Annotated in this window: 49 protein-coding genes, 2 tRNA genes and 4 pseudogenes (1 of these 55 running past the window's edge); 24 read left to right on the forward strand and 31 right to left on the reverse strand. The window is 65.1% G+C overall.

Annotation, left to right across the window (positions count from 1 at the left end):
• Positions 1-527 (reverse strand): annotated as a pseudogene (locus J1M87_RS14075) (hypothetical protein); the annotation flags it as partial.
• A 42-nt stretch (positions 528-569) separates the two neighbouring features.
• On the opposite strand from J1M87_RS14075, the gene nucS reads away from it, so the two are divergent.
• Positions 570-1,241, forward strand: coding sequence for an endonuclease NucS (gene nucS, locus J1M87_RS14080; protein ID WP_206490028.1), 672 nt, complete (start codon positions 570-572; stop codon positions 1,239-1,241).
• A gap of 73 nt (positions 1,242-1,314) precedes the next feature.
• Positions 1,315-1,632, forward strand: coding sequence for an ATP/GTP-binding protein (locus J1M87_RS28665; protein ID WP_374222386.1), 318 nt, complete (start codon positions 1,315-1,317; stop codon positions 1,630-1,632).
• Between the two features lie 27 nt (positions 1,633-1,659).
• Here J1M87_RS28665 and J1M87_RS14085 read toward each other — a convergent pair whose 3' ends face one another.
• Together J1M87_RS14085 and mce are read right to left on the reverse strand one after the other, a co-directional pair.
• Positions 1,660-2,622, reverse strand: a complete 963-nt coding sequence (locus tag J1M87_RS14085; protein WP_206490029.1) for a hypothetical protein — start codon at positions 2,620-2,622, stop codon at positions 1,660-1,662.
• Positions 2,623-2,681: 59 nt separating this feature from the next.
• Positions 2,682-3,164, reverse strand: coding sequence for a methylmalonyl-CoA epimerase (gene mce / locus J1M87_RS14090; RefSeq protein ID WP_374222387.1), 483 nt, complete (start codon positions 3,162-3,164; stop codon positions 2,682-2,684).
• Between the two features lie 105 nt (positions 3,165-3,269).
• Here mce and J1M87_RS14095 point away from each other — a divergent pair, with 105 nt between their 5' ends.
• The 3 genes from J1M87_RS14095 (at position 3,270) to J1M87_RS14105 (ending at position 5,899) form a co-directional block, all read left to right on the forward strand.
• Positions 3,270-4,460, forward strand: a complete 1,191-nt coding sequence (locus tag J1M87_RS14095; RefSeq protein WP_206490031.1) for an acetyl-CoA C-acetyltransferase — start codon at positions 3,270-3,272, stop codon at positions 4,458-4,460.
• 69 nt (positions 4,461-4,529) lie between these two features.
• A complete protein-coding gene (locus J1M87_RS14100; RefSeq protein ID WP_206490080.1) occupies positions 4,530-4,901 on the forward strand; it encodes a DUF3817 domain-containing protein in 372 nt (123 codons plus the stop codon).
• 110 nt (positions 4,902-5,011) lie between these two features.
• Positions 5,012-5,899, forward strand: coding sequence for a tetratricopeptide repeat protein (locus J1M87_RS14105; protein WP_206490081.1), 888 nt, complete (start codon positions 5,012-5,014; stop codon positions 5,897-5,899).
• Between the two features lie 8 nt (positions 5,900-5,907).
• Here J1M87_RS14105 and J1M87_RS14110 read toward each other — a convergent pair whose 3' ends face one another.
• The 3 genes from J1M87_RS14110 to J1M87_RS14120 are packed head-to-tail and all read right to left on the reverse strand — an operon-like array spanning position 5,908 to position 11,576.
• On the reverse strand, positions 5,908-7,356 hold the full coding sequence (locus tag J1M87_RS14110) for a metallopeptidase (protein WP_206490032.1): 1,449 nt from the start codon (positions 7,354-7,356) through the stop codon (positions 5,908-5,910).
• Positions 7,357-9,558: a 1,4-alpha-glucan branching protein GlgB gene (gene glgB / locus J1M87_RS14115; protein ID WP_206490033.1), complete on the reverse strand. Its 2,202-nt coding sequence runs from the start codon at positions 9,556-9,558 to the stop codon at positions 7,357-7,359. It lies immediately after the preceding gene.
• A gap of 11 nt (positions 9,559-9,569) precedes the next feature.
• The gene (locus J1M87_RS14120; RefSeq protein WP_206490034.1) at positions 9,570-11,576 is read right to left on the reverse strand and encodes an alpha-1,4-glucan--maltose-1-phosphate maltosyltransferase; all 2,007 of its coding nucleotides are present in this window, start codon (positions 11,574-11,576) and stop codon (positions 9,570-9,572) included.
• Between the two features lie 204 nt (positions 11,577-11,780).
• Here J1M87_RS14120 and glgP point away from each other — a divergent pair, with 204 nt between their 5' ends.
• Positions 11,781-14,315, forward strand: a complete 2,535-nt coding sequence (gene glgP, locus J1M87_RS14125; RefSeq protein WP_206490035.1) for an alpha-glucan family phosphorylase — start codon at positions 11,781-11,783, stop codon at positions 14,313-14,315.
• A 9-nt stretch (positions 14,316-14,324) separates the two neighbouring features.
• Here glgP and J1M87_RS14130 read toward each other — a convergent pair whose 3' ends face one another.
• On the reverse strand, positions 14,325-16,373 hold the full coding sequence (locus tag J1M87_RS14130; protein ID WP_206490036.1) for an ATP-dependent DNA helicase: 2,049 nt from the start codon (positions 16,371-16,373) through the stop codon (positions 14,325-14,327).
• A 50-nt stretch (positions 16,374-16,423) separates the two neighbouring features.
• Positions 16,424-17,773, reverse strand: coding sequence for a nicotinate phosphoribosyltransferase (locus J1M87_RS14135; RefSeq protein ID WP_206490037.1), 1,350 nt, complete (start codon positions 17,771-17,773; stop codon positions 16,424-16,426).
• 120 nt (positions 17,774-17,893) lie between these two features.
• On the opposite strand from J1M87_RS14135, the gene clpS reads away from it, so the two are divergent.
• The 8 genes from clpS (at position 17,894) to J1M87_RS14175 (ending at position 23,703) form a co-directional block, all read left to right on the forward strand.
• Positions 17,894-18,190: an ATP-dependent Clp protease adapter ClpS gene (gene clpS, locus J1M87_RS14140; protein WP_206490082.1), complete on the forward strand. Its 297-nt coding sequence runs from the start codon at positions 17,894-17,896 to the stop codon at positions 18,188-18,190.
• A gap of 44 nt (positions 18,191-18,234) precedes the next feature.
• Positions 18,235-18,804 (forward strand): DUF2017 domain-containing protein, encoded by a 570-nt coding sequence (locus J1M87_RS14145; RefSeq protein ID WP_206490038.1) that lies wholly within the window; start codon positions 18,235-18,237, stop codon positions 18,802-18,804.
• A 9-nt stretch (positions 18,805-18,813) separates the two neighbouring features.
• Positions 18,814-19,905, forward strand: coding sequence for a P1 family peptidase (locus tag J1M87_RS14150; protein ID WP_206490039.1), 1,092 nt, complete (start codon positions 18,814-18,816; stop codon positions 19,903-19,905).
• 118 nt (positions 19,906-20,023) lie between these two features.
• Positions 20,024-20,605, forward strand: a complete 582-nt coding sequence (locus J1M87_RS14155) for a rhomboid family intramembrane serine protease (protein WP_374222388.1) — start codon at positions 20,024-20,026, stop codon at positions 20,603-20,605.
• A gap of 112 nt (positions 20,606-20,717) precedes the next feature.
• Complete coding sequence (locus J1M87_RS14160; RefSeq protein WP_206490041.1) at positions 20,718-21,476, forward strand: cyclic nucleotide-degrading phosphodiesterase; 759 nt, start codon at positions 20,718-20,720, stop codon at positions 21,474-21,476.
• A gap of 21 nt (positions 21,477-21,497) precedes the next feature.
• Complete coding sequence (gene rph / locus J1M87_RS14165) at positions 21,498-22,283, forward strand: ribonuclease PH (protein WP_206490042.1); 786 nt, start codon at positions 21,498-21,500, stop codon at positions 22,281-22,283.
• Positions 22,276-22,890, forward strand: coding sequence for an RdgB/HAM1 family non-canonical purine NTP pyrophosphatase (gene rdgB, locus J1M87_RS14170; protein WP_206490043.1), 615 nt, complete (start codon positions 22,276-22,278; stop codon positions 22,888-22,890). Before rph ends, rdgB begins: the two co-directional genes overlap by 8 nt.
• Positions 22,891-22,893: 3 nt before the next feature.
• The gene (locus J1M87_RS14175; protein WP_206490044.1) at positions 22,894-23,703 is read left to right on the forward strand and encodes a triacylglycerol lipase; all 810 of its coding nucleotides are present in this window, start codon (positions 22,894-22,896) and stop codon (positions 23,701-23,703) included.
• A 5-nt stretch (positions 23,704-23,708) separates the two neighbouring features.
• Here J1M87_RS14175 and J1M87_RS14180 read toward each other — a convergent pair whose 3' ends face one another.
• From J1M87_RS14180 to J1M87_RS14195, 4 genes are all read right to left on the reverse strand, one after another.
• Positions 23,709-24,062: a DUF3817 domain-containing protein gene (locus J1M87_RS14180; RefSeq protein ID WP_206490045.1), complete on the reverse strand. Its 354-nt coding sequence runs from the start codon at positions 24,060-24,062 to the stop codon at positions 23,709-23,711.
• Positions 24,059-24,454, reverse strand: coding sequence for a transcriptional regulator (locus J1M87_RS14185; protein WP_206490046.1), 396 nt, complete (start codon positions 24,452-24,454; stop codon positions 24,059-24,061). Before J1M87_RS14185 ends, J1M87_RS14180 begins: the two co-directional genes overlap by 4 nt.
• Before the next feature lie 86 nt (positions 24,455-24,540).
• Complete coding sequence (locus J1M87_RS14190; protein ID WP_206490047.1) at positions 24,541-25,197, reverse strand: maleylpyruvate isomerase family mycothiol-dependent enzyme; 657 nt, start codon at positions 25,195-25,197, stop codon at positions 24,541-24,543.
• An 85-nt stretch (positions 25,198-25,282) separates the two neighbouring features.
• Positions 25,283-25,364: transfer RNA gene (locus tag J1M87_RS14195), tRNA-Leu, on the reverse strand.
• A gap of 83 nt (positions 25,365-25,447) precedes the next feature.
• Here J1M87_RS14195 and J1M87_RS14200 point away from each other — a divergent pair.
• Entirely contained in the window at positions 25,448-26,236 is a 789-nt protein-coding gene (locus J1M87_RS14200; RefSeq protein WP_206490048.1) for a TetR/AcrR family transcriptional regulator, read from the forward strand.
• Here J1M87_RS14200 and J1M87_RS14205 read toward each other — a convergent pair.
• Positions 26,203-26,934, reverse strand: a complete 732-nt coding sequence (locus tag J1M87_RS14205; protein WP_206490049.1) for a hypothetical protein — start codon at positions 26,932-26,934, stop codon at positions 26,203-26,205. The two genes, J1M87_RS14200 and J1M87_RS14205, sit on opposite strands and share 34 nt — an antisense overlap.
• 436 nt (positions 26,935-27,370) lie before the next feature.
• Between J1M87_RS14205 and J1M87_RS14210 the strand changes: the two genes are divergently transcribed.
• Together J1M87_RS14210 and J1M87_RS14215 are read left to right on the forward strand one after the other, a co-directional pair.
• Complete coding sequence (locus J1M87_RS14210; RefSeq protein WP_206490050.1) at positions 27,371-36,673, forward strand: type I polyketide synthase; 9,303 nt, start codon at positions 27,371-27,373, stop codon at positions 36,671-36,673.
• On the forward strand, positions 36,673-37,065 hold the full coding sequence (locus J1M87_RS14215; RefSeq protein WP_032375969.1) for a holo-ACP synthase: 393 nt from the start codon (positions 36,673-36,675) through the stop codon (positions 37,063-37,065). The genes J1M87_RS14210 and J1M87_RS14215 overlap by 1 nt, the downstream gene beginning before the upstream one ends.
• 108 nt (positions 37,066-37,173) lie before the next feature.
• On the opposite strand, the gene J1M87_RS14220 is transcribed toward J1M87_RS14215, so the two are convergent.
• A complete protein-coding gene (locus tag J1M87_RS14220; protein ID WP_241256951.1) occupies positions 37,174-37,818 on the reverse strand; it encodes a TetR family transcriptional regulator in 645 nt (214 codons plus the stop codon).
• A gap of 381 nt (positions 37,819-38,199) precedes the next feature.
• Between J1M87_RS14220 and J1M87_RS14225 the strand changes: the two genes are divergently transcribed.
• Positions 38,200-39,585, forward strand: coding sequence for a hypothetical protein (locus tag J1M87_RS14225; protein WP_206490052.1), 1,386 nt, complete (start codon positions 38,200-38,202; stop codon positions 39,583-39,585).
• 104 nt (positions 39,586-39,689) lie between these two features.
• Positions 39,690-41,054 (forward strand): dipeptidase, encoded by a 1,365-nt coding sequence (locus tag J1M87_RS14230; protein ID WP_206490053.1) that lies wholly within the window; start codon positions 39,690-39,692, stop codon positions 41,052-41,054.
• Here J1M87_RS14230 and bcp read toward each other — a convergent pair.
• Positions 41,043-41,516, reverse strand: a complete 474-nt coding sequence (gene bcp / locus J1M87_RS14235; protein WP_206490054.1) for a thioredoxin-dependent thiol peroxidase — start codon at positions 41,514-41,516, stop codon at positions 41,043-41,045. The two genes, J1M87_RS14230 and bcp, sit on opposite strands and share 12 nt — an antisense overlap.
• Positions 41,517-41,593: 77 nt before the next feature.
• Here bcp and J1M87_RS14240 point away from each other — a divergent pair, with 77 nt between their 5' ends.
• Together J1M87_RS14240 and J1M87_RS14245 are read left to right on the forward strand one after the other, a co-directional pair.
• Complete coding sequence (locus tag J1M87_RS14240) at positions 41,594-41,815, forward strand: DUF3618 domain-containing protein (protein WP_206490055.1); 222 nt, start codon at positions 41,594-41,596, stop codon at positions 41,813-41,815.
• Between the two features lie 92 nt (positions 41,816-41,907).
• Positions 41,908-41,981, forward strand: a tRNA-Lys gene (locus tag J1M87_RS14245).
• Positions 41,982-42,349: 368 nt separating this feature from the next.
• Here J1M87_RS14245 and J1M87_RS14250 read toward each other — a convergent pair.
• Positions 42,350-42,743 (reverse strand): annotated as a pseudogene (locus tag J1M87_RS14250) (transposase); the annotation flags it as partial.
• Between the two features lie 28 nt (positions 42,744-42,771).
• On the reverse strand, positions 42,772-43,587 hold the full coding sequence (locus J1M87_RS14255; protein ID WP_206490056.1) for an enoyl-CoA hydratase/isomerase family protein: 816 nt from the start codon (positions 43,585-43,587) through the stop codon (positions 42,772-42,774).
• Positions 43,588-43,630: 43 nt separating this feature from the next.
• On the opposite strand from J1M87_RS14255, the gene J1M87_RS14260 reads away from it, so the two are divergent.
• The gene (locus tag J1M87_RS14260) at positions 43,631-44,050 is read left to right on the forward strand and encodes a TetR/AcrR family transcriptional regulator (protein WP_080733896.1); all 420 of its coding nucleotides are present in this window, start codon (positions 43,631-43,633) and stop codon (positions 44,048-44,050) included.
• Positions 44,051-44,157: 107 nt separating this feature from the next.
• On the opposite strand, the gene J1M87_RS14265 is transcribed toward J1M87_RS14260, so the two are convergent.
• From J1M87_RS14265 to J1M87_RS29450, 11 genes and pseudogenes are all read right to left on the reverse strand, one after another.
• The gene (locus J1M87_RS14265; RefSeq protein WP_037141414.1) at positions 44,158-44,550 is read right to left on the reverse strand and encodes a hypothetical protein; all 393 of its coding nucleotides are present in this window, start codon (positions 44,548-44,550) and stop codon (positions 44,158-44,160) included.
• Positions 44,551-44,676: 126 nt separating this feature from the next.
• Entirely contained in the window at positions 44,677-45,120 is a 444-nt protein-coding gene (locus tag J1M87_RS14270) for an EAL domain-containing protein (protein ID WP_206490057.1), read from the reverse strand.
• The gene (locus tag J1M87_RS14275) at positions 45,098-46,798 is read right to left on the reverse strand and encodes an FAD-dependent oxidoreductase (RefSeq protein WP_206490058.1); all 1,701 of its coding nucleotides are present in this window, start codon (positions 46,796-46,798) and stop codon (positions 45,098-45,100) included. The genes J1M87_RS14270 and J1M87_RS14275 overlap by 23 nt, the downstream gene beginning before the upstream one ends.
• The gene (locus J1M87_RS14280; protein WP_082898839.1) at positions 46,776-47,042 is read right to left on the reverse strand and encodes a ubiquitin carboxyl-terminal hydrolase 14; all 267 of its coding nucleotides are present in this window, start codon (positions 47,040-47,042) and stop codon (positions 46,776-46,778) included. Before J1M87_RS14280 ends, J1M87_RS14275 begins: the two co-directional genes overlap by 23 nt.
• Positions 47,039-47,491 carry a thioredoxin gene (trxA, locus tag J1M87_RS14285; protein ID WP_045196849.1) on the reverse strand — a complete coding sequence of 151 codons (453 nt, stop codon included), beginning with the start codon at positions 47,489-47,491 and terminating at the stop codon, positions 47,039-47,041. Before trxA ends, J1M87_RS14280 begins: the two co-directional genes overlap by 4 nt.
• Positions 47,492-47,505: 14 nt before the next feature.
• The gene (gene clpB / locus J1M87_RS14290) at positions 47,506-50,139 is read right to left on the reverse strand and encodes an ATP-dependent chaperone ClpB (protein WP_206490059.1); all 2,634 of its coding nucleotides are present in this window, start codon (positions 50,137-50,139) and stop codon (positions 47,506-47,508) included.
• Positions 50,121-50,450: a chaperone modulator CbpM gene (locus J1M87_RS14295; RefSeq protein WP_032376243.1), complete on the reverse strand. Its 330-nt coding sequence runs from the start codon at positions 50,448-50,450 to the stop codon at positions 50,121-50,123. Before J1M87_RS14295 ends, clpB begins: the two co-directional genes overlap by 19 nt.
• On the reverse strand, positions 50,447-51,376 hold the full coding sequence (locus J1M87_RS14300; protein WP_068055997.1) for a DnaJ C-terminal domain-containing protein: 930 nt from the start codon (positions 51,374-51,376) through the stop codon (positions 50,447-50,449). The genes J1M87_RS14295 and J1M87_RS14300 overlap by 4 nt, the downstream gene beginning before the upstream one ends.
• A gap of 6 nt (positions 51,377-51,382) precedes the next feature.
• Positions 51,383-51,907: a nucleotide exchange factor GrpE gene (locus tag J1M87_RS14305; protein WP_206490060.1), complete on the reverse strand. Its 525-nt coding sequence runs from the start codon at positions 51,905-51,907 to the stop codon at positions 51,383-51,385.
• An 8-nt stretch (positions 51,908-51,915) separates the two neighbouring features.
• Positions 51,916-53,796 carry a molecular chaperone DnaK gene (dnaK, locus tag J1M87_RS14310; RefSeq protein WP_206490061.1) on the reverse strand — a complete coding sequence of 627 codons (1,881 nt, stop codon included), beginning with the start codon at positions 53,794-53,796 and terminating at the stop codon, positions 51,916-51,918.
• Positions 53,797-53,799: 3 nt separating this feature from the next.
• Positions 53,800-53,933, reverse strand: a pseudogene (locus J1M87_RS29450) (glycine zipper family protein); the annotation flags it as partial.
• An 810-nt stretch (positions 53,934-54,743) separates the two neighbouring features.
• Between J1M87_RS29450 and J1M87_RS14320 the strand changes: the two are divergent.
• Positions 54,744-55,040 (forward strand): putative quinol monooxygenase, encoded by a 297-nt coding sequence (locus tag J1M87_RS14320; RefSeq protein ID WP_206490063.1) that lies wholly within the window; start codon positions 54,744-54,746, stop codon positions 55,038-55,040.
• Positions 55,041-55,243: 203 nt separating this feature from the next.
• On the opposite strand, the pseudogene J1M87_RS14325 reads toward J1M87_RS14320, so the two are convergent.
• The 3 genes and pseudogenes from J1M87_RS14325 to J1M87_RS14335 form a co-directional block, all read right to left on the reverse strand.
• A pseudogene (locus J1M87_RS14325) lies at positions 55,244-56,324 on the reverse strand (hypothetical protein).
• A gap of 324 nt (positions 56,325-56,648) precedes the next feature.
• The gene (locus J1M87_RS14330) at positions 56,649-56,816 is read right to left on the reverse strand and encodes a hypothetical protein (RefSeq protein ID WP_196248717.1); all 168 of its coding nucleotides are present in this window, start codon (positions 56,814-56,816) and stop codon (positions 56,649-56,651) included.
• On the reverse strand, positions 56,813-56,983 hold the full coding sequence (locus J1M87_RS14335; RefSeq protein WP_155290380.1) for a hypothetical protein: 171 nt from the start codon (positions 56,981-56,983) through the stop codon (positions 56,813-56,815). Before J1M87_RS14335 ends, J1M87_RS14330 begins: the two co-directional genes overlap by 4 nt.
• Positions 56,984-57,556: 573 nt before the next feature.
• Between J1M87_RS14335 and J1M87_RS29045 the strand changes: the two genes are divergently transcribed.
• Positions 57,557-57,671 carry the 5' portion of a hypothetical protein gene (locus J1M87_RS29045; protein ID WP_268987729.1) on the forward strand. It continues 14 nt past the right edge of the window, so 115 of the gene's 129 nt are visible here — the first part of the coding sequence; the start codon lies at positions 57,557-57,559; its stop codon lies beyond the right edge, outside the window.

Consider the following 57,671-nt stretch of genomic DNA (forward strand, 5'->3'; position numbering starts at 1 on the left):
AGCGCGAACTCGCTGAGCAGGTAGCTGAACGCGCAGACGACCGTGCCGCCGGCGGCGATCGTGAACGCGACCTTGGGGATCGCCTGAGGGTCGATGATGCCGTCGATCGTGGTCAACAGGATCAACGCGCCGATCCACAGCGCTATCTGCATGCGGGTCAGGCGCCACGGCATTGCAAGAGTCGCAACCTGCTCGGATCGGGTGGGTCGGCGGTCCTCGATGCCCCACCGCAAGCTGCTCAGCGCACCCGTGGTGCCCCAGACGACGCCGACGAGGAACGCGAGAAAGACGTACACCGGGACGACGATGAAATTGACCCACCAATAACGATCCATGTCCAGGACGTCAGGACCTGGAACGACGACGCTGATCAGAACGCCCACGATCACAGCGCCGACCAGGTTGGACAGGACCAGGAAGACGGTCAGCAGCAGCTGAATTCGGATCCGTCGTCGACGTGGCGACTCGGAGGTGTCGCCGAGCAGTCGGGAACCCAGGGGAGCGGCAGATCGTCTCAATTGCGGCATGGTCGTCACAGACTAACGGGGCACCTGGCTTAAGGTGGTCGAGTGCGTCTAGTTATTGCTCGTTGCCAAGTCGATTACATCGGCCGCCTCACCGCACATCTACCGTCCGCGCGTCGCTTGCTTCTGGTCAAGTCCGACGGATCGGTCAGCGTGCACGCAGACGACCGGGCATACAAGCCACTCAATTGGATGTCTCCGCCCTGCTGGATGGTCGAGACCACCGAGGACGAGACGATCAACTGGGTTGTCACCAACAAGGCGGGAGAGGAACTCAGAATCTCCATCGACGAGGTCGAGCTCGATTCCAGTCACGAGCTCGGCATCGATCCGGGTCTGGTGAAAGACGGTGTCGAGGCCCATCTTCAAGAGTTGTTGGCCGAGCACGTCAGTACCCTCGGTGAGGGGTACACGCTCGTGCGCCGGGAGTACATGACCGCAATCGGACCGGTAGACCTGCTGTGCCGCAACGCAGATGGCGGAACCGTGGCCGTCGAGATCAAGCGACGTGGTGAGATCGACGGCGTCGAGCAGTTGACGCGGTACCTCGAGTTGCTCAACCGAGACCCGTTGCTGGCACCGGTCAGCGGAGTCTTTGCCGCCCAAGTCATCAAGCCGCAGGCGAAGACCCTGGCCACCGATCGTGGCATTCGTTGTCTCACACTCGACTACGACGTCCTACGAGGAACCGACAGCACCGAGTTCCGGTTGTTCTGACGACTCTCGGCACTACCCGGTCGTCTCCGCGGGCTCCACTGAAGGTGGTCGACGCGTTCTCTACACTGGACGGGTGCCTCGTCGTAATCTGCCCCGCAAAGCGAATCGGAGCGGCCACAATGATGTCGGTCCCGCTGCCGACTCGGTCTTGGGCGGCAACCGGACCGAGATCGGACCGGACGGGGACACGTACACCACGCGAATGATTCCGGGGGCCAAGGCTGTCAAGACGTATCGGTGCCCCGGCTGCGATCACGAGGTGCGGCCCGGGGTCGCACACGTTGTCGCGTGGCCCTCGGACGACTTCGGCGGAGCAGACAATCGTCGGCACTGGCACACCGGCTGTTGGTCCGGCCGAAACACGCGAGGCCTCACCCGCAGGTGGTCTTAGCGGGGAGTCCTCGCGTCGGGCGATATCTCAGGACGCGGAGTCGGCGGACTCCTTCTCCGTCGCCTTCTCTTTCTCGGCTTTTTCTGCCGCCTTCTCCTCTTCCTTCTTCAGGATCGCGGTCGGGTCCGGATTGTCGAGCAGTTCGCTTTCTCGGTTGACCGAAGCCAGCATGGCCGGAACCGAGTCGAGCTGGCCACGGATACCGAGCAGCTGCGCGAGAACTCGACTGCGCAGCACCCGCAGCTCCTCGGCCAGTTCCTTGGAATGGGCGATGCGTCGTTCTGCCTGCTCGCTGGCGGACTGAAGCCGCCGAGCAGCCTCGGTCGTCGCCTCCTCGATACGGCGGGCCGCGTCGGCCTTGCTCGACGCCTCGAGCTCTTCGAGCGCAGAGAGCACCTTGGTGCGGCGCTCGGCCATCGTGATCTCGAAGTCCTCCTGGACCTGGGTGCGCTTGGCCTCGGACTCCGCCGCCAGCTTGTCGCGTTCGGCCTGCGCGGCCTCGACGACGCGGGCTGCTTCGGTGCGTGCCTGAGCCATGGTCTGCTCGTGCTCGGTCTCGAGAGCCGTTCGACGTTCCTCGAGCTCTGCAACCAACGACTCGTGCCGACCACGCAGTCGCGCACTTTCTTGCTGCGCAACCGAAATCATTTCCTCGGACTCCGAGTGTGCCTTCGCACGTACCTCGGAGGCCTCGTCCGAGGCCAGGCGCAGCATGCGCGAAATGCGGTCGCTCATTCCCTCCGCAGTGGTGGGCGGAACCGACAGCCGATCGATGTCTTTACGCAGTTCGTCGATCTCGTCGCGTGCGTCGTCGAGTTGTTTGGCCAGATCACGAGCCTGAGCAGCGGCCGCATCGCGGTCGGCGGTGGTCAGGCGGAGCTCGGCGTCGAATCGTTCGAAGTAATTGGTTACTTCGTCGCGATCGAACCCCTTCCGGACGATGGAAAAGGGAAGTTGCACGGTAGGTGCGCGCTCATGATCGATGGCCATGGCCGACAATTTACCGGTGAGTCAAGTAGAGGGCCATACCGTCGATTCACCGAGATCGATCAGTGACCTTTGTGGTGGGGTTCGACCAGTTCGATCAGGACTCCGCCTGCGTCCTTGGGATGGACGAAGTTGATCCGAGAATCGGCGGTGCCGCGGCGCGGTGCGTCGTACAGCAACCGGACACCGCGGGCGCGCAACTCGGTCGAGATCTCGTCGATATCGGTGACGCGGTACGCAAGCTGCTGCAGACCCGGTCCGTTGCGACCGATGAACTTGGCGATCGTGGACGACTCGTCGATCGGCGCGAGCAACTGCAGGGCAGCAGACTGTTCGTTGGCTCCGGGGAAGGACAGCATCGCCTCGCGAACACCCTGTTCCTCGTTGATCTCCTCGTGTACTGCAACCATGCCGAGGTGGTCGGTGTACCAGGCGATGGCAGCATCGAGATCCGGCACCGCGATACCGACATGGTCGATAGCCGTCACCAGGTCGGAGCGGAGCGGAGCTCCCGTGTAAGACTGCGTGCTGGAGGTCATAGCCATGACGTTAGTGCCAGCTGCGTTTCGGTGCACCGCCCGGTCGGTACCGGTTCGGGGCGTCAGAACGTTGATCTCGACAAGGCCGTCTTCACACTCTCGGAGGAAATCGTGACCACAACAGTCATCGTTGCCGGCGCTCGCACGCCTGTCGGACGCTTTTCGGGCGCGCTCAAGGACTTCTCGGGATCCGACCTCGGTGGTATCGCCATCAAAGGTGCACTCGACAAGTCGGGTGTGGCACCGGATCAGATCGATTACGTCATCATGGGTCAGGTTCTCACCGCTGGAGCCGGCCAGATCCCGGCCCGACAGGCGGCCGTTGCGGCAGGCATTCCGATGAGTGTGCCTGCGCTGACGATCAACAAGGTGTGCCTGTCCGGCGTCGATGCCATTGCGCTGGCCGACCAGCTGATCCGGGCAGGAGAGTTCGAGATCATCGTCGCCGGTGGGCAGGAGTCGATGACCCAGGCTCCGCACATGCTCGAGAAGTCGCGTGCGGGATTCAAGTACGGCGACGTCACGATGCGTGATCACCTCGCCTACGACGGCCTCTACGACATCTTCACCGATCAGGCCATGGGAGCGCTGACCGAGCAGCGCAATCAGAACACCGAGGTCATCAGCCGCGAGGAGCAGGACACCTTCGCCGCCGCGTCGCACCAGAAGGCAGCCGCAGCCTGGAAGAACGGCGTCTTCGACAACGAGGTGGTCCCGGTATCGATTCCACAGCGCAAGGGTGAGCCGATCCAGTTCACCGCCGACGAAGGAATCCGCGCCGACACCACGGTCGACTCCCTCGGCAAGCTCCGCCCCGCGTTCGACAAGGCCGGTACCGTCACCGCCGGATCCGCATCACAGATTTCCGATGGTGCCGCCGCCGTCGTGGTGATGAGCAAGGAGAAGGCAGAGTCTCTGGGACTGACCTGGCTCGCCGAGATCGGTGCCCACGGAGTGGTCGCCGGTCCCGATTCGACACTGCAGTCGCAGCCGGCCCGCGCCATCGCCAAGGCGTGCGAGAAGGACGGCATCGACCCGAAGGACCTCGACGTCGTCGAGATCAACGAGGCGTTCGCCGCAGTTGGAATGGCGTCGACGCGTGAGCTCGGCATCGATCCGGAAATCGTCAACGTCAACGGTGGCGCGATCTCGATCGGTCATCCCCTCGGTATGTCGGGAGCTCGAATCGCGCTGCATCTGGCCCTCGAGCTGCAGCGACGCGGCGGCGGAGTCGGCGCAGCCGCACTGTGCGGTGGCGGTGGACAGGGCGACGCCCTCATCGTTCGAGTACCGAAGCAATAGGACTCGTAGTGGCTCTGGAGAGGAACTGAGACCAGAGCCACTACGTTCTGTCGTAGCAAACCGGGCACAATAGCGGGCATGACCAACTTCTTCGACCTGAGCAGCACGGCCAAGCGCTTCCGTTTCATCGCCGTCCTGGAAGCCTTCACCTGGCTCGGACTGCTGATCGGAATGGCGTTCAAATACTTCCCGGCCGACGGCAACGAGATCGGGGTGAAGATTTTCGGCCCCATCCACGGTGCCGTGTTCCTCGTGTACCTGGCTGTAGCGGTACTGACCGCGGTGAAGCTGAAGTGGGACGTCAAGGCAATCCTGCTGGCGCTCGTCGCGGCATTCCCCCCGTTCGGCACGGTGGTCTTCGAGATCTGGGCAGCGCGCACGGGTCGTCTTGCGGAGCTGAGCACGAGAGGCTCCGCAGCCGGGGCGAAGGTTCTGTCGTGACCTACAGCGCCGCCCGCCAGTGGATGACGTATCGCGTTAGTGACAAACTGTAGGGCGTGACTCGACCCGGTTCCCGTCCTCCCGTCCGCCCCTCTGCCGTTCCCGCCTCCATTGCCGGTGCTGTCGACCTATCGGTTCTCAAGGACCGGCCGGCACCTGCTTCACAGGCCGAATCGGGCGGCGATACCGGAGAATTGGCCCCGATCGTCGACGTCAGCGCAGCAACGTTCGAAGCCGAGGTTCTGCAGCGATCGACTCAGGTTCCGGTGATCGTGGACCTGGGTTCTGCCCGGTCGCCTCAGTCCCAGGCGTTGACGCGTCAGCTCGGACAGCTGGCTGTGGAGGCTGCGGGTACGTGGGTGCTCGCGCGGGTCGACGTGGACTCCAATCCTCAGATCGCGCAGGCGTTCGGCGTACAGGCCATTCCGACGGTGGTTGCCGTTGCGGCCGGCCAGCCGCTGGCGGATTTCCAAGGCACGCAGTCCGATGAGCAGTTGCGTCAGTGGCTGCAGGCTGTCGAGCAGGCGACTGCAGGCAAGCTCACCGGCCCACCCGGGGCGGCTGCCGCAGAACCGGAACCCGAGGTCGAGGATCCGAGGATCGTTGCAGCCGAAGAAGCCATCGACGAGGGTGACTTCGACAAGGCAGAAGCTGCCTACCAGGCGATCATCGACGCCGAGCCGAAGAACACCGAGGCCGTCGCCGCATTGCGCCAGGTCAAGTTCCTCGCACGTGTGCAGAACCTGGCACCGGACGCGATTGCACTCGCCGACGCCGATGCCGGAAACGTACAGGCCCGGATCGATGCAGCGGACGCCGAGATGGCTGCTCAGCAACCGGAGCAGGCCTTCGCTCGTCTGATCGACGGAATCAAGATCAGCGCAGGCGACGACCGAACTGCGCTGCGCACTCGTCTGCTCGAGTTGTTCGAGTTGTTCGACTCGGCCGATCCGCTGGTGGTCTCCGCGCGGCGCAAGCTCGCGTCCGCCCTGTACTGACATGGGGCTCAGCTGTAGCGGGCGTCGCACCGTTGTTTGCCGCCGAGCACTCCCGAACGGAATGCATCGACTCGGGAGAATCCCGACGGCAGCGTCGTACCGTTGACGTCGCTGGCGGCGAGGCCGTCGCTGAGCAGGCCTGATACGGCTTCGTCCAGATCGCCGGGGGAGAGCCAGACCTCGAGGTCGGTGGTTCCGCTCTCGACGCTCATCGCCGAGGTGATCACTCCGGACAGGCAGGCCGAGCGTAGGGCGGCCTGCGGATCGTCGAGCGTCTGGCCTGCTTCCTTCTGCACCGCGAGCGTGTAGCGCGAAGCGAAGAGCACGTAGGCGCTGTAGTCGCCGGAGACGTTGAGCGGCAGGATGTCTCCGCGCTGCGGGGTCTCGGGCATTCCCTGCTCGGCGAGGTCCGCCACGTCGACGCCGATGGTGTTGCTCGACGGGCAGTACGAGACCGGCGCGGTGGCTTTGGCATCGGCGCACCCGAGGTCTGCGCCCGAGTAGTCGACGATCGGCGGATCGGCCACGGGCAGCACCGTCTCGAATGATCGGGTGAACGCATCAAGGGAGTCCTCGGTGACCGGAAGCTCGCCGGAGTCGTCGGGGTCGCTGAACTTCTGCGGCAACGATGCTCGACGCGCATCGATCTCGTCCTCGTCGATTCCGGTGCAGGCCCCCGCACCGTCGGTGAAGCCGATCTGCACGGCGGTGACCCGCTCGAAAGCCGAGCCGTGTACCGATTCCGGATCGTTGGGATCGACATCGCGCACTGCAACGGTCGCGGCGAGAACGCCGTTGAGGCCGTCCGAGGTGTTGATGGTGAAGTGGGGCGCGTCGTCCTCTGCGACGTGCCGGATGAACGCGCCGGCGAAGCAGTCGGCCTGTTGCTCGGCCACGATCGTCGGGGTGTCGTCACCGACGAGTCCCGATTGATGCTGAATAGCGTGGCCGTATTCGTGGGCGATGACCATCACCACCGACATCGGTCCGAATGCGTCGACCAGTGCCGGGAGCAGGATGGTGCGGTCCCACCCGATCGAATCATCGCGGGTGCAGTACGCGGCGTTGGGGATGCCGCCGGTCCGATCGCCGCAGAACCTGATGCCCGATCCCTCGTCCTGGGATGCGTCCCAGGAGATCAAGGTCGAGATCGGCGTGAACGAGCCCTTGAAGATGAGGGGGTACTGCTCGGCCCAGAATTGTTCGAGGTCGTCGATCGCATTGGTGGCGAGGAGATCGGAGTAGGTGCCCTCGGCATTCTCCACGGTGATCGTCGAATCGGGGATACCAGGACGGGGCCCACTCGGTCCGCTGGTGACCGGAAGTCCGGCGACGGTGAACGGGTTCTCGTAGATCGACACCGCAGTGCCGCCGACGGTCTGTGCGCATGAGGAAAGCAGGAGTAATCCGGCTGTGGCGGCCGCGGCCAGTAGTCGGGGTATGCGGCCGCCACTCATCTATCGCTCCAGTTTTATCCAGATCGCCCCGTTGGCAGGAAGTACGACCTGGCTGGAAGCAGGTCGTCCGTGCCACGAGTGCGATGTTGCCGTCACTTCACCGAGGTTGCCCATCCCGGCGCCGCCGTACTCTGTCGCATCGGTGTTGAGGATCTCGATCCAACGGCCGGGTTCCGGTAGTCCCACACGATAGCTGCCGTGCTCGGAACCAGAGAAGTTGAAAATACACGCGATGACCGAACCGTCGGAGCCGTACCGAAGAAAGCTCAACACGTTGTTCTCGGTGTCGTTGGCGTCGATCCAGGAGTATCCACTGGGCGAGGTGTCGAGTGTCCACAGAGCCGGATGCGAGCGGTACGTCGTATTGAGATCGGCAACAAGGGATTTGACGCCGCGGTGCAGGGGCTCGTCGTCGATCTGGGACCAGTCGAGGCCGCGTTCCTCCGACCACTCTCGGGTCTGCCCGAACTCCTGGCCCATGAACAGCAGCTGCTTGCCCGGGTGGGCCCACATGTAGGCGAGCATCCCGCGCAACCCTGCGGCCTTGGCGTAGTCGTCACCGGGCATCCGAGTCCACAGCGTTCCCTTGCCGTGCACCACCTCGTCATGGCTGATCGGGAGCAGGTAGTTCTCACTCCATGCGTAGACGAGAGAGAACGTGATCTCGTGGTGGTGGTAGCTGCGATGGATCGGATCACGCCCGAGGAATCCGAGAGTGTCGTGCATCCAGCCCATGTTCCACTTCATGTTGAAGCCGAGCCCGCCGACGTTGGTGGGGCGGGTGACACCGGGCCATGCCGTGGACTCCTCGGCGACGGTGACGACGCCGCGGTGCTTCTTGTGCACCGTCGCGTTCATCTCCTGGAGAAAAGCGACGGCCTCGAGATTCTCTCGGCCACCGTAGATGTTCGGCGACCAGCCGCCCTCGGGGCGGGAGTAATCGAGGTACAGCATCGAGGCCACGGCGTCGACGCGGAGCCCGTCGATGTGGAACTCGTCGATCCAGTACAGCGCGTTCGCGACAAGGAAGTTCCGGACCTCGCGGCGTCCGAAGTCGAACACCAGAGTGCCCCAGTCGAGTTGTTCGCCGCGTTGCGGGTCGCCGTGCTCGTAGAGCGGGCCGCCGTCGAAGCGAGCGAGGGCCCACTCGTCCTTGGGGAAATGGGCGGGCACCCAGTCGACGATGACGCCAACCCCGGCACTGTGGAGATGGTCGACGAAGTAGCGGAAGTCGTCGGGGCTGCCGAATCGCGATGTCGGTGCGTAGTAGGAGGTCACCTGGTAACCCCAGGATCCGCCGAACGGATGCTCGGCAACCGGAAGCAGCTCCACGTGGGTGAAGCCGGTCTCGGTGACGTATTCGGCGAGCTGCTCGGCGAGCTCCCGGTATCCCAGGCCCGGTCGCCAGGACGCGAGGTGGACCTCGTACACGCTCATCGGAGCCTGCGTCGGCTCGATTCCAGCCCTGGTATCGAGCCACTTCTCGTCGTTCCAGGTGTACGACGACGCAGTGACCACCGATGCGGTGGACGGCGGTACCTCGGTGGCGAAGGCCATCGGGTCGGCCTTGTCCTTGACCGAACCGTCTGCGCCGTGAACGCGGAATTTGTAGAGCGCACCCGGCGCGATGTCGGGCACGAACAGCTCCCACACGCCGGTCGAACCCAGGACGCGCATCGGCCAGCTCCGGCCGGTCCAGCCGTCGAAGTCGCCCACGAGCGTGACGCCCTTCGCCGCCGGTGCCCACACCGCGAACGATGTGCCGGTCACCGGACCGTCCGGCGTCGCGTACGACTGCTGATGTGCGCCGAGGATGTCCCACAGTCTCTCGTGCCTGCCCTCGCCGAACAGGTGCAGATCGAGTTCGCCGAGAGTGGGCAGGAACCGGTAGCCGTCGGCGGACTCGGAGACGTGCCCACCGGGCCAGGTGACGACCAGGCGGTAGTCGATCAGGTCCTCGACCGGAATCTCGGCAGAGAAGAGCCCGTGCGCAACGTGAGTCAACTCGTAGTCGACGCCGCCGACTCGAGCGAGGACCTTCTCGGCGTCGGGTTTGAGGGCGCGGATCGCGGTGCCGCCGGGCACCGGATGGGCACCGAGTACGGAATGCGGGTTGTAGTGGCGGCCCGCACCGATGAGTTCGAGATCGTTCTCGGACGGGGCTGCGACGGTGTCTTTCGGCGTCGACGGATTCTCGGTCACGTTGAATCCACTCACTTTCGGTTGCCGCGGTAGGCCAGTTCGATTCGTGCCGGGTACGGGATGTGGGGGAGGGCGAAGATGTGCGCCACCGATGTCCAGGGCTCGAGCCGGACGAAATTGGTGTGGCCCCAGTCGTAGTGGGTCCCGCTCACTTCGTCCTTGATGGTGAGGGTGTCCTGCCAATCGTGGCCGAGCGCAGGCATGTCCAGGTGAATGGTGCCTTCCTCGGCTCCGAACGGGTTGAGGTTGATCACCACCAGAATCGAGTCACCGGTCTGCGGATCGAACTTCGAGTAGGCGATCAGCGCGTCGTTGTCGATGTTGTGGAAGTGGATGTTGCGCAGTTGCTGCAACGCCGGGTGCGCCCGCCGGATCGCGTTCAGCGTGGTGATCCAGGGCTCGAGTGATTCTCCTCGAGCACGCGCGCCCTCGAAGTCACGTGGCCGCAACTGATACTTCTCCGAGTCCAGGTACTCCTCGCTGCCTTCACGCACCGCCTGGTGCTCGAACAGCTCGTAGCCCGAGTAGACACCCCACGTCGGTGACATGGTTGCCGCCAGAGCTGCTCGTAGAGCGAACATTCCGGGTCCGCCGTGCTGCAGACTCTCGTGCAGGATGTCCGGGGTGTTGACGAACAGGTTGGGTCGCGCATCGTCGGCACGCCGGGCGTGCTCCTCGGCGAACTCGGTCAGCTCCCACTTGGCCGTCCGCCAGGTGAAATACGTGTACGACTGGGTGAAACCGCGCTGCGCCAGACCGTACATGCGCGCCGGCCTCGTGAACGCCTCGGCAAGGAAAAGCACGTCCGGGTCGGTTTTCTTGACCTCGGCGATCAGCCATTCCCAGAAGTCCGGTGGCTTGGTGTGCGGGTTGTCCACTCTGAAGACGTCGACTCCCAGCGAGATCCAATACCGGACCACGCGGAGGACTTCCTCGTAGATGCCGCGTCGGTCGTTGTCGAAGTTGACCGGATAGATGTCCTGGTACTTCTTCGGTGGATTCTCGGCGTACGCGATCGTGCCGTCGGGTAGAACCGTGAACCACTCGGGATGCGTTGCAGCCCATGGATGGTCGGGCGCTGCCTGCAGGGCGAGGTCGAGCGCGACCTCGAGGCCGTGCTCGCGTGCGGCATCGACGAACCCGCGAAAATCGGCCTCGGTTCCCAACTCGGGATGGATGGCGTCGTGGCCGCCGTCCTTCGATCCGATCGCCCACGGTGAACCGACGTCCTCGGGTCCTGGAGTCAACGTGTTGTTCGGACCCTTGCGGTTGATGGTGCCGATCGGGTGAATGGGTGGGAGGTAGACGATGTCGAATCCCATGCGGGCAATACGAGGAAGCTGCTCGATCGAAGTGGTGAACGTGCCGTGCCGTGGTGAGCCGTCCTCGTTCCACCCGCCCGTCGACCGAGGGAAGAACTCGTACCAGGCCCCGTTGAGCGCGCGAGTGCGGTCAACCCAGATGTTGACCGCCCGTGATCGGGTCACCAGCTCGCGCAGTGGATGGACGAACAACAATTCGGCGACCGACGGTGCGAACGCCGAGGAGACCCGGGCCGGCAGCGGACGATCGGTGTCGCGCAGTGCACCGGCCACGTCGGCCAGCATCTGCCTGCTCTCGGCAGGAACGCCGGTGGCAGCTCGCAGAAACAGGCGCGCCCCGATCTCGAGATCGTTCGCGAGCTCGTGCGCACTCTGACCAACACCCAGTTTTGCTTCCACGGCATGACGCCACGTGCTGATCGGATCGCTCCACGCTTCGATACGGCAAATCCAGTAGCCCGGCCGAGACGGGACGAACACGGCGTCGAACGAGTCCGGCTCGCGGCCGGGCGTCATCGGGATTCGTTCGAGCTTGCCTCCCGGTCCGCGCACCGACAGCGTTGCCGCGACTGCGTCATGACCTTCGCGCCAGACATCGGCGGAGACCGGAAAAGTCTCGCCCACCACCGCTTTCGCGGGGTACTTTCCAGTCGTCGTATCTGGAAGGACATTGTCGATACCAAGTCGACCTGTCACTTCACACTCCATTCTTCGCTAGAGGTCTGGCTGCGCGGGCGCAACCTCTGATCGAACCGATACTGGTGTGCTTCTACTCGTCAACCGTAATGCAGCCGCGCAGATGGCGCGTGCGCCGACCGATACTGCCCACGACCGGCCCCGCGGAGCAGATTTCGTCGAGCCGCCCATCGGCACAGGTGTCCGTGGGTAGTGTTCGATCCTGTGAAAGCTTTGCGCCGATTCACCGTCCGAGCCCACCTTCCCGCCCGCCTGAATGCCCTCGCCGAGCTCTCGACAAACCTCAGGTGGTCGTGGCACCCGTCGACGCAGGACCTGTTCGAGCACATCGATCCGCTGTTGTGGACCGAACTCGAACGCGATCCGGTGGCCGTGCTCGGAGCCGTCGCGCCGGCGAGGCTGGAGGAACTCGCAGCCGACGATCGGTTTCTCGACGAGTTGGATGCGGCCGAGACGGACTTGCACGACTACCTCGCGCGCCCGCTGTGGTACCAGAACGAGTTGTCCGCGGGGCGGGCCTTGCCGTCGGGCATCGGGTATTTCTCGATGGAGTTCGGCGTCACCGAAGTGTTGCCGAACTACTCCGGCGGACTCGGCATCCTGGCCGGCGACCACCTCAAGGCCGCTTCGGACCTGGGATTGCCGTTGATCGGCGTCGGGTTGCTGTATCGCTCGGGTTATTTTCGGCAGTCCTTGACAGCGGACGGTTGGCAGGCCGAGCGCTACCCGTCCCTCGATCCGCACGGTCTACCGCTGAGGTTGCTCACCGACGACGCGGATTCGCCGGTGCTGATACACGTGTCGATGCCGGGATCTCGGGTGCTTCGGGCTCGGGTCTGGATCGCCCAGGTGGGACGGGTGCCGCTGCTGTTGCTCGACTCCGACATCGCCGACAACGACCCGGAATTGCGTGGGGTGACCGACAGGTTGTACGGCGGCGACCAAGACCACAGGATCAAGCAGGAGATTCTCGCCGGTGTCGGCGGCGTGCGAGCGATCCGTGCCTACACCCACGCGCACGGATTGCCCGATCCCGAGGTGTTCCACATGAACGAGGGCCACGCGGGCTTCCTCGGACTCGAACGCATTCGAGAGCTGGTCACCGCGGGAGCATTGGACTTCGACTCGGCACTGGCCGCGGTGCGAGCGGGCACCGTCTTCACCACACACACTCCCGTCCCTGCCGGAATCGACCGATTTCCCGCCGACCTCGTGCGGCACTACTTCGGCAGCCCCGACGGCGGCTCGGACTCCGCATTGCTGCCGGGGCTACCGATGGACCGAGTTCTCGAACTCGGCAGCGAGAGCGACGCCTCGGTGTTCAACATGGCGCACATGGGGTTGCGCCTGGGACAACGGGCCAACGGGGTATCGAAACTGCACGGCATCGTCAGCCGGGAGATGTTCAACGACCTGTGGCAGGGATTCGACGCCTGCGAGGTGCCGATCGGTTCGGTGACCAATGGAGTGCATGCGCCCACGTGGGCTGCTCGGCAGTGGGCCGACAGTGAACGGGGCGGCGGGCCGATGACCTCGGATCAGGTGTGGTCCACTCGCAATGCCCTGCGCGCGCAACTGGTGGACGAGGTGCGGCGTCGAGTGCGGCGCTCCGCCCTCGAACGTGGCTCGACCGAAGCCGAGATCAGTTGGACCGCAAATGTATTCGACCCGAACGTGCTGACCGTCGGATTTGCGCGACGAGTACCGACGTACAAGCGACTGACCCTGATGCTGCGCGAACCCGAGCGTCTTCGGGCCATGTTGCTGGACCCGGAACGTCCGGTGCAGCTGGTGGTCGCAGGAAAATCCCATCCCGCCGACGACGGTGGGAAGGCGCTCATTCAGCAGATCGTCAGATTCGCCGACCAGGCCGAGGTTCGGCATCGCATCGTATTCTTGCCCGATTACGACATGTCCATGGCGCGCTTCTTGTACTGGGGGTGCGACGTGTGGCTGAACAATCCGTTGCGACCGCTCGAAGCCTGCGGCACCTCGGGGATGAAGTCGGCTCTCAACGGAGGCTTGAACCTGTCGATCCGCGACGGGTGGTGGGACGAGATGTACGACGGCGACAACGGGTGGGCGATACCCACGGCCGACGGCGTGACCGATGACAATCGCCGCGACGATCTCGAAGCAGCGGCACTCTACGAGTTGCTCGAGCAGGCAGTGCTGCCCAAGTTCTACGACCGCGGTGAGGACGGTGTGCCCAGTCGCTGGATCGAGATGGTGCGGCACACCCTCGAAAAACTCGGTCCCGAGGTGCTGGCATCGAGGATGGTTCAGGACTACACGCTCGGCTACTACGCACCCGCCGCTGTGTCCGCGCGCTCGTCGGCGGCCGACGGTCACCGAGGTGCCGCGGACGTGGCGTCCTTCCGTCGTCGTGTCGAACAAGCATGGGGCGCAGTGAAAGTGACCCGAGTCGACAGCGAAGGCCTACCGGACACGCCGGTGATCGGTGCGGAGCTGGTGCTGCGCGCACACGTCGACCTGGGCGGCCTGGCCGCGGAGGACGTCGTGGTGCAGGCGGTGGTGGGCCGCGCCGACGACGAGGAGAACCTCACCGATATCGCGGCGACGGCCATGGCGCACGTGGGAACGGAGGGCGGCGAGCACGTCTACTCCGGAAAGACGCGGCTACCGCACAGCGGCGCAGTCGGCTACACGGTGCGAGTGTTACCCCATCACGCCGGCCTCGCCTCGGACGCAGAGCTTGGTCTGGTAGCGACCCCGTAGTACGTCTCGCTACTTTCCTGCGAGACGGGTGAGTGCTTTGCGGACCACGTCCGGATCCGAGGTCTCCCAGAACGGCGGCAGCGAGGCACGCAGGTATCCGCCGTAGCGCGCAGTGGCGAGGCGTGAATCGAGCACGGCGACAACCCCCTTGTCGTCGACGCTGCGGAGCAACCGGCCCACGCCCTGCGCTAACAACAGGGCCGCGTGGTTGGCAGCGACCGCGAGAAACCCGTTGCCGCCACGGGATTCGACGGCCTGCTGCCGGGCGACGAGCAGTGGGTCGTCCGGCCGGGGGAACGGGATTCGATCCAAAATCACCAAACTCAGCGACGGACCGGGCACATCGACGCCCTGCCACAGCGACAACGTCCCGAAGAGCGAGGTGGCCTCGTCGTCCGCGAACTTCTGCACCAGTGCGCCGGTGGAGTCCTCGCCCTGACACAGAATCGGCGTGTCGAGGCGCTCTCGCATTTCCTCCGCCGCCGCCTTGGCGGCGCGCATGGACGAGAAGAGCCCGAGCGTGCGGCCTCCCGCAGCACCGACCAAAGACTCGATCTCGTCGAGGTACGACGCAGACAGGCCGTCGCGTCCCGGCGCTGCGAGATGCTTGGCGATGTACATGATCCCCGCCCGGGCGTGATCGAACGGCGATCCGACGTCGAGCGAGTTCCAGCGAATCGATCCGCTGTCGGACGGCGGCTCGACGCCGGAGGCCATCGCAGTATCGCTGCGGGAGGGCTTCTCGGCAGGCAGACCCCAATTGACAGCCAACCCGTCGAACGATCCACCGACGGTCAGCGTCGCGGAGGTGAGTACCACGGTGGATTCGGCGAACAGCCGCGCTCTCAGTAGACCGCCTACCGACAGAGGCGCGATGCGGACGGTGCGTTTGACGTTGCCGCGGAAGTCGTCGACGGCATGCCATACGACGTCCTTGCGTTTGGCCGGATCGGGTTCGTCGAAGGCCGTCAGAACGCGGACCGCGCTGTCGTGTACCTCGTCGACCGCGACGAGTGCGGCGCTGCGAGCCGCGGCGGCCTCGGGGTCGCTGGCGGCCATCCCCTGCTTGTTCGGACCGATTGCGGTGCGCACCGCCCACGCGGCGTCGCGGATGGACGCGAGCGCGGGCCCGACGCCGTCGGGCAGAGACTGCCATCGGCTCGGCGGCAGATCGTCGAGGATCGCGGCCCAGTTCTCGGCGGCGCCTTCGAGTTGGTCGACGGTCTCCTCTTCGATCAGTTTGGCGCTGCGCCGCGCCGCAGCTGTGACGGTGGCAGCCGAAAGCTCCTCCGTGGCAACTCCGGTCACTCGATCGACCAGTTCGTGAGCTTCGTCGACGACAACGACGTCGTGCTCGGGCAAGATCTGGATTCCGGTGATCGCGTCGATTGCGAGCAGGGCATGGTTGGTCACCACGACGTCGACCTGTGCGGCCTCGGTGCGGGCGCGCTCGGCGAAGCAATCCTCGCCGACGGGGCACCGCGACTTGCCCAGGCATTCGCGGGCCGTGACGCTGACCTGACGCCAGGCCTGATCGCTCACGCCGGGCACCACGTCGTCGCGGTCACCGGTCTCGGTCTCGGACGACCACTTCGTCAGTCGCACCACCTCGCGTCCCATCCGCGACACGGCGAACGGATCGAACAATTCGGCGTCCGGCGCTTCCTGCGCTGCGCCGGTATGAATCTTGTTCATGCACAAATAGTTGTTGCGGCCCTTGAGGATCGCGAACTTCGGCCGACGGCCGAGGGCCTCGGTCAACGCATCGGACAAGCGTGGCAGATCGCGGTCGACCAACTGCCGCTGCAACGCGATGGTGGCCGTGGAGACGATGACGGTCTTCCCCGATTCGACCGCGTGCCGAATGCTCGGCACGAGGTAGGCGAGCGACTTGCCGGTGCCCGTGCCTGCCTGCACAGCGAGGTGCTCGCCGGTATCGATCGAATGCGCCACCGCCGAGGCCATCGTCAGCTGATTGCTACGTTCCTTGCCGCCGAGCGAGTGCACCGCAACCTGCAGGAGCGCGGGAACAGTAGGTAACTCGGTCTTCGACGGCACCGAAGCAGACTACTGCCGATGGCCCGCCGGGCTCGGCACCGACACCGCCGCTACCCCTCCACGAAGCGGGTGGGTATCGCCGGTTCGCCCTGAGAGAGCTTCAGGCCCTCCCACGGCAGGCTGACGAGGCGTCGAGCAAGGAGGTCGCGACCGTCGGCCAGCGTCGGGAGGTCGGCAACTGCCTCGCCCCCGCGAATCAGCGGCGTGGTCAACGTCTCGGCCGTCAGATCGCCGTCGACGGTAGGGGGAGCGCCGAAGGGGTGCACTATCTCTTCGACCGCGGTGCCGGTGGGGCGGGCGGTGCGTAGCGCCGCTTTGGTGCCACCACGAGACTCTTTGTGACTGCTGCGCTTGGCCACCGGAATTCCGTCGACGGTGACCAGCTTGTAGACCATCCCTGCCGTCGGTGCACCAGACCCGGTGACCAGGGACGTCCCGACACCGTAGGAATCGACCGGCTCCGCGCGCAGTGCCGCGATGGCGTACTCGTCGAGATCTCCTGACACGACGATTTTCGTCTCGGTCGCCCCCAGCGCGTCCAGCTGGTCGCGAACCTGGCGCGCGAGCACACCGAGGTCGCCGGAGTCGATGCGCACCCCGCCGAGTCCTGGCCCGGCCACCTCGATGGCGTTCGCAACGCCCTGGGTGATGTCGTAGGTGTCGACGAGCAGGGTGGTGCCCACCCCGAGCGCACGTACCTGCGCTGCGAACGCGGCCCGTTCGTCCGGGCCGTCGGCGGTGGTGTGCAGCAGCGTGAAGGAGTGGGCCGAGGTTCCCGCTCCCGGGACGCCGTGTCTACGGACCGCCTCGAGGTTGGACGTCGCGGTGAAGCCCGCGAGATACGCCGCCCGAGAGGCGGCCACCGCTGCTTCCTCGTGGGTGCGACGCGACCCCATCTCGATGATCGACCGGGGCTTTGCGGACGCCACCATCCGTGCTGCCGCGGACGCGATCGCACTGTCGTGATTGAGAATGGACAGCACCAGGGTTTCCAGAACGACGCACTCGGCGAAGGTGCCGCGGACGGTCAGCACCGGGGATCCGGGGAAGTACAGCTCGCCCTCGCGATAACCGTCGACATCGCCGGTGAAGCGGTAGTTGCGGAGCCACTCGACGGTATCGGCGTCGAGGAACTCGGACACCACTCGCAGCTCGTCCGGGCCGAATCGGAAGCGGGCTATCGCGTCGAGTATCCGGCCGGTGCCTGCCAGGACGCCGTACCTGCGGCCTCCTGGCAGCCTCCGTGCGAACACCTCGAAGCTGCACATGCGATCGGCGTAGCTGCTGGCCAGCGCAGCCGACAGCATCGTGTACTCGTACTGATCGGTCAGCAGCGCGGTGCTGGGGGTGTCGCCGGAAGTGCCGTGATCTGTGGTCGCGTCGTTGCTCACCACGCCCACACTACGAGCGTAGGGGCGAGCGTGGGACGCTGGCCCGATACGCCGTACCCTGTTGCCATGCCTTGGTTGACGGTGGATGGATCGCTTCTGTCCGTGGACGGCGTCTCGGCAGGTCAGGTGGTGGCGGCGTCACCACAAGCGGTTCCGGCGCAGACCGAGGCCGTGGCTGCCGACGAAGCCCACGACACCCCCTGGGTGACGATCGTGTGGGACGACCCGGTCAACCTGATGCATTACGTGACCTACGTGTTCCAGAAGCTCTTCGGTTACAGCAAGGCCAAGGCCACCGAGCTGATGATGCAGGTGCACTCCGAGGGCAAGGCCGTCGTGTCGAGCGGCGAGCGCGACGCGATGGAGAACGATGTTCGACGGCTGCACGCGGCAGGCCTGTGGGCCACCATGCAGCAGGACAAGTAGCCAGCAGCTCACCACCGCTTCTTCAGAGAAGGACACCAGCAACAGTGCGTACGTGGACGAGACGGAATTCGCTGTCCGGAATCAAGATCAAATCCGAGATCGATGCGCGCGAGGCTGCCGTGCTCCGTTCCCTCGTCGGCTCGGTTCTCGGCTTGCTGCGTGACCGTTCCGCCGCAGCCCCCACCGACGAACTCGCCGCGCTGACCGGACTGCGAACCGGCCACAACAGTCCGCCCGAGGACGCCGCACTGGCACGGCTGCTGCCGGACTTCCACCGCGCCGACCCCAGCCACGACGACGAGGATCCCACCGACCTCAACGGCGCACTGCGCGGACTCCACGAACCGGAGATCATCGACGAGAAAATGGCTGCGGGATCGATGATCCTGGCCACTCTTCCCGAGTCCGGTGGCAAGATCGTGCTGACCCAGGAGCAGGCGGACGCGTGGTTGACCGGCCTCAACGACGTGCGGCTGGCTCTCGGCACGACGCTGGGGATCAGCGCGGATACTCCCGATGTTCTCGACGAGGGTGATCCTCGCGCTCCGCATCTCGATGTGTATCACTGGCTGACCTGGATGCAGGATTCACTCGTACAGGTCCTCATCCCTTAGGACACGCGCGTGAACGCTGCTGGATCGACCGCCGCCTTCTCGAATCCCGGACCGCGGGATTGCCTGACCGACGTCGCAGGCCTGCTGGTGGGGCACCATCACGAACTCGACGACACCGCTGTCATGGGGTCGGGTTCGGCGACCGGATGCACCGTGGTGCGCGCCCTCGGTGGTGCGACCGCGGCAGTGGATGTGCGCGGCGGCGGTCCGGGGACCCGCGAGACCGATCTGCTCGATCCGAGCCACTCCGTTCAGCACGTCAACGCAATTGTGTTGACCGCGGGCAGCGCGTACGGCCTCGCAGCCGCCGATGGGGTCATGCGGTGGCTGGAGGAGCACGGACAGGGCATCGCCATGGGCGGTCCCGATCACGTCGTCCCGATCGTCCCTGCTGCGGTGATCTTCGATCTTCCGGTCGGCGATTGGACCGCGCGCCCGACGGCGGAGTTCGGCTATCTCGCAGCAGCAGCAGCTGCAACCGATGTCGCGACGGGGTCGGTGGGAGCAGGCGTGGGTGCTCGCGCAGGAGTGCTCAAAGGCGGCGTGGGGACCGCAAGCACAGTGATCGAGGGCGGTCCGGCCGATGGGGTCACGGTGTCGGCCCTGATGGTCGCCAACCCCGTCGGTGCCGTGTTCGATCCGCGCACCGGACTGCTCTGGGGCACCGGCACCCTCGGACCCGAAGCCTTCGGCATGCGTACTCCCGATGTCCACGAGGTGTGGACGGCCCTGGCGCTCGAACCCAAAGGTACCGCTCTGAACACCACCATCGGTGTCGTCGCCACCGATGCCGCGCTGTCTGCCGCGTCCTGCAAGCGGATCGCCGTCGCGGGTCACGACGGTCTGGCCCGTGCCATTCGACCGGCACACTCGCCGCTGGACGGTGACACGATCTTCGCGGTGTCGACAGGCACGCGAGCCGTCCCGGCGGAGGCCTCTGTTCCCGCCGCGTTCTCGGCGGAACTACCGGTGCTTGCCGCGGTCACCGAGGCCGCGGCGATCGTCGTCGAGCGGGCCATCGTCCGCGCCCTGCTCGACGCCACCTCGGTGGCCGGCATACCGACTTACCGGCAGATCTTCCCGTCGGCATTCAAGGATTGACGAGCCTGTTCGCCTCCGTCCCGAGGCGGCGTGTGCCGGTACCGTGGAGCTACCGACGTTGGAGGCGATCATGAGCGAGACCGGCAAGGTTCCCGGCGAACGTGAGCGGCCGGTCTGGATGCAGGCCGCCATGTTCGTCGGAGGGTTCACCGCATTGCTGTGGATCATCGAAATCATCGATGTCGCCAGCGGATCGAGACTCGAGCGCAATGGAATCGAACCCCGCTCGGTCGAGGGACTGTGGGGCATCCTGTTCGCGCCCGTGCTGCACGGCGACTGGCAGCATCTGATCGCGAACACCGTGCCGATCCTGGTGCTCGGATTCTTGGTGTTGCTCTCCGGGTTGGCGCGCGGTCTGGCCGCCACGGGAATCATCTGGCTGGTGGGCGGCTTCGGCACGTGGTTGACCTCCGGTGCTCACACCAACACGGTCGGTGCGTCGATTCTGATCTTCGGGTTCATCGCGTATCTGCTCGTTCGCGGTTTCTTCACCCGCAAGCTGGGGCAACTGGCGATCGGTGTGGTGGTGTTCGTGCTGTACGGCAGTGCCCTGTGGGGTGTTCTTCCGAGTGCTCCGAACATTTCGTGGCAGGGCCATCTGTTCGGCGCGGTGGGCGGTGTGATCGCCGCTCGGCTGCTGTCGGCCGATGCGCGCGCCGAGCGGACCCGCGTCAAGTCGCTCGATCGGCCCACGCTGTGAGCCGTCAGTAACCGCGGACACAGCGGCGTGCGGCGGTGAATTTCGCCGACTCGCGCGGCCAATACTGCCCGAACGTTTCGAGTGACGCGCTCGGCGTGGCAGCATGGCTTTCATGCGAATTACCGTCCTGGGATGTTCGGGCAGTGTGTCCGGACCCGGTTCACCCGCGTCGGGCTATCTGCTGGAGGAAGAGGAGACTTCACCGGTCGTTCTCGACTTCGGTCCCGGCGTTCTCGGGGCATTGCAGCGCTACGCCGACCCGGGCGATGTCAGCGTGCTGCTCTCGCATCTGCATGCCGATCACTGCCTCGATGTCCCGGGTCTGCTGGTGTGGCGTCGCTACCACCCCAACCCGCCCGAGGGGCGGGCGGTCGTCTACGGCCCGAAGGACACCGCGTTTCGGCTCGGAGTTGCTTCCGCCGAGTGCGGCGGGCAGATCGACGACATGTCCGACACCATCGACCTGCGTCGTTGGGTCGACGGCCGCACCGTGGAATTCGGAACACTGTCGATTCTGACGCGCCAGGTGTTTCATCCGCCGGAGTCCTACGGCATGCGAGTGACCACGGCAGCGGGCCGCACCTTCGCCTACAGCGGTGACACGGGAATGTGTCAGGCGGTGCAGGATCTTGCGAACGGGGCCGACATGTTCTTGTGCGAGGCGTCGTGGACCGACAGCCCCGATCGGCCCGAGGGCGTTCATCTGTCCGGAACCGAGGCCGGTCGAATCGCTCGCGAGGCGGGAGTGGGGGAGTTGCTGCTCACCCATATTCCGCCGTGGACTTCTCGCGAGGACGTCATCGCGGAGGCGAAAGCAGAGTTCAGCGGACCCGTGCATGCCGTTCTTCCGGGGGACGTCTTCACCGTCTGAGGACGCGCTAGGCTTCGAGTCGTGTCCAGACGAGAAGACGGCAGGGCGGACGACGAGCTCCGCAACATCAAGATCACTCGCGGTTTCACCAGCCACCCGGCAGGGTCGGTGTTGGTCGAATTCGGGAACACCAGGGTGATGTGCACGGCCAGTGTCGAGGAAGGCGTACCGCGCTGGCGAAAAGGGTCGGGCCTGGGTTGGCTCACCGCCGAGTACGCGATGCTCCCGGCCGCGACCCACACCCGAAGCGGACGCGAGTCCGTCAAGGGCAAGGTCGGCGGGCGGACGCAGGAAATTTCCCGTTTGGTCGGGCGTTCACTGCGAGCCTGCATCGACCTGGCTGCCATCGGGGAGAACACCATCGCGCTCGACTGTGACGTTCTCCAGGCCGACGGCGGTACCCGAACTGCAGCCGTCACCGGTGCTTTCGTGGCGCTCAACGACGCCGTCACCTACCTGCGCGCAGCGGGACGCCTGGCGGACCCGCAGCCCATCTCGTGCATGATCGCGGCGGTCAGCGTCGGCGTCGTCGACGGCCGCGTGCGCCTCGACCTGCCGTACGAGGAGGATTCTCGCGCTGAGGTCGATATGAATGTGGTCGCCACCGATACCGGCACCCTCGTGGAGATCCAGGGCACCGGTGAAGGCGCGACGTTCCCGCGCACCACACTGGACAAGCTCCTCGACTCGGCATTCGTCGGCATCGAGAAGTTGTTCGAGGTGCAGAAGGAAGCGTTGGCATTGCCGTACCCCGGCGACCTGCCCGAGACGGCAGTTACGGAGTCGAAGAAGAAGTTCGGTGGCTGACTCGAAGCTGCTGGTCGCGAGCCGGAACGCGAAGAAGCTACGTGAACTCCGGCGGGTGCTCGATGCCGCCGGAGTTGCCGGAATCGAATTGATCGGGCTCGATGAGGTGCCGCCGTTCCCGGAGGCGCCCGAAACTGGGGCGACATTCGAAGAAAATGCGCTCGCCAAAGCCCGAGACGGAGCTACTGCAACCGGATTGCCGTGTGTAGCAGATGATTCGGGAATCGAGATCGATGCGCTCAACGCGATGCCCGGAGTGCTGTCGGCGCGCTGGTCCGGCATGCACGGGCGTGACGAGGCCAATACCGCCTTGGTTCTCGCGCAACTGAGCGATACTCCCGACGAGCGCCGCGGAGCAGCATTCGTGTCGGCGTGCGCCTTGGTGATTCCAGGCGGGGCCGAGACGGTCGTTCGTGGTGAATGGCGGGGCGTCGTGGCACGAGAGGCAGTGGGCGAGAACGGTTTCGGTTACGACCCGATTTTCGTTCCCGAAGGAGACGGCCGCAGTGCCGCGCAGCTGAGCCCGGAGGAGAAGGACGCGGCCTCGCATCGAGGCCGAGCGTTGCGCATCCTCGTTCCGGCGCTCGAAGAACTGGCGGGGCGCTAGCAGGTGGCGGCGCGCACAGTACTGACCCGGCTGTCGGTTGCTGTGGTCGCCGCCGCGGTCGCTCTGGTGGGTACGCCGGCTTCGGCGGCACCCGAGGCAGGTTCCTTTGCCGAGGCATTGGCCTATTCCATCGCCCATCCGGGCGTCGTACCAGCGGGGTCGAACGACTACTCGTGTGTTCCTACTGCTGAGCATCCGGAGCCGGTAGTCCTGGTACACGGCTTCCTCGAGAACTCGTACGACAATTGGGCGTCCCTGTCGCCGAGGCTGGCCGCCGCCGGGTACTGCGTGTTCGCCATCGACTACGGCAACACCGGGCCGGTGCAGTCTCTCGGTGCTCTCGAACCCATTCCCGACAGCGCCGAGGAACTGTCGACGTTCGTCGATGCCGTTCTCGCGGCAACCGGGGCGGAGAAAGTGGCGATCGTCGGACACTCGAAGGGCGGCACGGTGCCGCGCTACTACGCGCGCTTCCTCGGCGGGGATCGCACGGTGGCACGGATTGTCGCGTTGTCTCCACCGAACTACCCGACGGCGGGGCCGCCCGTGGGCAACGACGTCCTCGAGCGCTTGAACGAGGGGAGTGACACCGTCGCAGGCATCGAGTACACGACCATCGTCACCCGTTACGACCAGATCGTCGTTCCGTACACGGCGTCACTGCTCAGCGGCGCGGGGAACACTAATATCGTGCTGCAGGATCTATGCCCGGCAGACTTCACCGAGCACACCGGAATCTCGTACGATCCGTTGGCTCAGCAGCTGGTCCTCGATGCTCTCGACCCGGCGAACACATCGCCGATCAGCTGCTGACGGTCCTAGACTGCGAATTCGGCTTTGACCTGCTTGGTGCGCTTGTGCTCGACGTAGAACGACAGGAACGGGATGGTGCCGGCCAGCAGCGTGCCGATGGTACGTCCGGCGGGCCACCGCACCTTGATCGCCAGATCGATCGTGAGAACCAGGTAGACGAGGTACACCCAGCCGTGCACGACGGCGATCCAGCTCGGTACGTTCTCGACCTTGAATATGTACTTCGCGACCATCTCGGTCACGAGGACCAGCAACCAGATGCCGGTGGCGTAGGCAAGAATGCGGTAGCGCAGTAGCGCGGAGGCGATCTTCTGGTTCTTGTTCGCAGAGGCCTGCGTCTTCTCCGGTGCCGAACTCACGTGCTGCTCCTGTCGGTCCCGCGGGTGTCGTTCAGCTCCGCGAGGTAGCTGTTGTATTCGAGCAATTGTCGTGCCTCGGGGTCGTCGAGCTCGTCCGCAGCGGCCGCCGGGGCGTGGCGCTGGGGGAGGAGGTCGAGTGGCACCTCGGTGGGGCCGTCTGCCGCTGTGGTCTCGCCTGGATCGTCGTGTTCGAGGCGGACGAACTTGACGTAGGCGTAGATGACGAATCCGGCGAACAGCGGCCATTGGAATGCGTAGCCGAGGTTCTGGCCGTTGCCATCGACCGCTTCGAAGCGTTCCCACTGCCACCAGCCGAGGGCGAGACACGCTGCGGCGGACACCACGACCAGCGCTATCAGCACAGGTCGACGGTTCGAGCGGGACGCGGTCACGCCTCGACGGTACCGGAGGTCCTACTACCGAAGGTAGTCGCGTGTGCAGGCCCGGCGGTGATTCTCGCCATGAGGTGTCCGATTCTCTACGTTCGACGACGGTGTGCCCGCGCGGCGGCGAGTTGCTCGGCACCGGGACCGGTGACGTCCGCGAGAGCGCTGCTGCGTCCGGTCAGAACCAGTGCCAGGGTGCCGGCCGATCCTTCGATGACCGGGCCCTCGCCGCGGCTCCAATCCAGATCGGTTGCGCGCCACTGGAGTCGAAGTTCCGGGCCCTTGAACGGTGCCGCGCCGGTCGCGGGCACCAGGAAGTCGAGCATCGTGATCATGCGGCCGTCGGGAACGTGGTGCTCGATTCCGAGTGGCCTGCACACGTCCAGCCCGTGCACGATGACGTCGGACAAGGGGGCAAGCGGACCGTGACCCGGCGGGGTGAATTTCTTGTCTGCGTGATCAGCCAGCAAAGCGGGCAGTTCATCTCCGTGCCTGCGACGCACACGCGTGGTCATCAGCTGATTGGCTCGGTCGAAGTTTCCTCGGGTACGCACCATGGCCAGTCCGAACTGCCAGAGCGGGACGATCAGGGGCACTACCAGGTGAGCTGCGATGTCGCGGACCGTCCAGGCCTCGCACAGCGAGGGGGTGTCCCACTGTTCGGCCGTGAGAGTCTCGAGAGTTCTTGCGAGAGAACGCCTCTCGTTCGAGATTTCGGCAAATATCGCGTCGTTCGATTCCTCGGGCATTCGAACCGCCTTCACGTGTCGGTGCTTGTCGACCCTGGACCTGAGCGAGCCAGGAGCATGTGAAAACCGGTCCGAACGACCGTCGTGCGCGAGGGGGGACTTGAACCCCCACGTCCTGAGACACTGGAACCTAAATCCAGCGCGTCTGCCAATTCCGCCACTCGCGCGTGCCGGTGAAGTCTACAACCGATCCCCTTGTGCGTGCGACGCGGTTCTTCGAATCGCACCGACCTCCGATTAGGCTCGCCGGGTGGCGAAGAAGGAGAACTCGTTCGACCCAGCGCGCCTGCTCGGGCTGCTGTGGCGAGTGGCTGCGAAGCCGAGTCGAACAGGGCTGAGCGTGGACGCGATCGTCGACGCCGCCATCGAGCTGGCCGACGCGCACGGGCTCGAGCACGTGTCTATGCGCAATGTGGCCGAGCACCTCGGGGTCGGCGCAATGTCGCTCTACACCCACGTTCCGGGTCGAGAGGAGTTGGCGGATCTGATGATCGACCGATCCCTCGCCGGCCTCTACTCCCATGTCGACGAGCCGTCCTCCGTTCCCGGCGGTTGGCGTCCCGCTCTGCGATTCATAGCCGAGCGCAATTGGGCTCTGTACCAACGGCATCCGTGGCTACTCGATGCGGACGGGCCGCGGCCGGTGCTGGGTCCGCACACCAACGACAAATACGAGGCCGAACTGCGCCCTTTGGTCGGCACCGGTCTGAGCGACATCGAGATCGACTCCGTCCTCACGCTGGTACTCACCCATGTCTCCGGTACCGCGCGTGCCCTCGCCGGCGTCGCGCGGGTGAAGGAGCAGTCGGGCATGACCGACGCCCAGTGGTGGGCGGCCACTGCGCCGATCATCGAACGGGTGATGGACCGTGAGCGCTTTCCGGTCTCGTCCCGGGTCGGGACCGCCGCGGCGGCGTCGTACGACGCCGCCAGCGACCCCGTTCATGCCTACCGGTTCGGGTTGGAGTGCATTCTGGATGGAGTGGAAACGCTGATCTCTCGCACTCATCCCACCGACCGGAGCGCCGCCTCGGAGTGACGCCGCTTGGCCCTGCGCACCTTGTGCTGGTAACGCCAGATCGCATGCTCGAGCGAGGCGAGATCGGTGCCCAGTGCATCGGCCGCGGCCTCGAGGAGAGCGGGGACGTGGTCGGTAGCGATGTCGGTGGCCAGGTCCTGGTGCAGTGGTTCGAGCGCGTCGGCGACGAAGGAACGAAGGTGCTCGGTCGCCTTGTCGGTGCGTACGCCGAGGTGCAGCAACATGCAGTCCCAGGTGGTCTCGCCGAGGCCCGGGATCGCACGAAACGCGTCGAATTGCTCCCTCGTGTGCTGCTCGAAGTCGCTCGAACACCTCAACCCCACCGAGATCAACGTCTGTGCCGCCACGACTGCGGCCGCTGCCTTGGTTCGACTGTTGCCCGGAACGAACTGACGGTTGGACAGAATCTCGACGAGCGCATCCGGATCCGAGGTCAGTTCTGCGAGAGTTGTCAAGTCGTCGAGTCGGTTATCGCCGCGATGGGACCGCCATCGGTCGATCACCGCGCGGACCCCGCTCGAAGGTCCGCCGTACGGCGCGCGTGCGGAGAAGATCGCGTCGAGCAACGCGACTTCGCTCTCGCCGTGCCAACCGGGTGTCCAGTGCGGTGAACGTGATTGTGACACAACCGATTCGATGTGCAGCAACACTGCGACGAGTTCGTCCGACGCGCAATTGTCTGTAACCGATGAATACATGAATTCCCCCCGAATTCCGATGGCCACTCTCCCGGGGAGTGGCTCGAGGAATGACGCTAGGGGACGCCACCGACAGGGTTGGCCAGAGTTCGTCTGTGCTCGAGATCACATCACGAAAAGATAACGAAAAACGCGAGGTTTCCCTCATGTTATGGCGGCGCGTCCGACGCTCTCGCCAGCGTGGATGCTGGTTACCGACGGGTTAGGTAAACCAAAAGTAAAGGAGCTTGGGTCGGCGTACTCGCTGGTAGCAATCGGACGTCCGAGCAAACCTGAGGATTTCCTCATGATTTTGTGTCAACCTTGGGAGGCACGGAGAGAGGCCTGTCGACGAGGACAGTCTCACCGCATCGCCCCTGTAGCCCACGACGCACTCGGGCAGCCATCACAGCGAGCGCCCCGACCCCCGAGGCGCCCACGAGAGGAATCTTCAGCCTTGACGATCAACGAGAGCACACCATCACACGGACGAGGCACGCGGAGTAACGGCGGCGCTGGCAAATCCCCGAAAAGCAATGGCGGCTCTCGGACTCTGGCAGATCGTTTCGCCGCGGGTGAGCCGTATGCACTGGCCTTCGGTGGTCAGGGTGCACCGTGGCTCAGCTCGCTCGAAGAGCTGGCCCGCGACTCGGCGCTCGAGCCCGAACTGACCGATCTCGTCAACGAGGCCGCAGCCGTGGTCGCGCCCGTCTCCGACGAACTGCTGGTCGTCCGATCCGTCGGATTCGACCCCATCGGCTGGATGCTCGAGCAGGATCTCGCCGACGACGACACCGAGGGCTCCGAAGGGCCGTCCGAGGCCGCTCTGACCTCAGCAGCGGTGTCGCTTCCCGGAGTGTTTCTCACTCAGGTCGCCGCGCTGCGCGCCCTGAAGCTGCAGGGACTCGACCCATCTCAGACCCCTCCGGTCGAAGTCGTCGGACACTCACAGGGCCTCATCGCTGCCGAGTCGGTCGCTGCCGACGGCACCCAGGACGCGAACTTCCTGGCCATCGCTCAATTGGTCGGTGCTGCAGCAGGTCTCGTCGGGCGTCGACGCGGAATCATCGGTGCCGGTGACCGTGCGCCGATGGTCTCGGTCGCCAATGTCGAACCCGAACGCCTGCAGTCCATCGTCGACGAACTTGCGCTTCCCGATGCGCCGGAGCGATCCGCCGCCCTCGCCATCCGCAACGGCCGTCGTCGTGTCGTACTGTCCGGACCGCCGGCCCAGCTTGCTCGCGTGCAGGAGAAATGCGAGCAGATCGCTGCCGAGGAAGAGCGTGAACGCGACGCCAAGAAGCGCGGCGGTGCCGTGTTCGCGCCGGTCTTCGAGCAGCTTCCCGTCGAGATCGGCTTCCATCACCCCGCCCTTGCCGACGCAGTCGAACTCGTCAGTGCCTGGGCGCAGCGTTGTGGGCTCGACGTCGATCTCGCGCGGTCCCTCGCGCAGAAGATCCTGGTGGACTCCGTGGATTGGGTCGACGCCATCGACGGCGTCGTCGACGCCGGTGCCGACTGGATCCTCGATCTCGGTCCGGGCGACCTGCTCACCCGCATGACCACCCCGGCGCTGCGTGGACAGGGCGTCGGCATCATCGCTGCGTCCTCGCGTGGAGGCCACCGCAATCTCCTCACCCCGGGGGCCGCACCCGAGGTCCAGCCCGCATGGTCGGCGTTCGCACCCACACCGGTGACGCTCCCGGACGGGCGCGTCGTGGTCGAGACCTCCTTCACCAAGATGACCGGCCGTTCGCCGATCCTGCTCGCAGGTATGACGCCGACGACGGTCGACGCGAAGATCGTTGCAGCAGCTGCCAACGCAGGTCACTGGGCCGAGCTCGCCGGTGGCGGCCAGGTCACCGAGGACATCTTCACCGATCGTGTCGCCGAGCTCTCCACGCTGCTCGAGCCCGGCCGCGCCATCCAGTTCAACTCGCTCTTCCTCGATCCGTACCTGTGGAAGCTCCAGCTCGGCGGACGCCGTATCGTGCAGCGCGCTCGCGCCGCTGGTGCCGCCATCGACGGCGTCGTCGTCACTGCAGGCATCCCGGAACTCGACGAGGCAGTGGCGCTCATCGAGGAGCTGTCCGAGGCAGGCATCAGCTACGTCTCGTTCAAGCCGGGCACCGTCGCGCAGATCCGCGCCGTCATCCGCATCGCCAACGAGGTCCCGTCCTACCAGGTCAACGTTCACATCGAGGGTGGCCGCGCAGGCGGGCACCACTCCTGGGAGGACCTCGACGATCTGCTGCTGACCACCTACGCAGAGCTGCGTTCGCGGCCCAACCTCGTCGTCTGTGTCGGTGGCGGCATCGGGACACCCGAGCGGGCCGCCGAGTACCTCACCGGCACGTGGTCGGCCGCGTACGGCTATCCCAAGATGCCGCTCGACGGCATCCTCGTCGGTACCGCCGCCATGGCCACTCTGGAAGCCACCACGGCACCGGAGGTCAAGCAGCTCCTCGTCGACACACCGGGAACTCCCGACTGGGTCGGCGCGGGAACCGCCACCGGCGGAATGGCCTCGGGCCGCAGCCAGCTCGGTGCCGATATCCACGAGATCGACAACGCGGCATCGCGTTGCGGTCGACTGCTCGACGAGGTCGCCGGCGACGCCGACGCCGTGGCCGAACGCCGCGACGAGATCATCGCCGCGCTCGACGGCACCGCCAAGCCGTTCTTCGGTGACGTCGCCGAGATGACCTACCAGCAGTGGCTCGCACGCTACCTGGACCTGGCCATCGGCACGGACTCGCGCAACGAATTCGATTGCGGCGGTGAATTCACCGATGCCGTCAACGAGACCCGCAAATCGGTGTGGCTCGACATCACCTGGCGCACCCGCTTCCTGGAGATGCTGCAGCGCGCCGAGGCTCGCCTGCACCCCGTCGATCGTGGACCGATCCCCACCCTGTTCGCCGACGCCGAGGTTCTCGAGCGCCCGCACGCGGCACTGAAGTCGCTGCTCGCCCAGTTCCCCGACGCCGCCGACGTGGTTCTGCACCCGGCCGACATCACGTTCTTCACCTCGCTGTGCCGCATGCCCGGCAAGCCGGTCAACTTCGTCCCCGTCGTCGACGGCGACGTACGCCGCTGGTGGCGCAGTGACTCGCTGTGGCAGGCGCACGATCCTCGCTACTCCGCCGATCAGGTCTGCGTCATCCCCGGAACCGTCGCTGTCGCCGGCATCACCCGCGTGGACGAGCCCGTCGGCGAACTGCTGAACCGATTCGAGAAGGCCACCGCGGACCAGCTCATCGCCGAGGGCATCGAGCCGTCGGCTATCGCCAGCCGCCGCCACGCCGAGATCGCACCCGGACTGCTGGGCATCGTGCTGGCTGCTCCCGACGTCACCTGGGCCTCGCGCATGACGCAGAACCCCGTTGCACGCCTGGGTGATCCGGCCGAGTGGACCGTCGAATCCGAGACGGTTGCCGCACATCCACAGACCGGATCCACGCTGACCGTGCTGGATTCGGAGCACGTGGAGCTGCTGGTCCCTCTCGCTCCGGGCAAGGAAGTTCGGATTCGCCTGACGGTTCCGGCCTCCACGATCGACGGCGGCGCTCCCGTCGTCACCGCGCAGGACGCTCAGCAAGCGATGTCGGCACTACTCGGAGTTGCTGCAGGCCAGGAGCTTCCGACTGTCAAGGGCGGCGTCGCCCGTCTGAACATCGCATGGATTCCCGATCTGATCGCCGACCACGCAGGCGTCACCGGATCCGGACTTCCCGACTCGTTGACCGTCAGCGGCAAGGCCGTTCCCGACGTCCTCGTCGGTGCCTGCTGGCCGGCCGTCTTCGCGGTCTTGGGTGCCACCAGAACTGCAGACGGCATCGACGTCATCGAGGGCATGCTCGACCTGGTGCACCTCGATCACAGTGTGAACCTGGTCGGCGAACTGCCCTCGGACACTTCGATTCTCGTGGTCAAAGCAGCGGCAGGAGAGGTGCTCGACACCGACCTCGGCCGCGTCGTCGAGGTCACCGTCGAGATCGGTGCCATGCTCAGCGAGGGTCTCGATGCTCCCGCAGTCGCAACCCTGGTGGAGCGCTTCGCCATTCGTGGACGCACCGGCAAGGGTGAACTGACCGATCCGGCTCGCGCAGGTGGATCCGTCGGTGACGACGCCAAGGACACCCCGCGTCGTCGCCGACGTCAGGTCACCGTCGTCGCCCCGCGCAACATGGCTGCGTTCGCTCAGGTCTCGGGCGATCACAACCCCATCCACACCTCGGACGCCGCGGCTCTGCTTGCCGGTCTCGGCAGCCCGATCGTGCACGGCATGTGGCTCTCGGCTGCAGCCCAGCAGACAGTCACCGCCGTCGACCACGCGGACACCAAGACTCCGCCGCGTCGCTTGACCGCCTGGACCGCACGATTCCTCGGTATGGTCCGCCCCGGAGCCGAGATCGACGTTCGCGTCGACCGCACCGGATTCGACCAGGGTGCCGAACTGATCGAGGTCTCCTGCCGTGTCGCAGGCGAACTGGTCATGGTCGCCACCGCTCGCACCGCGCCGCCGAAAACCGTCTACGCCTTCCCCGGCCAGGGGATCCAGCGTGCGGGCATGGGCCTGGACGCACGGTCTCGCTCGAAGGCCGCACGTGAGGTGTGGGAGCGTGCCGACAAGCACACCCGCAGTGCGCTCGGCTTCTCCATTCTCGCTGTGGTGCGGGACAACCCGACCACGCTCAAGGCACGCGGCGTGACGCACAAGCATCCCGACGGGGTGCTGCACCTGACTCAGTTCACCCAGGTCGCGATGGCGGTTCTCGGCGTCGCACAGGTTGCCGAACTGCGTGAATCCGGTGCTTTCGTGGAGAATTCGATTCTCGCCGGCCACTCCGTCGGTGAGTACAACGCCCTCGCAGCGGTCGCCGGTGTGCTTCCGCTCGAAGCCGTCCTCGAGGTCGTCTTCCAGCGTGGTTCGGCCATGCATGCCCTGGTTCCGCGTGACGCCAGCGGTCGCAGTGACTACCGCATGGCAGCGATTCGCCCGTCTCAGATCGGCTTGGCCGACGAGGACGTGCAAGACTTCGTCGCCGGTGTCTCAGCAGAATCGGGTGAGTTCCTCGAGATCGTCAACCTCAACCTGCGCGGTTCGCAGTACGCCATTGCAGGTACGGTCGCCGGTCTCGGCGAGCTGGAGAAGAAGATCGCGATCCGCCGAGCAGAGTTCGGTGGCAAGGCCGCCTACATCATGGTCCCCGGCATCGATGTGCCGTTCCACTCCACGGTGCTGCGCGGCGGAGTCGACGATTTCCGCAACCGTCTCGAGACTCTGCTCCCCGAGCAGATCGATCCGGCGATCCTGGTAGGGCGCTACATCCCGAACCTGGTGCCCAAGCCGTTCTCTCTCGACCGCGAGTTCGTTCAGGAGATCGCCGATCTGGTTCCGTCCGAGCCGCTGAATGCTGTTCTCGCAGAATTCGATTCGTGGACCGCACGGCCGAGCGATCTGTGCCGCGTGATCCTGACCGAGCTGCTGGCATGGCAGTTCGCCAGCCCGGTGCGCTGGATCGAGACCCAGGACCTGCTGTTCGCAGACGAGTCCGACGGCGGCATGGGCGTCGAGCGCTTCGTCGAGATCGGCCTCGGTGCAACACCGACCGTGGCGAACCTCGCGTCGCAGACCCTCAAGCTGCCGGGCCGCTTCGGCCACCCGGTCGAGGTACTCAACCTCGAGCGCGAGGCTGCGATCATCTACGGCACCGACACCGACCCGGCTCCGGCCGAGGAGGAGGAGGCAACTCCTGCTCCCGAGGCCGCAGCTCCGGCAGCGGCTGCCGCTCCGGCCGCAGCACCCGCCCCGGCGGCAGCACCGTCGGGCGGACCGCGTCCGGACGACATCGCGTTCCTCGCCGCCGATGCGACCAAGATCCTCATCGGACTGTGGACCAAACTGCAGCTCGATCAGATCGGACCCGCCGACACCATCGAGGCGCTGTGCGACGGCGTGTCCTCACGCCGTAACCAGCTGCTCGTCGACCTCGGCTCCGAGCTCTCGCTCGGTGCCATCGACGGCGCAGCCGACGCCGACATGGGCGCGCTCTCGGGCACGGTCAACAAGCTGGCTCGTACCTACAAGCCCTTCGGCCCGGTGCTCAGCGATTCGATCAACGATCACCTGCGCAAGGTCTTCGGTCCCTCGGGACGACGCCCGGCCTCGATCGCCGATCGAATCAAGAAGACCTGGGAACTGGGCGACGGTTGGGCACATCACGTCACCGCCGAGGTCGCTCTCGGTACCCGTGACGGTGCCTCGGTGCGCGGCGGTGCACTCGGCGGCCTCGCCGACGGCGCTCTCGCCGACGGCAACGCGGTCGACAACGTCATCGATGCCGCAGTGGCCGCAGTGGCCGCACGCCGCGGCGTCGCAGTCTCGATGCCACAAGCGGGCGGTGGGGCCGGCGGAACCGTCGACGCTGCTGCTCTCGGTGAGTTCACCGAGCACATCACCGGCCGCGACGGCGTCCTGGCCTCCGCAGCCCGACTGGTGCTCGAACAGCTCGGACTGGCCGATGCGCCCAACGCTCTGCTGGCAGAGGATCCCGACGCTGCACTGGTCGAATTGGTCTCGGCCGAGCTCGGATCCGACTGGCCTCGCCTCGTCGCCCCGGCGTTCGACGCCAAGCGAGCGGTCCTGATCGACGACCGGTGGGCCACCGCCCGTGAGGACCTGGCCCGGCTGTGGCTCGGTACTGCAGGCGACGTCGCGGTCGAGTCCTTCGCAGGTGCAGGCAATGCCGTTGCGTCGCAGGCACAGTGGTGGAAGGCCAAGGCCGACTACGCGAACAAGACAGTGCTCGCGGAGACCTTCGGACGCATCGCGGATATCGCGGTCGCATCCGAGGACAAGGGCCAATGGGCCGACGAGGTCGCAGTGGTCACCGGCGGCAGCAAGGGCTCCATCGCAGCTGCGGTGACGGCCAAGCTGCTGGCCGGGGGAGCGACGGTCTTCGTCACCACCTCCAGGCTCGACGACGAGCGACTCGGCTTCTACCGCAGCCTCTACCGCGACAACGCACGCAGCGGAGCCTCGCTCTGGGTGGTTCCGGCCAACATCGCGTCGTACAACGATGTCGATGCACTCATCGAGTGGATCGGCAGCGACTTCATCGACACTGCCGGTGGCGCAAAGACTCTGGTCAAGGCCGCAACGACTCCGACGATGCTGTTCCCGTTCGCTGCACCGCGAGTAATGGGCGAGATGTCCGACGCGGGCGCTCGCGCCGAGATGGAAATGCGCGTGCTGCTCTGGTCGGTCGAGCGTCTGATCACCGGACTGTCGAAGGTCGGCTACGACACCGACATCGATACCCACCTGCATGTGGTGCTGCCGGGATCGCCGAACCGCGGAATGTTCGGTGGCGACGGTGCTTACGGCGAATCCAAGGCTGCACTGGATGCCGTTGTCACCAAGTGGGGTTCGGAGAAGAACTGGGCCGAGCGGGTGTCCATCGCCCACGCTCACATCGGTTGGGTCCGCGGAACCGGCCTGATGGGCGGAAACGATCCCATCGTCGAGGCCGTCGAAGCCGAGGGTGTGCGCACCTGGTCGACCGAAGAGATGGCAACCGAACTGCTCGAACTGTGCACGCCTGCCGCTCGTCGTCAGGCTGCTCAGGAGCCGATCGTTGCCGATCTCACCGGCGGACTGGCCAATACCGAGCTCAACCTCGTCGAACTCGCTCGGGACGCGGCTGCCGCCGCTGCCGAGAAGACCGAAGAGGAAGTGGACGATTCGGTGATCGCGGCACTGCCCGCCCCGCCGCGTCTGTCGACCTCGACCACCGCTCCTGCGTGGCCGGCGCTCGATGTCGACCCGAAGGACCTGGTTGTCATCGTCGGCGCAGGCGAGCTCGGACCTTACGGTTCGGCACGCACCCGCTTCGAGATGGAGGTCGACGAGCAGCTCTCTGCCGCAGGCGTTCTCGAACTCGCATGGAACACCGGCCTGATCGCCTGGGAGAACGATCCCAAGCCGGGTTGGTACGACATCGAGTCCGGTGACCTGGTGCCGGAGGAGGACATCGCCGACAAGTACCACGACATCGTGGTCGAGAAGTGTGGCATCCGTACCTACGGTGACGACGGCGCGATGGTCGGCAACACCGCTCCGCTGATGACCTCGATCTTCCTCGACAACGACCTGACGTTCGTGGTCGGAACCGAGATCGATGCACGGTCGTTCGCAGCGGCGGACCCCGAGCACACGCTGATCACGCCGGTCCCGGATTCGAGTGATTGGCAGGTCACTCGCAAGGCGGGCACCGAGATTCGCGTTCCGCGCAAGATGAAGCTCAGCCGCACCGTCGGCGGGCAGATTCCGACCGGATTCGATCCCACCAAGTGGGGCATCTCGCCCGACATGGCCAGCTCGGTCGATCGCGTTGCCCTGTGGAACATCGTCACCACGGTCGATGCATTCATCTCCTCGGGCTTCAACCCGTCGGAACTGATGCGCTGGGTGCACCCCACACTGGTGGCCAACACACAGGGCACCGGCATGGGCGGCATGGAATCGATGCGCTCGCTGTACATCGACACCCTGCTCGGAGATGCCCGTGCGAACGACATCCTGCAGGAGGCGCTGCCGAACGTCGTTGCAGCGCACGTGGTCCAGTCGTACGTCGGTAGCTACGGCGCGATGGTTCACCCCGTCGCCGCCTGTGCCACCGCGGCGGTCTCGGTCGAGGAAGGCGTCGACAAGATCAAACTGGGCAAGGCGCAGGTAGTGGTCGCAGGCGGCTTCGACGACCTGAGCACCGAAGGCATCATCGGCTTCGGTGACATGTCGGCCACCGCCGACTCGGCAGCGATGACCGCCAAGGGCATCAGCGACCGACGCTTCTCCCGGGCCAACGACCGCAGGCGCGGTGGGTTCGTCGAGTCGCACGGCGGCGGAACGATTCTGCTCGCCCGCGGCGATCTCGCCCTCGAGATGGGGCTGCCGGTCCTCGGTGTGGTGGCGTACGCACAGTCCTACGGCGACGGAGTTCATACCTCCATCCCGGCTCCGGGACTCGGCGCACTGAGCGCCGGTCGTGGAGGCAAGGATTCTGCGCTTGCGCTTTCGTTGAACGCATTGGGCGTCAGCGCGGACGATGTGGCCGTGATCTCCAAGCACGACACGTCGACCGCGGCCAACGACCCGAACGAGGCCGAACTGCATACCCGCCTCGCGAAGGCCATCGGCCGTTCGGACGGTGCCCCGCTGTTCGTCGTCTCGCAGAAGAGCCTCACCGGCCACTCGAAGGGTGGAGCGGCTGCCTGGCAGCTGATCGGCCTGTGCCAGGTGCTGGCGGGCGGCGTCATCCCGCCGAACCGCAGCCTCGACTGCGTCGACGACAAGATGACCGGCTTCGAGCATCTGGTGTGGGCTCGTGAGCCACTGCGCTTCGGTGACTCGGTTCCGCTCAAGGCAGGTCTGCTGACCTCGCTCGGGTTCGGACACGTGTCGGGGCTCATCGCGCTGGTGCACCCGCAGGCGTTCCTCGAGGCCATTCCGGCCGACAGGCGTGCTGCGTACATCGCTCAGTCGAACGAGCGGCGCATCGCCGGTCAGCGCAGGCTGATCTCGGCGATGGTGGGAGGCGACTCCCTGTACGAGCGGCCCGACGATCGACGACTTGGACATGACGGGACGCCGGCCAAGGCGTCACGCGAACTGGAGGCACACGTGTTGCTCAACGAGTCTGCTCGCCTCGGCGAAGACGACGTCTACTCGTCCGGTCTGCCGGGTGCCATCTGATGGCGATCCTGGGAGTGGGTTTCGACCTGGTGACGGTGTCCGACTTCGCCGAGCAGATGGAGAAGGTCGGCACGACGATGATTCGCGACAGCTTCACCGCGGGTGAGCGTCGACATGCCGCGACGAAGAGTTCCGATCCGACCCGCCACTACGCAGCTCGGTGGGCTGCCAAGGAAGCGGTGTTGAAGGCATGGGCGACATCGCGATTCGCCCGGCCACCGCAGATCGGTGACAACCCGTACCCGCTGATCGAGGTCGTCAACGATGCGTGGGGTCGCCCGTCCATCAAGCTGCACGGCATTGCGCAGGAGTTCCTGCCGACGGTCAAGATTCATCTGTCGTTGACTCACGACGGTGACATCGCCGCTGCGGTGGCGATTCTGGAGGAGTGAGTCCGTACTGAAACGCGTCAGGCCCGTCCGATCCACGAGATCGGGCGGGCCTTTCGTCTGTGGAGCCGGGTCGGGATCAGGTGTCGTCGGGATCAGGCGTCGTCAGGATCAGGTGTCGTCAGGATCAGGCGTCGGCGATCCGCCGGAGCGCCTGCTCTCCTTCTCGGCGACGAGTAGGTACGCCATCATGATGCGTTTGAGCTCCGCGACCGCATCCTCGTGACTCTGGCCGTCCTGCACCGAGAAGTTGAGCATCGAGTAGACGATGTGCACCAACACCTGTGCCATGAGGTTGCGGCGGTGCCGGGGCGTGCGCGGAGTCAGTGGTCCGAGCATGCGCGAGACCTGTTCGGCGAACTCGCGCTCGTGGATCACGCCGGTCGCCCGCGTGGACGGCGTCGACTGCATGGCCAGCCACACCTCACGGCGCGACGGGTCGGTCATCCACATACCCGCCATGTGGTCGACGAAGTTGTTGAGGAACCGCACCCAGTCCAGCGACGGGACCTCGCCGTCGAACTCGGCGAGTTCCTGCTGGACTCCGACGAGGTCCTGGCGATTGAGTTCGCAGACGATGACGTACTTGTTGGCGAAGAACTGGTAGAGGGTGCCGATGGGGAGTTCGGCGCGGGAGGCGACTTCCTCGCAGGTGAACGACTCGAAGCCCACGTCGCTGAGCAGTTCGCGCGAGGCCTGCAAGAGTGCGTCGAACTTGCGTTGGCTGCGTTCTTGGGTGGGCCGGCGTCGTGGCATCAGTTCCTGCGTCTGTGCCGTCGACTCGAGCGCGGCGTCGAGACGGCGCGAGGACTGGGCACGAGCAGAGGATTCCACCCGGTCAGGCTATCCGGCGCAGGTGCTTGGTATCCACACCTGCCCTATGCGTCGCTGAACAAAACCGAGACCCGGCCTGCAGAGACGGTGAAAACGACCGAACGTTGCAAGCGGGCCTGTACGGCGCGACAAGGGCTTGTTCTGAATTCAGTGACAAACTCCAAGCCCTATTTCGACCAATTGAACAGTCAACGGGTATGGTTCGGGGACAAGAACCAATTTCTGTGCAGGGTGATCGTCGTTCGGAACCGCTGAACGACGATCATGGTCGGGTGCCTCCACCCTGAGTACAGGGAGACTGCCATGGCTGCTATCGGTATAGCGATCGAATCCGGCTCGATGCATACAGTTCTCGTCGAGCCGACCTCGGGCGAACTGCTCGCGGATCTGACGAGCCCCCTCGTTCCCGACGCCGCCTCCGTGCTGGCAACAGCAATCGGGGCGATGCGTACCGAGGCCGCGACCCTCGGCCTCGAGGTGGACGCACTGGGCGTGGCCTGTCGGTCCGAGGCCGAGCGCGCCGAGTTCGTCACCGCTCTGGGCGACGACCAGACACAGCTCTTCTCGGCGTCCGAATCATTCCTCCGCTGGTTGACGCAATCGACCGAATTCGCCGACGCGAAGTCCGTGCTCCTGTACTACATGGGGGAGGCGGGTGTGTCCATCTCGCTCGCCGACGTCGAAGACGCATCGCTCACCCCCACGAAGGCTGCCTCGCTGGACTCGATGTCGCCCGAGCGCATCGGCAGCACCATTCCACTGGCGTGGGAGGTGGTGGACGAGGCAGGCAAGAAGCCGGACTTCGTGGCGTTGTTCGGAGACAAGTCGAGCAATCGCGATCTGATAGACATTCTCGCGCTCGGTCTCGGTGTGCCCGTTGTCCGAGTGGCCGATGCCGATCAGGTTGCAGCCCGCGGAGCGGCCCTGCTCGCATCGGCACAGCAGCCCGAGGCTCTCCCACTGCCCGAGCAGCCTTCCGCGCCGACCGCTGCGCCGGCCGAATCGGAATCGGAATCGCAGAAGGGCCCATCGGAGGCGACGGTGCCGCTGTCGGCAGCGAGCAGCGCACCCGTCGGCAGCGACGCCGACCCCTCCGAGGTCGACGAGCAGGGGGCGCAACCTGCGCTCGTTGCCGCGTCTGCTGGAAAGATCGGGGCCGGATCGTGGAGTTCGGGGGCGTCGGGGCGGAAGGCGATCTTCGCCGCCGTACTGCTCGCTGGTGTGGCCTCGGCCGGTGTCGCAGTGGCGGCCACGCAGCCGAGTGCCCCCGAATCGACCGCAGAGCAGGTCGTCGATCGACGCGACAGCGGTGCCGATCTGGCCGGTGAAACCCGGCAGGTGGACCCTACGACCGTCGACACGCTCGCTCCGATCGTTCCGCCTATCGAAACGATCCCGCCGACCTCCGATTCGGCCGAGACGGTGCAGCCGACCGAAGCCGCACCTCCCTGGACGCCCCAGGGGCAGCCCTGGACGACGCAGCCGACCGAGCCGACGCAGCCTCCGCCCTGGACAACGCAGGACACACCGCCCGCACCGACCCGAACCACGATCGACCCTCCGCAGTTCACCCTTCCCGCTATCGTTCCCGAGCCGGGCAAATCACCGGAACAACTGGAACAGGAAGCGTGGGAACGTCATTGGCAGCACACCGGTGAGTGGATCGAACAGGAGCTCTCCGGCGGCTGACGGTGAACCAATTCTGGGCCCGGGGCCATTCCGCAGGCTCCACGGAGTGAACGGTGATGACAGACTGGCGAAAGCCCGTCTGTCATTTCTCGTATGGAGGACTCATGCCTGCCGATGCACGACCCGTGGACGTTCGATCCGACATCGGTGCCGCGATGCCGCGAGCGAAAGCGGAGTTGGCCGACTTGGTTCGGTTCGCATCGGTGCACGATCCCCGGCAGTTCCCGGTCGAGGAATGCACCGGTGCCGCGCAGTGGGTGCAACGGGCCTTCGTCGACGCAGGCATTCCCGACGTCCAACTGATCGAGACCGTCGACGGGTCACTCGCTGTGGTCGGGTCGCGTCCGGCACCGCCAGGAGCGCCGACCGTCCTGCTGTACTCGCACTACGACGTGCAGCCTCCTGGTGACCGAAATTTCTGGGACAGTGAGCCTTTCGAGCTGACCGAGCGGGACGGCCGTTGGTACGGACGCGGTTCGGCGGATTGCAAAGGCAATGTGATCATGCACCTGCTGGCGTTACGGGCGCTGGGGGACTCGCTCGACATCGGCATCCGGATCGTCTGCGAGGGTTCGGAAGAAATGGGCACCGGCGGACTGGAAGTGCTCGTGGAGCAGCGCCCCGAACTGTTCGCCGCCGACATCGTTGTCATCGCCGACACAGGCAATGCGAGGGTGGGCATGCCGACGGTCACCACCACGCTGCGCGGTATCGCAAACGTGGTGGTGCACGTCGAAACCCTCGCGGGAGAAGTGCATTCCGGCATGTACGGCGGCCCGGCACCGGACGCACTCGCCGCCCTGGTGCAGGTGCTCGCGACGCTCCGCAACGAGCAGGGCGACACCGTGGTGGACGGTCTCGACGCAGCACAGACGTGGGAAGGCGTCGAGTACGGGGCCGAGCAGTTCCGCTCCGACGCTGGAGTGCTCGACGGCGTCGGGCTGGCGGGCTCGAGCTCGGTGGCCGACGCGGTGTGGGCGCGGCCCGCTCTGACGATCCTGGGGATCGACTGCCCACCGGTCGTCGGGTCGGCCGCGGCCATCTCGCCTCGCGCGTCAGCACGGCTGAATCTGCGGGTGCCGCCGGGGATGGATGCGCAGCAGGCTCAGGATGCCTTGGCGGCTCACCTGGTGGCGCACACGCCGTGGAATGCTCGCGTCACGGTCGATCGGGAAGCGATCGGGTCGCCGTTTCGGGCCCGCACCGACGGGCCGGGCTACGCGGCGCTCTCCGAGGCGTTGGAGGAGGCATTCGGGCATCCGATGGGGACGGCCGGGCAGGGTGGGTCGATTCCGCTGTGCACTGGGTTGGCCCGGGTGCTGCCCGATGCCGAGATCGTGCTGATGGGCGTCGAGGAGCCGCAGTGCCGGATCCACGCCCCCAACGAGAGCGTGGACCCGACGGAGATCGAGAAGATGGCCGTCGCCGAGGCGCTGTTCCTGCAGCGGCTTGCGGGGTCAGACAGCTAGATCGCGACGGAGCTTGGCTACGTGGCCGGTGGCGCGGACGTTGTACTGCGCCACCTCGATCTTGCCGGCCTCGTCGACGAGGAAGGTGGAGCGAATGACGCCCTCGTAGACCTTGCCGTAGTTCTTCTTCTCGCCGAATGCGCCCCACGCCTGCAAGGTCGTCTTCTGCTCGTCGGCGAGCAAGGGGAACGTCAACCCTTCCTTGTCGCGGAACTTGGCGAGTTTGGCGGGTTTGTCGGGCGAGATGCCGATGACTTCGAGGCCCTCGCCGTTGAGTTCGGCCAGGTTGTCGCGGAAGTCGCAGGCCTGCTTGGTGCAGCCCGGGGTGCTCGCGGCGGGGTAGAAGTACACGATCACTTTCTTGCCCGCGTAGTCCGCGAGGGAGACGTCCTTGCCGTCGGCATCGGGCAGGGTGAACGCCGGAGCGGTGTCGCCCGGCTCGAGCTTGCTGTATTCGGTCACCGCACGAGAGTATCGAAACATCGTCGTGCTCTAGGCTCGACTGCGACCGGCACTATTTGCAACAAGTTGGAGGACACGTGGCCAAGGACACCGACCGAATCGAGCGCGAGATCGAGGCCGCTCGCAATCAGCTCGCCAGCACCCTGGACGAGCTGAGCGTCCGTGCCAGCCCCAAGAACATCGTTGCCAACACCAAAGAGTCCGTGGTGTCGAAGCTCAACGAGCCTGCAGTGAAGTTCACCTTGCTCGGAGTCGGCGCAGTGGTGGCAGTTCTCGTGGTTCGCCGGATCTTCAACTGACGCAGCAGGCACTCCGACCAGCCGATTTCACATCTGGCCGGATCTGCTGTTAATGTTTCTCCCGCACCGCAGTGAACATGCGGTGCGGATCGGCGCCATTAGCTCAGTTGGTTAGAGCAGCTGACTCTTAATCAGCGGGTCCGGGGTTCGAGTCCCTGATGGCGCACACCAAGTCCCCCTGAACAGCGTTTACGCTGGTCAGGGGCACTTTTTGCTGTCCGGGTATGTCTGGGCATCCGCAAACTTCGCGAAAATGGCCAACGCTCTGACCTGCAGATTCTCAAGCCGCGTAGGGCGTTTCGGAGACTTGACTCCCAATGACTTGTACTGGGAGTCAAGTCTGCGGCTCATACCGCTCTGACCCGTGCAGACGGACACTGTGAGTGTATCGTTGCGCAGTCAACGGACGGTTGTGGACCCGTAACTCATCACTTACTCATCTTTTTGGCCGAACGAGATGGGTGCCGTTGGGTTCGTCGCGCCGTTCAGGGAACATGCATTCGCTGGCGCCTAAACATCCCAGGGCTGCAACTGTCAAGCGGCCTTGGAATTGTGCTCCGGTTGGTGTGCCCACGCGATGGTCTCGTCGTAGATGGCGTGGTGGCGTAGGCATCCGTGGAGGAGTCCGACGAGGCGATTGCCGAGTGCGCGGAGTGCTTGGTGGTGCAGATCGCCGGCGGCGTGGTGTCGGTCGTAGAGCGCGCGAGCTCCCGGGCTTTGGTTAACCGCGCAGAATGCCCATTGATCGATCGCATCGTAGAGCCGCCCGTTACGCACATGTCGGGCGAGGACGGCACGTTTCTCGCCCGATGCGATCGTCAGGGGTGACGTACCGGCGTAGTTCTTGCGAGACTTGGCAGTGGTGTCGGTTGGCATCGTCCTAGAATTTACCGAGCACCCGGGCGCCGAGGATGACACCGAGTCCTGGCGCTGCACTCAGGTCCATGGCGAACCCATCAGCTCTGGTACGGCATGTCGGCGGCGGTGAGGCCTTCGAGTGCCATGCCGAACGGGACGTCCTGCAGGATCCGCTTGCGCAGGTTCCGGTTGAGGGTCTGCTTCTGCAGCGTCCGGTAGAGTGCCGGCTTCGCGGCAAGGCCGCGCGCGATCTCAAGGCCGCGGTCAAGAGCCGGGTCATGGGCCACTAATTCGCTGACGACACCCCACTGCAGAGCGGTTTCGGCGTCGCTCGACTCCCCGGTCCACAGCAGCCACTTGGCGCGGGCGGTCCCGGCGATCTCCTCCCAGACGACCTGGACGCCGTCGCCGCCGGTGATACCGAAGGCGGGGTGCGGGAAGTCGCCGTACGTGGCGCGCTCCGAGGCGATATGGATGTCGGAGAGCAGCAGGTATTCGGAACGGATGATCGCCGGACCGTTCGCGACCCCGACGACAGGAAGGGGCAACTCGACCAGTCGCTGAAGCACCTTGGCTTCCTCGACGCGAGTCTTCTCCCACGCCGCAGGCTTGAAGATCTCTCCGAGGCTCGGGCCGTCGATGTCCTTGATGAAGTGGTCGCCGCTCCCGATGAGCACCATGGCCCTGTTGTCGCAGTCGAGCGCGATCTCCTCTAACAGCGCCGGAAAGTGTTCGTGGGTCTGACCGGTGAACGTGAGCGGTCCGCCGTCGGTGTGGAAGCGCACCAGAAGGACGCCGTGCTCGTCGCGGGTGATGGCGAAGTTCTCGTACGCGGTGAAGTATCCGGGGTGGTCATGAGTTGCCCCTCTCGTCGTAACTGAACAGGTCTGTTCAACTGCGTAGGGTGGGCCCACGACCGCAGCGAAGACTCGTCGCAAGCCGGGCCTCGAACGGGTTCTGGCCACCGCCGACCGACTGTTCTACGAACGAGGCCTCCATGCCACCGGCGTCGATTTGATCGTTGCGCGAGCCGACGTCTCCAAAACCACCATGTACACCTATTTCCGAACCAAGGACGACCTGGTCGCGGCATACCTTCAAAGGCGCAGCGACGCCTGGCAAAGCCACGTCGCCGACCAACTTCACGCACGCGGGGGCAGCCCGGAAAACAAGGCGCTGCTGGTTTTCGACCTGCTCGGCGAGTGGTTCGAAAGCGACGACTTCCGCGGCTGCCCGTTCGTCAATGCCGAGGCCGAATCATCGCCGGACTCGCCGGGCCACAGCGTCAACCTCGGGCACCGCACCGCACATGGGTACGAGAGCTCTTCCGCGAACTTCTCCGCCCGATCGGAATTACCGGCCCGGATGACCTGCTGATCCTCCAACTCGCTGCTCTCTACGACGGCACCATGACCAGCGCCCATGCCGAACCCGGTCCACCCTGGGTATGCGCGGCACGCGAAGCGGCCCGCAGTCTCATCAACTCATTCGATGTCGGTGCAAATGCACCGAATACGGGCGGGTGAACTAACCTCAGCACCCCGCCGGGACGATGTCGCGTGTGATTTCGAGTTGCCCGAGGTGTTGGGCCAGTTCTGGACCAGGTGCCCGAGGATGTACTGCGGGATAGCCGTTGTGGCACGGGATCCGGCCGCGGCCCGGTCCCGGATGCCGTCCGTGACGGTGACCCAGGCCGGCAATCGGGCGGTGACTGCTGCCGTAGCAGGGGATTGGCCGTCCTCCTGCGGCCCGACCAACGGATCGGTGAAGACGTCGGGTAACTTCGCTGCGGCTTGCTGGTCGCCGACGCCCCGGTGACCACGGTGCAAGCGATCACCGCGCAGCGCCCGAGCCGAGCCGATGGTCGGTCGTGGCATCGGATACCTGTACCGATGAGGGCAAACGAGCACCCGTCGGGAAACGGGCAGCCCGACGCCCCAGGTTGGCAAACCTTCGACGCTGACCGCTCGCCACCGGCGTCGGTCCAATCCCCGTCACCAAGCTCAGGCATCCCCCGGGTGGCGGTCGACGGCTACGACGTCCAAATCCGTGTGCGTACGCCGATGACGGTCAAGGTAGCCGGCGACGTCTGATGCCTGGATTGGGCGGGACCACCAATAGCCTTGTCCGTGAACCGATCCCATTGCCACCAACGCCTGCGCTTGATCAGCGGTTTCGACGCCCTCGACCGTGAGGTCGAGGTCCAAGTCGGTGGCGAGGGTATGGAAAGCCGCAGAGACGGCGTCACCTTCCGGAGTGCCGAGTCGATCCGTCACCACTGTCGACATCGCGTCGCGATCTCCACCGACGTCGCTCTGCACCAGAGACATTCGAAGGGCACGAATTCGTACACCGGCATTGCCCGATGCAAGCGGGTCCGGAATCCCGAAGTCCACTGCTGGATCAGCCTGATCGCCGAGGTCGTCAACTTCGTTCGAAGTATTCATGAATCTGACGTACCGCTATCGCTCCTTCACCGACGGCGGATGCGACTCGTTTCACCGAGCCGCGACGGACGTCGCCCGCCGCGAACAGACCGGCCCGGCTGGTTTCGAGCGTCCTGAACTGCGCGGGGTCGATCGACCGGTTGTCGCCATCGAAGGCGTGGACCGCGTCCATACCCGTGAGTACGAAGCCGCGATCGTCGAGTGCGATTGCATCGGCCAGCCACCCGGTGTGCGGCACCGCTCCAATGAAGACGAATAGGGCGTGCACCCGGATTGTGTCCTGCTCGCCTGTGTGGTTGTCCGCGACTACGAGTTCGTCGAGATACTTCTGGCCGTGGACTGCCTGAATCTCTGTGTGTAGATGCACGGTGACCCGAGGATGGCGATCGATCCGGTCGACGAGGTATCGGGACATGCTTTTTCCGAGGTCGTCGCCGCGGATGAGTAGATGGACGTCGGGAACATGGTCAGCGAGAAATATAGTGGCCTGCCCCGCGGAGTTTCCGCCCCCGACGATGGCCACCGGATCGGCCCCGCACATCCGCGCTTCCTGATGGGTGGCGGCGTAGTACACGCTCGTCCCTTCCAGCGCCTCGATTCCGGGAACGGCCAACTTGCGGTAGCGCGCACCGGTGGCGAGCACGATGGACCGGCCGCGAACCGTGCCGCCGTCAGAGAGCCGGAGCACGTGGTACCCGGCTTCGGACGTCAATCCGGTCACCTCTGCCGAGACCAGGATGCGAGCACCGAACTTGTCGGCCTGGATCACAGCCCGCTCGGCCAATTCGGATCCGGAGATTCCGGCCGGGAATCCCAGATAGTTCTCGATTCGGGAGGAGGTGCTGGCCTGTCCCCCTGCGGCGCTCGTCTCCAGTGTCACCGTGTTCAACCCGTCCGACGCTCCGTATACGGATGCGGCCAGTCCGGCCGGTCCTGCACCCACGACGACGAGATCGAACACGTCCTGGGCAGCGTTCGGCACGGAAAGTCCGACGATGCGGGCGAGCTCTGTGTTCGTCGGATTGCGCAGTACCTTCTCGCCGTGCCAGATGACGACGGGAACGTCCTCGGGGGCGATGTCCAGGCTGCGCAACAGCTGCTCCGCCCGCTCGTCCCGCTCCAGATCGATCCATTTGTGAGGCAATCGATTTCGCATTGCGAATTCTCGAAGCCGCAACGTGTCCGGTGAATAGCAGGACCCGATGATCCGGAACCCCGAGCCGAGCCCGATCAGCAGGTGTCGACGCAGCAGGTAAGCCCGCAGGATCAGATCGCTCAGCACTGGATCGTGGGCAACCAGTTCGCGCACCCGTTCGGCGGGAGTGACGAGCAGCTCGCCGTCTTCGATCGCTTCGGCGGTGTAGAACGCCACCTGACCTTCGAGCAGTCCGAGCTCACCCAAGAAGCGGCCGGGTCCGTGCACGCGAAGTATTCGACGTTCACCGTCCCGGTCACCCTCGTCGAGAACGGCGACCTTGCCGGACAGAACGACGAAGAAGTCATTGCTGGGCGCACCCTCGCGTATCAGCACTTCTCCGGTACGAACCGATCGACGTGTGCCACCGACCTCGAGCACTGCGACCTGATCGTCCGTCAGCCGCGGGAACGCGCCGTGCTCGTCCGTGGTCTCGTCGACGACCGCTGGTCCGGCGTCCTCAGACGAAATTGCGGTCGACATAACACCACCTCCAATCTTCTCCGGGTTCCATCGACCGAACGATCGGATGACCGACGACATGTGCGTGCGCGCTCGCGTGTCTGCCCGGCGAGGAGTCGCAACACCCGACGTGCCCGCATGTCAGGCACAGCCTCAGGTGCACCCACGGGGTGCCGAGACGGAGGCATTCTTCGCAGCCCTGCGGAGTTCTGGGCACCACGGACCGGATTGCATCGACGTGCGGGTCCACTGGCACGAACGTCATGATGTCGCCTCCTTGCCTGCATTCTCCGAAAGCGCTCGATCGAGCCATGCGCGTAGCTGGGGTACCGGGGCTGCACCGGCCTGCCGAGCGAGGACCTCACCTCGATCCATCACCAGCAGGGTCGGCACGGCCCTGACGGTGAATCGTTCGGACGTCAGGGGTGCGGCATCCACGTCGACCTTGACCAGCTTGATCCGGCCCGCGCGTTCTCCGGCGAGCTGTTCGAGCGCCGGGCTGACCATGCGGCACGGTCCGCACCAGGTCGCCCAGAGATCGACGAGTACGGGCACCGAGGGGTGTTCGGCGATCTCCGCGAAGTCCTCGTCCCGTGCTGCGGCGATCCACGGCAGCGGCTCGTGGCAGTTCCCGCACCGGGGTGTCCCGTCCGCTGCGGCAGGCACCCTGTTGACCTTGCCGCAGTGCGCGCACTTCACCTTGTCCGATTCCATGGCGACATCTCCTCTCAGGCCGCCGCGACGGCGGGTTCCGCATACGCGACGACGAGTTCTCCGTCGACCACCGTGACGGTGATGGTGCCGCCTGGTTCGATGTCCCCTCGCAGTAGCGCGCGACCGATCTTGGTCTCGACCTCGTGGGCGATGTACCGACGCAATGGCCGTGCACCGTAGACCGGGTCGAATCCGCGTTCGGCGACGAGCCTGCGCGCGTCCGGGGTGATGTCCAGATCGATCCTGCGCTCCGACAACCGGTTTCGAAGATCGGTGAGCTGCAACCCGACGATGTGCTCGATCTGGGGCAGGGTGAGTGGGGTGAACAGCACGATGTCGTCGACCCGGTTGAGGAACTCGGGACGGAAATGCCCACGCAGTTCCGCGAGAACCCGCTCGCGGGCGTTCGGCTCGATCTCGCCGTCGGGTGTGACTCCTTCGAGGAGATGCTGGGAACCGATGTTGGAGGTCATGATGATCACCGTGTTCCTGAAATCGACCTGCCTGCCTTGTGAATCGGTGATCCGACCGTCGTCGAGCACCTGTAGCAGGGTATTGAACACATCTGCGTGCGCCTTCTCGATCTCGTCGAAAAGCACAACCGAGTACGGCTTTCGGCGCACCGCCTCGGTGAGCTGTCCGCCCTCGTCGTACCCCACGTATCCGGGAGGTGCCCCGATGAGCCGGCTCACCGTGTGCCGCTCCTGGTACTCGCTCATGTCCAGGCGCACCATGTTGTCTTCGCTGTCGAAGAGAGCGCCGGCCAATGTTTTTGCGAGCTCGGTCTTTCCCACGCCCGTCGGGCCCAGAAAGATGAACGACCCGATCGGCCGGCGTGGATCACGGATGCCGGACCTCGCCCGGATCACCGCGTCCGCGACCAGCTGCACCGCCTCGTCCTGACCCACGACCCTCTCGTGCAGAATCTCGTCGAGCTGCAACAACTTCTGTCGCTCGCCTTCCTGCAGCCGAGCGACCGGGATCGAAGTCCACGCAGCCACGATTTCGGCGATCTCGTCCTCGGTGACCACTTCGCGCAACAACGGGCTCCGGCCTTGTCTGGTGACCAGCTGCTCCTCTGCCGACTCGAGCCTGCGTTCGAGCTCGACGATCTCGCCGTAGCGCAACTCGGCGGCCCGATTGAGGTCGTAGGCGCGCTCCGCCTCCTCGGCCTCGTGGCGCAAGCGCTCGAGCTCACTCCGTAGCTCTTGCACCCGGCGGATCGCCTGTCGCTCCGCCTCCCACTGAGCGTGCCGGGCATCGGCCTCGGCCCGCAGATCGGCCAGCTCCTTGCGCAGCTCGTCGAGACGTGCCTTGCTCGCTCCGTCGGTCTCCTTGGACAGCGCGGCATCTTCGATCTCGAGCCGGGTCACCTTCCGGGTGAGTTCGTCGAGTTCGGCCGGCATCGAATCGATTTCGGTGCGCAACCGAGCGCACGCCTCGTCGACCAGATCGATGGCCTTGTCCGGGAGAAAGCGGTCGGTGATGTAGCGGTGCGAGAGGGTGACGGCAGCGACGAGAGCGCCGTCCTGAATCTTCACGCCGTGAAACACCTCGAGGCGTTCGCGGAGTCCGCGCAGGATCGAGATGGCATCCTCGGCGCTCGGCTCGTCGACGAGGACGGTCTGGAACCGTCGCTCCAGTGCCGCATCGGATTCGATGTGCTTGCGATACTCGTCGAGCGTGGTGGCACCGATCATGTGCAGCTCGCCTCGGGCGAGCATCGGCTTGAGCATGTTGCCGGCGTCGAGAGACCCCTCACCGCCCACTGATCCCGCACCGACCACGGTATGCAACTCGTCGACGAACAACAGAATCCGCCCGTCGGCTGCCTTCACCTCGGCCAGCACCGCCTGCAGACGCTCCTCGAATTCCCCGCGGTACTTCGCGCCGGCCACCAGGGAACCCATGTCGAGTGAGAAGATCGTTCTGTCGCGCAGGCCTTCCGGAACGTCGCCGCGGACGATCCGCTGGGCAAGGCCCTCGACGATCGCGGTCTTCCCGACGCCGGGGTCGCCGATCAGAACCGGATTGTTCTTGGTCTTGCGGCTCAGGATCTGCGTGACCCTGCGGATTTCGGCGTCTCGTCCGATCACCGGATCGAGTTTGCCCGCCCGCCCCTCGGACACCAGATCGCGTCCGTACTTCTCCAGCGCGTCGTACGCACCTTCCGGGCTGGCCGAGGTGACGCGTTGATTGCCGCGCACCTTCGTCAGCGCTGTGAGGAAGGAGTCCCTGGTGATTCCGTGACGGGCGAGTACTCGCCCTGCCGCAGTGGCCGAACCCTCTTCGGCGAGGCCCATCAGGAGATGCTCCACCGACACGTAGGAATCCTTGAGCCGCTTCGCCTCTCGATCGGCGGCGTCGAGGAGCACGGACAAGCGTCGGGTGATCGTCACCTGACCGGTCCCGGCACCGGGGCCGCTGACCTTGGGCCTTCGCGAGAGTTCACGTTCCAGATCGGATTGCAGGGCATCGACCTCGGCACCGGCCTGCTCGAGCAATCGGGGCACCAAGCCATCCTGCTGACCGACCAAGGCGAGCAGTAGGTGCTCTCCGTCGACCTCGGTGTGACCCATTCTGGTCGCAAGGCTCTGGGCCTCCTGCAGTGCTTCGCGCGACTTCTCGGTCAGGTTGCTGATGTCCATGTGGTTGTCCTCCTTCTGCGGGAAGATGCTTCGAGTGTCTCGATTCGTTCCAGCAGGTCGAGCACGAGCCCGATTGCCGAGTAGTTCAGGCCGAGACCGGTCCGCAGTCGTCGAATGCGGGCTGCATGGGCCACTTCGGTTGGTGCGAAGAACATTTCGCCACCTACGACGCGATCGGCGTCGAGCAGACCGAGGACCACGAGCTTCCGTGCAAGTTCCGGATGCAGACCCGTACGTTCGGCGAAGGCGTCGGTCGACAATTCGGTGCGTCGAACCAGTACGTACCGGACCACCGGGTTCGGGTCGCTCATGTCTTTGTCCTCGGATCGAAGTTCGATTCTGCGGCCAACTGCTCGAACAGTGCGCGTTCGCGTGCTGTCGGTTTCGACGGCACCATCACCTTGATCTCGGCGTACAGGTTGCCGTTGGTGCCACGTGGATTCGGCATTCCTTCGCCGCGCAGTCGCAGCTTCCTTCCAGTCGACGAGCCCGGAGCCACTTTCACTTTCGCCTCGCCACCCGGGGTGGGAACGGCGACGGTCGCCCCGAGGACCGCCTCCCATGGCGATACCGGGAGGTCGACGTGAATGTCTCGGCCCTGTACTCGGAACCGGGAATGTGGCTCGATCCGCACCACGAGGTACAGATCCCCCGGCGGCGCGCCGCCGTTGCTCCGTCCGCCTTGTCCGGCCAACCGAATTCGCTGGCCGTCCACGACCCCGGCCGGAATGTCGACGTCGTACTGCCGTCCGTCCAGTCCGAGCGTGCGTGTGCCGCCCCGGTACGCCTCCTCGACCGTCAAGGCCAGTTCCGCTTCCTGATCGGCACCGGGAATCGGCCCGTACCCGCCACCGCCGCCGAACATCTGCCCGAAGAGGTCGTCGAGATCGACACCACCGTCGCCACCGGGACCGAAGTGCACGCGTCTGCTCCCGCGGTCGTATCCTCCGCCACTGTTCCCGCCACCGCGGTATCCACCCGAGTGGGTGCGGGTCCGTTCGTCGTAATCCTCGGGGACACGCCGAAAGTCGGCACCGAACCGGTCGTAGCGTTTCCGAGTGTCCGGGTCGGACAACACCTGGTAGGCCTCGTTCATCTCCTTGAACGTGTCTTCCGCTGCGGGGTCCTTGTTCACGTCGGGGTGATACTTGCGAGCCAGCTTGCGGTAGGCCTGCTGGATCTCGTCGGTGCTCGCACCCCGCGGGACTCCGAGCGATTCGTAGTGGTCACGCGCCATCGGTGCTCACCCCTCGGGGCGGCTGACGACCACCGACGCCGGCCGCAGTTGCCGTCCGTCCTCTCCGTAACCCGGTCGCACGACTTCGATCACGGTCCCGGACGGAAGGTCGGGCCGGACCACCACGCTGACCACTTCGTGCAATTGCGGGGAGAACGGAACTCCGACCTCGTCGTGACGCTCGAAACCGAACCGTGACAGCACCTGCACCGCCTGATCGCGGATCGCCTTGACGCCGTCGACAACGGTCTGCGAATCGCTGTCCGCATGTGCCAACGCAAGTTCCAGATTGTCCAGTACCGGCAGCCACGCCGCGGACACCTTCGTCACCTCCGCGGCCCGTTCTCGCTCCAGGTCCTTGGCATACCGCTTGCGCAGGTTGTCCAGATCGGCAAGGGCTCTGCGCCAGCGGTCGTCGAGTCGAGCCTCCTCGGCACTCGTGGCGGCGTGATCCGGTACCGTCTCGGTTCGATCGCCTTCCGTGACGTCGGCCGCTGGTTCGGGTGTCGAATGATCTGCAGCCCTTTCCATCTCGTGCCTCAGCTTCGATCGAATTCGGCGTCGATCACGTCGTCGTCATCGGTCGAGGCCGCGTCCGCGCCACCGACCTGACGTCCGTCACCGCCGTCCTGTACCGGCACGAGCCCGTAGAGGAGCTGTTGGAGCTCGGAGGCGAGTGGTTGTACATCTGCAGGCGAAGCGCCGTCCTTCACTGCCTTTCTGGCATCGGCGATCAGCATCTCGGCCCGTGCCCTGTCGTGCGGTGGCGCGCTGTCACCGAGTTCGGCGAGTCGCCGTTCCACCTGATACGCAACGGAATCGAGTTCGTTGCGCGCGTCGACAGCTTTGCGCAGCGCCTCGTCATCGCCCCGATTCCGTTCGGCCTCGGCCAGCATGCGTTCGACCTCGCTCGGGTCCAGATTGCTCTGCTCACTGATCGTGATGCTCTGTTCCTTGCCGGTGTCCTTGTCCCTGGCCGTGACATTGAGGATGCCGTTGGCGTCGATATCGAACGTGACCTCGACCTGGGCGTCGCCGCGCGGTGCGGGCCGGATGTCTTCCAGACGGAAACGTCCGAGCGAACGGTTGTCGGCGGCCCGCTCGCGTTCGCCCTGCAGCACAACGACATCCACGGCGGACTGCTCGTCCTCCGCGGTGGAAAACACTTCGCTGCGGCGGGCCGGGATGGTCGTGTTGCGCTCGATGATCTTGGTCATCACCCCGCCCTGTGTCTCGACGCCGAGAGACAGCGGGGTGACGTCGAGCAGCAGCACGTCGGAGACCTCGCCCTTGAGCACGCCGGCTTGAACCGCCGCGCCGAGAGCCACGACTTCGTCCGGATTGACGCCCATGTGGGGGTCCTTGCCGCCGGTGAGCCGGCGAACCAGGGCTTGCACCGCCGGGATGCGCGTCGAACCACCGACCAGAATCACTTCGTCTATGTCGTTGGCGGTGACCTTGGCATCACTCATTGCCTGTTTCACCGGGTCGAGGCAGCGCTCCACGAGATCCGCCGTCAGATCCTCGAACTTCGATCGCATTACGGTCGTGGTGAGATGTTTGGGACCGTCAGCGTCCGCGGTGACGAATGGCAAGTTGACCTGGGCCTGTGTCACCGAGGACAACTCGACCTTGGCCTTCTCTGCGGCCTCGAAAAGGCGCTGCAACGCTTGTGCGTCCTTGCGTAGATCGATGTTCTCCGCGTGCTGGAATCCATCGGCGAGATAATCGACCAGGCGTCGGTCGAAATCGTCTCCCCCGAGGTGCGAATCGCCGGCCGTGGACCGAACCTCGACGACGCCGTCGCCGACGTCGAGCAGGCTCACATCGAAGGTGCCGCCGCCGAGGTCGAAGACCAGTACGGTTTCGTTGACCTGCTTATCCATACCGTATGCCAGTGCTGCAGCGGTCGGTTCGTTGATGATCCGTAAGACTTCCAGGCCAGCGATTCGCCCGGCATCCTTGGTGGCGTTGCGCTGCGCGTCGTTGAAGTAGGCGGGAACGGTGATGACCGCTTCTTTGACCTTTTCACCGAGGAATTTACTCGCGTCGTCCACGAGCTTGCGCAGTACGAGGGCGCTGATCTCCTCCGGTGCATGCTTCCTGCCTCGAACATCGATCCGGGCTTCACCGTTCTCACCCGGTACGACGTCGAAGCTGACTGCTTTGGCCTCTGCGGAGATCTCGTCGTAGTGACGTCCGATAAAGCGTTTAGCAGAGTAGATCGTGCCCTTCGGATTCAGTATCGCTTGCCTTCGAGCAAGCTGTCCTACCAGGCGCTCCCCGCTCTCGGTGAACGCGACTACCGACGGTGTCGTCCGAGCTCCCTCGACATTGGAAATCACCACCGGTTCACCGCCTTGCCAGCTCGCAATAACCGAGTTGGTTGTGCCCAGGTCTATACCCACAGCGGTCGCCATGACTCATTCCTTTCGCCAAGTCTCACCGGTGAGCGAGCGGGCCTTTCACCCGCTACCTCGACATCGGCGAGGACTTCGTAGTGACGTAGTTGTAAAGACGGGATCGCGACGACGTCGCGCAGGCAGCCGCGCAGTGCAACGTGAGCAGATCGAGCAACCGCCATCGTGCCCGCAATTCGCCAAGCGGACGATCTGTAGCACCAGTTCGACATCGCGACCGATGGTGGACGATCTGTTGATCGTGCACTGTCGGCCAAACAAAATCGGCGGCGTCCGACAGGTCCTGTTCAATGACGATGACCCAAAACAATGTGGTGGACAGGCCAATTCGGCCATCGTATCCGTCGATCAGCCCGAAGTTGCCGAACCTGTACCAGTTCGGCTTCGGGTCGACCAGACACTTGCTGCCGGCGAGCCGTAACCGCGAATAACGCACAGCGACCGCGTTTATCGGTCCAAAATATGGATCAAGCTGAAACTCAGCAGGGCCTCGAAATGCGGGGCGAACAACATCGCTACCACATCCGAGTTGACTTTGTTCACCGCTCGTGTGGGTGCACGCATCGTTGAGTGTCACGTAGCCCTTTGTGCGCAATCACTTTCGACCCGACTCGACTCGTCTGATTCTGCGTGTCCGGTTCATCCGGTCCGGCAGACACGGGCGAGTGTGATCGACTGAACGATTGGTGTCGCTGGAGCAGACGCAACAGCGCACGCAACCGAAAAACCTAAATCGTTGGCACAACAACCTGTTCCGAATCGCGGACGACAACAGCGGGCGCATTCAGGTGTGTCCATTTCCTACACCGTCGACTCTCCTCCTTCGGCTGCGGGATTACAAGGGGCAAGGCGGGATTGCTCGGCTCCGGGACTCGTGGGCCTCTTTCCTTTACCGGCGATCGGTGTGATGCTTGATCACGTCCACCACTTCGAACGGGAGATCCGACATGGTTACCAAAGCGCTGCTGGTCCGACTCGAAGCCAAGCCCGGCATGGCAGACGCAGTAAAAGATTTCCTCAGGTCGGCTCTTCCTCTCGTCGAACAGGAGCCCGGCACGAGGCCCTGGCTGGCGGTACAGTTCGGCCCTTCGACTTTCGGAATCATCGATGCGTTCCCCGACCAAGCCGCCCGTGAGACGCATCTCAACGGGCCAGTCGGCACGGCGCTCGGCGAACGCGCCGACGAACTGTTCGCGGTGCCACCCGAAATCAGCTACCTCGACGTGCTCGCTGACAAACTCTGAACCACCGACCGACCCCCGCGCCGCGGCGGACAGGGAGAATTGACCACCGGGATTCTCGAGTCAGCGAACGCCCATGGAGGGCCGATGATCCCGCCATGTCGATCGAATCCAAAGATCGAGTGCCAGGCCAACGCCACGCTGCAAACGGACGCGGTTGCCGTTCGAGGCCGTCGTTGTTCGACTGTTGCCTCGTTCGACCCCCTCTATGTTTCCTCGGTACGCTGCCGTTGTCGGACTCCGTACGCGGCATCGGTGACGGCGGCATCGTCCTCGAGTCCCGAGCCGAGCGCGCCACCGATGGTGGCAATGGAGGCCAGCAGCCATGCAAGCGTGAGGTAGTCGGACAAGCTCACTGGGTGTCCGAGGGTGCTGGAGAGAAGTTGTGGGGGTAGCGCGATACACGCGGTGAGCAGGAGGAGACCGAACAAGGCCACGTGCAGTACGGCGACGCCGATGATCAAGGTGACGACCGTTGTGGTGTTGTACAGCACGGACCGTTCGCGCTCGGCCGGCGACGCCGGCCGCTCCCACAATCGGTGATCGAGGATCAGCCAGAGCACCATTGCCGAGATCGACAGAAGCGTCGCCGCACTCATACGCCACGGGCCCATCATGTCGGCGAACAACCAGATCGTGCTGGTAGCCAACGCGAATGCACCGGTCGCGAACGCGCCGACGAGCACCTTCGAGAGCCCGGTGACCAGCCGCCATGGCCGGTTCGCTCGCACCATTCCCGACAGCAGTCGCACCCGCCGCAGCCCTGGGGGAGCGAAGTAGCGCACGCCGCCGTCGATCTGCTGTGAAGGGAACCGTCTTCTGTTACCGGGCGGGCGCCAGCTGTGGTTCACCGAGGGCGCACGCGAGTGCGAGTTCGGCGACGGCACGGACGCGGTCGTCGATGCGAACGCCGCCTACAGCGGCGACGGAGATTAGCGCGAAGAGGTGTTCGGTGCTGACGTCCGCCACCACCGGTAGGGTGTCCTCGCGTCGTGGAAGATCGGTGAGGTAGACGACGACGTCCTCACTCTCCGAGGACGGTTCGACTGTGTCGATCACGTCTGCGAAGGCGGTTTGTTCGTCGGAGAGATAGGGCTCGCTGCGCACAGTCACCGTCCATCGGCGCTCGTTGCGGTCACGGCGTCGTAGGCGTTCTGGAAGGTGCTCTGCGAGCTTTCGAGCGAGTGCTATGGGTTTACCCGGGTCGGCGATCAGTAGTACCGAGACTTCTTCGACTGCAGCAGGAGTTCCCGCTCGTGGTCGTGGACTGTGATCGTTTCCCGACATCGTGTGAGCGTACGCGGCACCGTCCGCTGCGGTTGCAGAACCGCGATACGCGACACACCCCGCAGATCCGATTTGCCAGTAGCCATCTGACACAAAATGATACGAATTCTGCAAGATCGAAGCTGCGAATGGCGACTGCAAAGTCGGAGGTACCTTGAGTTGCGTCTGGTCGACGTATGCATAGTGCGTCAGACGAGCGAATTAACTTGTCCGGCCGTGGTCCACTTTGGCTTCGAATGGTTGGACTATCGCGGTCGGAGTGAAAACGCTCGAGCGGGAGTGCGTCCTGACAACCCGACCCGGCCGAGCCGCACATCGTAGCGCTCAGAGCCCTCGCCGACGTAGTTCGTTCCAGATCGCGATGCGGCGAGCTTCGATTGCTGCGGTATCGCCGGTGGGGCGACCGGCCCGAAGTGCCTGCCGCCGGCGATGCGAGAGATCGATCAAAGCGGCGTCGAGTTCGACGATGCTCATCTCGCGCACACCGGTCACGCCAACCGCCGAGGGCGGCGCGGAACGGCATCGACGGCAGCGCGCGTGGTGGTTGCGGAACCTCCGGCCGCCGGTGTCGTGACGACGCCGAACATCATCCGTTCCCACCACCCTTCGAGTGGGCTCGGATCCGCCCAAACGACGTCGTACGGCTCTACGTCGTCCATAGTGTCCACCTTCCGGACCGAGCCAACGTCCGAGTAATCGCTGCACCGCCGAAACACGAATAGAACTGCAAACCAAATAGTTTCGATCGATCTGCGCGATGTACGGGTCACCCCAACGGGCGGTAGCGTCGTCTCCCGCGTACGCGCTGTGTCCCCAGGCGCGTACGTCGGGCCTGCACTCGACAGTACTCGGCGAAGGCCCGAATCGGGGTAAGACTTGAAGTTTGTTTCTTGTTGCACTGCAATCGATGTCGCTAATAGTGCGCTCCTTCTCTTTGTCACCTCCTCTGAAATAATGCACGGAGTCGACGGCGGGTGGGGGAGTCGTCTGACATCCCTCGGGTGACTAGGACTCGACGCCCGCCCGCTTTAGTAAGTGCGTATACGACTCGATTTCCTTCGTCGGCCCGGTTAGGTAGCTGCTGCTATCGGCCAAGTAGCGCAAAGCTGTCTCCAGGTGGCTGCGCGCGCCGCCTGAACCGAAAACGGTATCTGGTTGCCATCGCACGCAGCGGAACCGACTTTCCGCGGACCGCTGCCCTTGCCAAGGCGCTCGGATCGAACCCTCAGCCGATGGCGCCGCACCGTGACTCATGCATCCGTAAGGGCCTCATCTGGTCGCCTGCACTCGGCCTCGTCGCCTTCACCGTCCCCGGAATGGCCGACTTCATCCGCCGACAACACAACG

The sequence above is a fragment of the Rhodococcus sp. KRD162 genome (assembly GCF_017168335.1).
Taxonomy (GTDB): Bacteria; Actinomycetota; Actinomycetes; order Mycobacteriales; family Mycobacteriaceae; genus Rhodococcoides.

Coding starts and splice junctions, on each gene's coding strand:
- J1M87_RS14160 (WP_206490041.1), top strand. CDS start 20,718: ATGCGAATTACCGTCCTGGGATGTTCGGGCAGTGTGTCCGGACCCGGT.
- J1M87_RS14300 (WP_068055997.1), bottom strand. CDS start 51,376: ATGGCGCGTGACCACTACGAATCGCTCGGAGTCCCGCGGGGTGCGAGC.
- J1M87_RS14305 (WP_206490060.1), bottom strand. CDS start 51,907: ATGGAAAGGGCTGCAGATCATTCGACACCCGAACCAGCGGCCGACGTC.
- J1M87_RS14190 (WP_206490047.1), bottom strand. CDS start 25,197: ATGCCCGAGGAATCGAACGACGCGATATTTGCCGAAATCTCGAACGAG.
- J1M87_RS14085 (WP_206490029.1), bottom strand. CDS start 2,622: ATGGCCATCGATCATGAGCGCGCACCTACCGTGCAACTTCCCTTTTCC.
- J1M87_RS14110 (WP_206490032.1), bottom strand. CDS start 7,356: ATGAGTGGCGGCCGCATACCCCGACTACTGGCCGCGGCCGCCACAGCC.
- J1M87_RS14220 (WP_241256951.1), bottom strand. CDS start 37,818: ATGCCACGACGCCGGCCCACCCAAGAACGCAGCCAACGCAAGTTCGAC.
- J1M87_RS14295 (WP_032376243.1), bottom strand. CDS start 50,450: ATGAGCGACCCGAACCCGGTGGTCCGGTACGTACTGGTTCGACGCACC.
- J1M87_RS14230 (WP_206490053.1), top strand. CDS start 39,690: ATGCCTGCCGATGCACGACCCGTGGACGTTCGATCCGACATCGGTGCC.
- J1M87_RS14265 (WP_037141414.1), bottom strand. CDS start 44,550: ATGCCACGACCGACCATCGGCTCGGCTCGGGCGCTGCGCGGTGATCGC.
- dnaK (WP_206490061.1), bottom strand. CDS start 53,796: ATGGCGACCGCTGTGGGTATAGACCTGGGCACAACCAACTCGGTTATT.
- J1M87_RS14215 (WP_032375969.1), top strand. CDS start 36,673: ATGGCGATCCTGGGAGTGGGTTTCGACCTGGTGACGGTGTCCGACTTC.
- J1M87_RS14270 (WP_206490057.1), bottom strand. CDS start 45,120: ATGAATACTTCGAACGAAGTTGACGACCTCGGCGATCAGGCTGATCCA.
- J1M87_RS14280 (WP_082898839.1), bottom strand. CDS start 47,042: ATGACGTTCGTGCCAGTGGACCCGCACGTCGATGCAATCCGGTCCGTG.
- J1M87_RS14225 (WP_206490052.1), top strand. CDS start 38,200: ATGGCTGCTATCGGTATAGCGATCGAATCCGGCTCGATGCATACAGTT.
- J1M87_RS14155 (WP_374222388.1), top strand. CDS start 20,024: ATGCAGGCCGCCATGTTCGTCGGAGGGTTCACCGCATTGCTGTGGATC.
- J1M87_RS14275 (WP_206490058.1), bottom strand. CDS start 46,798: ATGTCGACCGCAATTTCGTCTGAGGACGCCGGACCAGCGGTCGTCGAC.
- mce (WP_374222387.1), bottom strand. CDS start 3,164: ATGGCTATGACCTCCAGCACGCAGTCTTACACGGGAGCTCCGCTCCGC.
- clpB (WP_206490059.1), bottom strand. CDS start 50,139: ATGGACATCAGCAACCTGACCGAGAAGTCGCGCGAAGCACTGCAGGAG.
- J1M87_RS14320 (WP_206490063.1), top strand. CDS start 54,744: ATGGTTACCAAAGCGCTGCTGGTCCGACTCGAAGCCAAGCCCGGCATG.
- trxA (WP_045196849.1), bottom strand. CDS start 47,491: ATGGAATCGGACAAGGTGAAGTGCGCGCACTGCGGCAAGGTCAACAGG.
- J1M87_RS14205 (WP_206490049.1), bottom strand. CDS start 26,934: ATGTATTCATCGGTTACAGACAATTGCGCGTCGGACGAACTCGTCGCA.
- J1M87_RS14335 (WP_155290380.1), bottom strand. CDS start 56,983: ATGGACGACGTAGAGCCGTACGACGTCGTTTGGGCGGATCCGAGCCCA.